Source organism: Paraburkholderia silvatlantica, from assembly GCF_003096715.1.
In the GTDB taxonomy this organism is placed as follows: Bacteria; Pseudomonadota; Gammaproteobacteria; order Burkholderiales; family Burkholderiaceae; genus Paraburkholderia; species Paraburkholderia silvatlantica.
In genome coordinates, this window is the sequence record NZ_QEOL01000015.1 from 1 (window position 1) to 57,671 (window position 57,671).

General features: G+C 62.0%; 53 protein-coding genes and 2 pseudogenes (1 of these 55 running past the window's edge). 31 read left to right on the plus strand and 24 right to left on the minus strand.

Annotation, left to right across the window (positions count from 1 at the left end; genetic code table 11):
- Positions 1-403: 403 nt before the first annotated feature.
- Together C7411_RS19975 and C7411_RS19985 are read left to right on the plus strand one after the other, a co-directional pair.
- Positions 404-547 (plus strand): annotated as a pseudogene (locus C7411_RS19975) (IS66 family transposase); the annotation flags it as partial.
- Positions 548-1,005: 458 nt separating this feature from the next.
- A complete protein-coding gene (locus C7411_RS19985) occupies positions 1,006-1,296 on the plus strand; it encodes a DUF4148 domain-containing protein (protein ID WP_110385799.1) in 291 nt (96 codons plus the stop codon).
- A gap of 76 nt (positions 1,297-1,372) precedes the next feature.
- Here C7411_RS19985 and C7411_RS19990 read toward each other — a convergent pair whose 3' ends face one another.
- Together C7411_RS19990 and C7411_RS19995 are read right to left on the minus strand one after the other, a co-directional pair.
- A complete protein-coding gene (locus C7411_RS19990; protein ID WP_110385800.1) occupies positions 1,373-2,545 on the minus strand; it encodes a porin in 1,173 nt (390 codons plus the stop codon).
- A 74-nt stretch (positions 2,546-2,619) separates the two neighbouring features.
- Positions 2,620-3,969, minus strand: a complete 1,350-nt coding sequence (locus C7411_RS19995) for an MFS transporter (RefSeq protein WP_110385801.1) — start codon at positions 3,967-3,969, stop codon at positions 2,620-2,622.
- Positions 3,970-4,623: 654 nt separating this feature from the next.
- Between C7411_RS19995 and C7411_RS20000 the strand changes: the two genes are divergently transcribed.
- From C7411_RS20000 to C7411_RS20040, 8 genes are all read left to right on the plus strand, one after another.
- On the plus strand, positions 4,624-4,920 hold the full coding sequence (locus C7411_RS20000; protein WP_110385802.1) for a hypothetical protein: 297 nt from the start codon (positions 4,624-4,626) through the stop codon (positions 4,918-4,920).
- A gap of 3 nt (positions 4,921-4,923) precedes the next feature.
- Positions 4,924-5,808: an AraC family transcriptional regulator gene (locus tag C7411_RS20005; RefSeq protein ID WP_110385803.1), complete on the plus strand. Its 885-nt coding sequence runs from the start codon at positions 4,924-4,926 to the stop codon at positions 5,806-5,808.
- A 312-nt stretch (positions 5,809-6,120) separates the two neighbouring features.
- Complete coding sequence (gene mdeB, locus C7411_RS20010; RefSeq protein ID WP_110385804.1) at positions 6,121-8,835, plus strand: alpha-ketoglutarate dehydrogenase; 2,715 nt, start codon at positions 6,121-6,123, stop codon at positions 8,833-8,835.
- 229 nt (positions 8,836-9,064) lie between these two features.
- Positions 9,065-10,339: a dihydrolipoyllysine-residue acetyltransferase gene (gene aceF / locus C7411_RS20015; protein WP_243413258.1), complete on the plus strand. Its 1,275-nt coding sequence runs from the start codon at positions 9,065-9,067 to the stop codon at positions 10,337-10,339.
- Positions 10,340-10,614: 275 nt separating this feature from the next.
- A complete protein-coding gene (gene lpdA, locus C7411_RS20025) occupies positions 10,615-12,360 on the plus strand; it encodes a dihydrolipoyl dehydrogenase (RefSeq protein WP_110385806.1) in 1,746 nt (581 codons plus the stop codon).
- Between the two features lie 246 nt (positions 12,361-12,606).
- A complete protein-coding gene (locus C7411_RS20030; RefSeq protein ID WP_110385807.1) occupies positions 12,607-13,116 on the plus strand; it encodes an Lrp/AsnC family transcriptional regulator in 510 nt (169 codons plus the stop codon).
- A gap of 22 nt (positions 13,117-13,138) precedes the next feature.
- Entirely contained in the window at positions 13,139-14,281 is a 1,143-nt protein-coding gene (gene ribB / locus C7411_RS20035) for a 3,4-dihydroxy-2-butanone-4-phosphate synthase (protein ID WP_110385808.1), read from the plus strand.
- Positions 14,282-14,554: 273 nt separating this feature from the next.
- Entirely contained in the window at positions 14,555-16,126 is a 1,572-nt protein-coding gene (locus tag C7411_RS20040) for an acyl-CoA synthetase (protein ID WP_243413249.1), read from the plus strand.
- A gap of 37 nt (positions 16,127-16,163) precedes the next feature.
- On the opposite strand, the gene C7411_RS20045 is transcribed toward C7411_RS20040, so the two are convergent.
- Positions 16,164-16,985, minus strand: coding sequence for an AraC family transcriptional regulator (locus C7411_RS20045; protein WP_110385809.1), 822 nt, complete (start codon positions 16,983-16,985; stop codon positions 16,164-16,166).
- 218 nt (positions 16,986-17,203) lie between these two features.
- On the opposite strand from C7411_RS20045, the gene C7411_RS20050 reads away from it, so the two are divergent.
- From C7411_RS20050 to C7411_RS20085, 8 genes are all read left to right on the plus strand, one after another.
- Positions 17,204-17,968 carry an enoyl-CoA hydratase/isomerase family protein gene (locus tag C7411_RS20050; RefSeq protein WP_110385810.1) on the plus strand — a complete coding sequence of 255 codons (765 nt, stop codon included), beginning with the start codon at positions 17,204-17,206 and terminating at the stop codon, positions 17,966-17,968.
- The gene (locus C7411_RS20055) at positions 17,935-18,750 is read left to right on the plus strand and encodes a creatininase family protein (RefSeq protein WP_221206784.1); all 816 of its coding nucleotides are present in this window, start codon (positions 17,935-17,937) and stop codon (positions 18,748-18,750) included. Before C7411_RS20050 ends, C7411_RS20055 begins: the two co-directional genes overlap by 34 nt.
- Before the next feature lie 288 nt (positions 18,751-19,038).
- Complete coding sequence (locus C7411_RS20060) at positions 19,039-20,193, plus strand: LLM class flavin-dependent oxidoreductase (RefSeq protein ID WP_110385811.1); 1,155 nt, start codon at positions 19,039-19,041, stop codon at positions 20,191-20,193.
- Positions 20,194-20,201: 8 nt separating this feature from the next.
- On the plus strand, positions 20,202-20,984 hold the full coding sequence (locus C7411_RS20065; protein ID WP_110385812.1) for an enoyl-CoA hydratase/isomerase family protein: 783 nt from the start codon (positions 20,202-20,204) through the stop codon (positions 20,982-20,984).
- A 2-nt stretch (positions 20,985-20,986) separates the two neighbouring features.
- Positions 20,987-22,894, plus strand: a complete 1,908-nt coding sequence (locus C7411_RS20070; protein WP_110385813.1) for an AMP-dependent synthetase/ligase — start codon at positions 20,987-20,989, stop codon at positions 22,892-22,894.
- 206 nt (positions 22,895-23,100) lie between these two features.
- Complete coding sequence (locus C7411_RS20075; RefSeq protein ID WP_243413259.1) at positions 23,101-23,565, plus strand: flavin reductase family protein; 465 nt, start codon at positions 23,101-23,103, stop codon at positions 23,563-23,565.
- A gap of 18 nt (positions 23,566-23,583) precedes the next feature.
- The gene (locus C7411_RS38295) at positions 23,584-24,219 is read left to right on the plus strand and encodes an MmgE/PrpD family protein (protein ID WP_243413251.1); all 636 of its coding nucleotides are present in this window, start codon (positions 23,584-23,586) and stop codon (positions 24,217-24,219) included.
- A gap of 8 nt (positions 24,220-24,227) precedes the next feature.
- The gene (locus tag C7411_RS20085) at positions 24,228-24,842 is read left to right on the plus strand and encodes a class II aldolase/adducin family protein (RefSeq protein WP_243413260.1); all 615 of its coding nucleotides are present in this window, start codon (positions 24,228-24,230) and stop codon (positions 24,840-24,842) included.
- A gap of 416 nt (positions 24,843-25,258) precedes the next feature.
- Here the strand turns inward: C7411_RS20085 and C7411_RS20090 are convergent, their stop codons facing one another.
- Entirely contained in the window at positions 25,259-25,681 is a 423-nt protein-coding gene (locus C7411_RS20090; RefSeq protein ID WP_110385815.1) for a DUF1330 domain-containing protein, read from the minus strand.
- 106 nt (positions 25,682-25,787) lie between these two features.
- Between C7411_RS20090 and C7411_RS20095 the strand changes: the two genes are divergently transcribed.
- Positions 25,788-26,372 (plus strand): TetR/AcrR family transcriptional regulator, encoded by a 585-nt coding sequence (locus C7411_RS20095; protein ID WP_110385816.1) that lies wholly within the window; start codon positions 25,788-25,790, stop codon positions 26,370-26,372.
- Between the two features lie 260 nt (positions 26,373-26,632).
- On the opposite strand, the gene C7411_RS20100 is transcribed toward C7411_RS20095, so the two are convergent.
- Positions 26,633-27,259 (minus strand): FMN-dependent NADH-azoreductase, encoded by a 627-nt coding sequence (locus tag C7411_RS20100; RefSeq protein WP_373682612.1) that lies wholly within the window; start codon positions 27,257-27,259, stop codon positions 26,633-26,635.
- Positions 27,260-27,316: 57 nt separating this feature from the next.
- On the opposite strand from C7411_RS20100, the gene C7411_RS20105 reads away from it, so the two are divergent.
- The gene (locus tag C7411_RS20105) at positions 27,317-27,721 is read left to right on the plus strand and encodes a winged helix-turn-helix transcriptional regulator (RefSeq protein ID WP_110385818.1); all 405 of its coding nucleotides are present in this window, start codon (positions 27,317-27,319) and stop codon (positions 27,719-27,721) included.
- A gap of 153 nt (positions 27,722-27,874) precedes the next feature.
- On the opposite strand, the pseudogene C7411_RS20110 reads toward C7411_RS20105, so the two are convergent.
- Positions 27,875-28,123, minus strand: a pseudogene (locus C7411_RS20110) (TraI domain-containing protein); the annotation flags it as partial.
- Between the two features lie 302 nt (positions 28,124-28,425).
- Here C7411_RS20110 and C7411_RS38645 point away from each other — a divergent pair.
- The 3 genes from C7411_RS38645 to C7411_RS38650 all read left to right on the plus strand — a co-directional run bounded on the left by C7411_RS38645 (position 28,426) and on the right by C7411_RS38650 (position 30,201).
- On the plus strand, positions 28,426-28,704 hold the full coding sequence (locus C7411_RS38645; protein WP_165822845.1) for a LysR family transcriptional regulator: 279 nt from the start codon (positions 28,426-28,428) through the stop codon (positions 28,702-28,704).
- Positions 28,705-28,830: 126 nt separating this feature from the next.
- Complete coding sequence (locus C7411_RS20120; protein ID WP_110385820.1) at positions 28,831-29,301, plus strand: alpha/beta fold hydrolase; 471 nt, start codon at positions 28,831-28,833, stop codon at positions 29,299-29,301.
- Positions 29,302-29,643: 342 nt separating this feature from the next.
- Positions 29,644-30,201: an H-NS family nucleoid-associated regulatory protein gene (locus C7411_RS38650; protein WP_110385821.1), complete on the plus strand. Its 558-nt coding sequence runs from the start codon at positions 29,644-29,646 to the stop codon at positions 30,199-30,201.
- A gap of 575 nt (positions 30,202-30,776) precedes the next feature.
- Here C7411_RS38650 and C7411_RS20130 read toward each other — a convergent pair.
- Positions 30,777-31,097 carry a DUF2623 family protein gene (locus C7411_RS20130; RefSeq protein ID WP_165822846.1) on the minus strand — a complete coding sequence of 107 codons (321 nt, stop codon included), beginning with the start codon at positions 31,095-31,097 and terminating at the stop codon, positions 30,777-30,779.
- Positions 31,094-31,465: a hypothetical protein gene (locus tag C7411_RS20135; RefSeq protein ID WP_110385823.1), complete on the minus strand. Its 372-nt coding sequence runs from the start codon at positions 31,463-31,465 to the stop codon at positions 31,094-31,096. The genes C7411_RS20130 and C7411_RS20135 overlap by 4 nt, the downstream gene beginning before the upstream one ends.
- A 126-nt stretch (positions 31,466-31,591) precedes the next feature.
- Here C7411_RS20135 and C7411_RS20140 point away from each other — a divergent pair, with 126 nt between their 5' ends.
- From C7411_RS20140 to C7411_RS20170, 7 genes are all read left to right on the plus strand, one after another.
- Positions 31,592-32,740, plus strand: coding sequence for a hypothetical protein (locus C7411_RS20140; protein ID WP_110385824.1), 1,149 nt, complete (start codon positions 31,592-31,594; stop codon positions 32,738-32,740).
- A gap of 262 nt (positions 32,741-33,002) precedes the next feature.
- The gene (locus C7411_RS20145) at positions 33,003-33,791 is read left to right on the plus strand and encodes a tyrosine-type recombinase/integrase (protein WP_165822847.1); all 789 of its coding nucleotides are present in this window, start codon (positions 33,003-33,005) and stop codon (positions 33,789-33,791) included.
- Positions 33,792-34,495: 704 nt separating this feature from the next.
- Positions 34,496-36,049, plus strand: a complete 1,554-nt coding sequence (locus C7411_RS20150) for a sensor domain-containing diguanylate cyclase (protein WP_110385826.1) — start codon at positions 34,496-34,498, stop codon at positions 36,047-36,049.
- Between the two features lie 608 nt (positions 36,050-36,657).
- Positions 36,658-36,801 (plus strand): WCX domain-containing protein, encoded by a 144-nt coding sequence (locus tag C7411_RS20155; RefSeq protein ID WP_243413261.1) that lies wholly within the window; start codon positions 36,658-36,660, stop codon positions 36,799-36,801.
- A gap of 43 nt (positions 36,802-36,844) precedes the next feature.
- Positions 36,845-37,690 carry an SIR2 family NAD-dependent protein deacylase gene (locus C7411_RS20160; protein WP_110385827.1) on the plus strand — a complete coding sequence of 282 codons (846 nt, stop codon included), beginning with the start codon at positions 36,845-36,847 and terminating at the stop codon, positions 37,688-37,690.
- Complete coding sequence (locus C7411_RS20165) at positions 37,647-38,735, plus strand: 8-oxoguanine DNA glycosylase OGG fold protein (protein WP_133253683.1); 1,089 nt, start codon at positions 37,647-37,649, stop codon at positions 38,733-38,735. The genes C7411_RS20160 and C7411_RS20165 overlap by 44 nt, the downstream gene beginning before the upstream one ends.
- Positions 38,736-38,768: 33 nt before the next feature.
- Positions 38,769-38,990, plus strand: a complete 222-nt coding sequence (locus C7411_RS20170; RefSeq protein ID WP_258365434.1) for a type II toxin-antitoxin system RelE/ParE family toxin — start codon at positions 38,769-38,771, stop codon at positions 38,988-38,990.
- A gap of 146 nt (positions 38,991-39,136) precedes the next feature.
- On the opposite strand, the gene C7411_RS20175 is transcribed toward C7411_RS20170, so the two are convergent.
- From C7411_RS20175 to C7411_RS20250, 16 genes are all read right to left on the minus strand, one after another.
- Positions 39,137-39,838, minus strand: coding sequence for an NAD(P)H-binding protein (locus C7411_RS20175; RefSeq protein ID WP_110385830.1), 702 nt, complete (start codon positions 39,836-39,838; stop codon positions 39,137-39,139).
- Between the two features lie 76 nt (positions 39,839-39,914).
- Positions 39,915-40,778, minus strand: a complete 864-nt coding sequence (locus C7411_RS20180) for an SDR family NAD(P)-dependent oxidoreductase (RefSeq protein ID WP_110385831.1) — start codon at positions 40,776-40,778, stop codon at positions 39,915-39,917.
- Between the two features lie 65 nt (positions 40,779-40,843).
- Entirely contained in the window at positions 40,844-41,455 is a 612-nt protein-coding gene (locus C7411_RS20185; protein ID WP_309147583.1) for a TetR/AcrR family transcriptional regulator, read from the minus strand.
- Positions 41,452-42,438 (minus strand): agmatinase, encoded by a 987-nt coding sequence (gene speB / locus C7411_RS20190; protein ID WP_110385833.1) that lies wholly within the window; start codon positions 42,436-42,438, stop codon positions 41,452-41,454. The genes C7411_RS20185 and speB overlap by 4 nt, the downstream gene beginning before the upstream one ends.
- 12 nt (positions 42,439-42,450) lie before the next feature.
- Positions 42,451-43,005 (minus strand): cupin domain-containing protein, encoded by a 555-nt coding sequence (locus tag C7411_RS20195; protein ID WP_260175826.1) that lies wholly within the window; start codon positions 43,003-43,005, stop codon positions 42,451-42,453.
- A 310-nt stretch (positions 43,006-43,315) separates the two neighbouring features.
- Entirely contained in the window at positions 43,316-44,014 is a 699-nt protein-coding gene (locus C7411_RS20200) for a DUF1989 domain-containing protein (RefSeq protein WP_065059732.1), read from the minus strand.
- A 40-nt stretch (positions 44,015-44,054) separates the two neighbouring features.
- Positions 44,055-45,314, minus strand: a complete 1,260-nt coding sequence (locus C7411_RS20205) for a M20 family metallo-hydrolase (RefSeq protein WP_110385834.1) — start codon at positions 45,312-45,314, stop codon at positions 44,055-44,057.
- Positions 45,311-46,138, minus strand: coding sequence for an amino acid ABC transporter ATP-binding protein (locus C7411_RS20210; RefSeq protein WP_110385835.1), 828 nt, complete (start codon positions 46,136-46,138; stop codon positions 45,311-45,313). Before C7411_RS20210 ends, C7411_RS20205 begins: the two co-directional genes overlap by 4 nt.
- Positions 46,135-46,788 carry an amino acid ABC transporter permease gene (locus tag C7411_RS20215; RefSeq protein WP_110385836.1) on the minus strand — a complete coding sequence of 218 codons (654 nt, stop codon included), beginning with the start codon at positions 46,786-46,788 and terminating at the stop codon, positions 46,135-46,137. The genes C7411_RS20210 and C7411_RS20215 overlap by 4 nt, the downstream gene beginning before the upstream one ends.
- 17 nt (positions 46,789-46,805) lie before the next feature.
- Positions 46,806-47,468: an amino acid ABC transporter permease gene (locus C7411_RS20220; protein WP_110385837.1), complete on the minus strand. Its 663-nt coding sequence runs from the start codon at positions 47,466-47,468 to the stop codon at positions 46,806-46,808.
- A gap of 27 nt (positions 47,469-47,495) precedes the next feature.
- Positions 47,496-48,350 carry a transporter substrate-binding domain-containing protein gene (locus C7411_RS20225; RefSeq protein WP_110385838.1) on the minus strand — a complete coding sequence of 285 codons (855 nt, stop codon included), beginning with the start codon at positions 48,348-48,350 and terminating at the stop codon, positions 47,496-47,498.
- 108 nt (positions 48,351-48,458) lie between these two features.
- Complete coding sequence (locus C7411_RS20230) at positions 48,459-48,704, minus strand: hypothetical protein (protein WP_110385839.1); 246 nt, start codon at positions 48,702-48,704, stop codon at positions 48,459-48,461.
- A 51-nt stretch (positions 48,705-48,755) separates the two neighbouring features.
- Positions 48,756-50,792, minus strand: coding sequence for a sigma-54-dependent Fis family transcriptional regulator (locus C7411_RS20235; protein ID WP_110385840.1), 2,037 nt, complete (start codon positions 50,790-50,792; stop codon positions 48,756-48,758).
- A gap of 231 nt (positions 50,793-51,023) precedes the next feature.
- Complete coding sequence (locus tag C7411_RS20240) at positions 51,024-51,530, minus strand: acetone carboxylase subunit gamma (RefSeq protein ID WP_110385841.1); 507 nt, start codon at positions 51,528-51,530, stop codon at positions 51,024-51,026.
- Positions 51,531-51,571: 41 nt separating this feature from the next.
- Entirely contained in the window at positions 51,572-53,896 is a 2,325-nt protein-coding gene (locus C7411_RS20245) for a hydantoinase B/oxoprolinase family protein (protein WP_110385842.1), read from the minus strand.
- Entirely contained in the window at positions 53,893-56,052 is a 2,160-nt protein-coding gene (locus tag C7411_RS20250) for a hydantoinase/oxoprolinase family protein (RefSeq protein WP_110385843.1), read from the minus strand. Before C7411_RS20250 ends, C7411_RS20245 begins: the two co-directional genes overlap by 4 nt.
- A 369-nt stretch (positions 56,053-56,421) precedes the next feature.
- Here C7411_RS20250 and C7411_RS20255 point away from each other — a divergent pair, with 369 nt between their 5' ends.
- Positions 56,422-57,671, plus strand: partial view of a sensor histidine kinase gene (locus C7411_RS20255; RefSeq protein WP_110385844.1) — the 5' portion only. Its footprint extends 235 nt past the window's final position; the window shows 1,250 of its 1,485 coding nt (coding positions 1-1,250); its start codon is at positions 56,422-56,424; its stop codon lies beyond the right edge, outside the window.

The window sequence follows — 57,671 nt, forward strand, 5'->3', positions numbered from 1 at the left end:
GCGGCGGTTGGACGATAAGAGCCGGATGAATCGAGAGATTCACGTCCGGATCCGTGAGAGCGTGAGGGTGCAATTCCCTTGCGCTACTCGACGATACTCGGTGCGCGGCGCGCGCGGATTCACGCAATGGGCGATCGCGCAACTGCTGGAAGTCATGCAGGATCTGACCGACCGGAACGGCGCGAGTTGGCCAACACGTCGCCCCTTGCGTTCGGCACACGGTCGGCACTCAAATGCTGGCTGCGGGCGTCGCGCTCGAGGTCGTGCAACGCACGCTCGGCCGCGCGTCGCTCGGCACCACGTCGATCTACGTGTCGCCGGAGGAAGCGCAGATGCGCCGCGAGGCGGCGAAGTATCACGCCCGACGGACTCGCCAGAACTGACCGCGATCCGCGCCGCGGGTTATACGCCCGACCGCGAAGGCATCCATCCGCAGCAGCATCTCGAATCGTTCAACGGCACGCTGCAGGCGGATGCGTACAGCGGCTACCAGGCGATCTACGAAACTGGACGAGTGGCCGAAGCCGCTTGCTGGGCCCATGACCGCACGCCGCGTGTCAGAAAAACTCTGGCAGTTTTTGCAGATGCGTTGTCATTTTCCACAAATTCAGGCCAGGTGAATGTGGATAAAGTACTCATCACGGTGACGCTTCAAAGCACCGGAGCGTCAGGTTCTCGTGCTTCGAGCCGGTAGTGAACAAGCGTTGTGCAATGTGGATGGCTGCCGTGCGTCGTGAATCAATGGAGCATCGTTCACGCGCAAGTCAGCGCCATTGACAGATCGCCGACAGGTCAACTGTGAGGCCAAATCAAATTGGGGAGTCAATTATCGTGAAGCTTGTCTTTTCGAAAGCCGTAAAGATAATAGTGTCCATGTGCGCCATTCGGAAGCTGGACATCATGGTCTGCAATTCGGCGGGACAGGAAATCCCGTACGTCATGTTGTTCACCATGTATGGCTTCGTCTGAGTGCGGAACCATGGCTTTACAAGGAAGGAGTTTCTCATGCGAACGATAATTGCAGCGGTACTCTGCATTGTCATGTTCTTCCCGTTGGCCGCAAGCGCTGGTGTGGCCGACGCGAGCTGCCCCTCGGCGGCGGTCCCGAGTGGAAAGACGCGCGCGGAGGTACGGGTCGAACTCGTGCAGGCAGAGCGCGACGGCTGGATTCCGGCACACTCGGGCAGGCAGCGTACCTATCCGCCCGATATGGCGGTGCCCCCCAGGAATCAGGATGTCCGTGATGCGGGCGCTGGGGCGACACCATCCTACCAGGCATCGAACCAGCAACCTTGATAAACAACCGCGGCACCGGCATGTCGGCAATGAAATACCGCCGCATCGTCATGTCGAAGCGTGGGAGCAACGCTCGTTAGAACTTATGTCGAACAGCGAGCCGAAAAACCATCTGGTGGTTATTCGACGAATCTCCGGATCCGCCAATGTCGGCGACCGCCAGCGCGCCCGTCGATGATGTGCCGGAAGCACGTTGCCAGCCGCCCGAGAAGTATACGTCGGTACGTTTCGACAGCAGATAGTCAAGCGTAAACGCCACCTGATTGTAGTGCTGATTGCCGACGGAATTGCCTTGTGCCGTCGTGACGCTCCGCGCTTTCATATAGTCATACGCGACGCCGACGAAAAACGCCGGCGTGACACGGTAGTTCAAACCGATGTCGTAGTTGTTGAAGATGGCCGTACCGTTCAGGAACGACGCACCGAGATTCGCGTATTGCACGTTCGAGTACGATGCGCTGATCGTCGCGTTGCCGATCGTGTAGGTCGCCGCGATGACGGCGTCCTGATAGGCTTGTGCGACTTGGTAAGCCGAGTTCAGTGAGGAGGCCAGCAGATTGAAGCCGCTTGCATAGTTGGTGAACCATCCGTTACCTGGTGTCGACGTCGGGTGTTTGAAGTAATCGAACGCCGCCCCGATCTGAAGCTGACCGTGTGTGTAACCGGCCCCAACCGAATAGCCTGACGTCGAAGTGAAGTCGCCGGGCACGCCGCCTAGGCTATATTCGACGCCAAAGGAGAAGCCGTGGAAGTCCGGGCTCATGTAGCGCACAGAATTGTTGAATCGCACGCTGTTACTGGTGTTGTCGAAATCGCCCGGGTGCGCGCTCGCCAGGTCGCCAACCGCCGCGGCACCGGCAAGAAACTCGGGGAAATACCACACCATGTCGTATTGACGGCCGACGGTGACAGAACCGTAAGTATCACTGCTCAGTCCGACGAAAGCTTGCCGGCCAAACGCCGTGCCGCCTTGCGCAAGTTGTCCGTTATTCACGTTGATGCCGGACTCGAGCGTAAAAATGGCCTTGAGACCGCCTCCCAGATCTTCCTTGCCCGTCAGCCCCCAACGACTGCCGTCGATACCGTCCAGCGAGTCCATGTAGACGGCTTTGCCGCCACCCACGTTGGTCTGGTAATGAATACCGTTGTCGATCTCGCCATAGAGCGTGACGCTACTTTGGCTATGCGCGACGGAGCTGGCGAGCCCCACGAGCGAGCCGACAATGATTTTGATTTTTTTCGTTTTCATGAGATTTCCGCATTTCAAAGGCAATACAAAAGAACAGTTAACCTGACGTCCATCGATTCAGTGCGCGGTGCAGGTCAGGCCGAAAAGGACTTCTTCAGGTCTTTCTTCGTCAGGCCATAGCAGGCGCCCATCAGCGCCACGCAAGCCGCCGCAACGAGGATTGGCGCTGCTGCAACGCGAAACATCGCGTCGGCGGTCCAGTTGTTCGCGTACAGCACGCCCGCGAGGTAGGTGCCGCCCGCGGCGCCGAGCCGACCGAATCCATAGGCCCATGCGACGCCCGGGGCGCGCAGTTCCGGGCTATAGAAGAGCGTGCACAACGCGATGGCGCAGGTTTGTCCGCCGCTGATGCAAAAGCCGCAAAAGAAGATCGTCGTGAGCAAGGCGAGATGCGATGAGCCGATTGCTATCGAGATCGCGTACATCGAGACGGCGCCGCCGACGTAGGCCGCGGACAGGATTCTGTAAGGGCTCGTGCGGTCCATGATCGGTCCCATCAGCAGACTGGCCACGATGCCGCCGATGATCACCGTGATGGTCGCCCAGACCACGAGCGCGGGTGGGAACGAGATCGACGCGAGAACTGTCGGCAGCCAGCTTTGCAGAAAATAGAACGTGGCCAAGTTGATGGCGAATACGGCCCACAGCAGGAATGTCCCGACGCGGAATTGCGCGGAGAACAATCCGAGCACGCTTGCATCCGCAGGCTTCTCTTCGTGAGTGACCAGTTCGGTGTCCGGTTGCAGCGTGAAATCGGGAAAGAGGCGCCGGGTTGCATGAAGCAGTTCGGCCTGGTCCGCATTTCTCGACAGATAGGCCACGGATTCCGGTAGCAGCGGGATAAGCAAGACCGTCAGGCCCAGTGCCGCGAGCCCGCCCAGCCACATTGGACCTTGCCAGCCAAACCGTGGAATCAAAGCGCTACTGCAGAGGCCCGCGAAGATAAACCCCAGCGCGTACCCGATGTAGATCAGAATGACGAACGTCGCGCGGGTTCTCTTCGGGCTGAATTCCGAAACGAGGCCCACCGCGCAAGGCGTGGCCGCTCCGAGGCCGATGCCCGTGAGGAACCTCAACGCGATCAATTGCGGCACGCTGGTGGCAAAGACGGTCAGGAGAGTGAACAGACCGAAAGCAGCGGTTGCCACGAAGGCAATCTTCTTCGTGCCGAAGCGCTGGGTCGCGAACGGAATGCCGAAGTTGCCGATCAGCAGCCCGAAGAAAACCGCTGAAAAAATCGCGCCGAATACCGCCTTGGGCAGGTGCCATTCGTTCGCGATAACGGGCACGATGAAGCTGATGACCTGGGTGTCGAAGCCATCGAACAGCATGAGCAGTGCACAGAAGGCGACGATGAAATACTGCCTCCTGCCGATTCTGCGACTGTCGATCAGGTCGTAGACGTTGATTTGCCGTATTTTCATATTGTTCTCCTTGCGTTCAAAGGAAGGATTTACTTCGGGTATTGATTTTTGTTTGCTTGTTTTAAGGGCGGCGGTGATGATGGTTTTAAATTAATTGAAAACAAATCGGGTTTAACGAATCAGTTGTTAATGTGAAAAGTACTTTCCTCATTGTTGAGGATGTTTTGTTATGCGAATAGAGCGGTGCTGCTGATCTAACCGCCGACGACCTTGGCGTGCCGGCGCGAGCGCCATACGCAATGGCGCGGCGCTGCTGCGCGTTCCGGTATTCGCGTCAAAAAAATCTGTCTCGCCTTATTTATTATTTCGTCGCTCCGGATTTCAATGCGCTTAATGAAATCAGGGTAACCCGGGGCATGAAGTCATTCGATTTCACGGAGAAATATTGCCGCAGTTCAGGCAGCATTTCTTATTCTTGTGTTGCGGCAGTCGCGCTCCGTTCGGCAGATTGTGCGGCGAGAGCAGGCAATCGAAGCGCAATTCGCGGTCGGTGGCTCGCTGAACTTCGGGGCGACGTCCGCGTCGATCCGCTCGACGTCTACGTGGCTTTCGTCTGACTTGTGAGCCGCGCATTTGCTCTGCCACAGACCATGCAGCAAGCACAATCGGGCGCAAACCCGACTGCACAGGCATTGATGCTGTCGGAGCGATCAGATGCGAGATCCGAGTTCAACCATCCCCGTCTCGTTCGCCAACGGCCTTCTTGCGGCCGTCGGCGCGCGGCCCGAAGTCACGCCGAGCTATCTGGAAGCGAGCGGGATCATGCGCGGTCTGCGTGGCGAGGCGGCCGCGCCCGTTGCCGGGCAATATACGAAGGAACGTATACAGAGCCGGCCCCGCTCGCGGGAGGTCTGGAACAATGAAGTCGTCGCGGCATTTGAGCGTGGTATGGCGCTACTATGCCGACTCATTCTCCGCATGCATTTCGCTACAATTCCAACGTATCGCTAAAATATGCTCGATATGAACCATTACGTTAGTCTTCCTGATTTTGCAGATCCGGACACGATCGATCGGCCGGCGGTATCGCTGCACATGCGCGTCGACGAGCATGCTGCCGAAATCCCGGTTCACAAACATCGGAAGGGGCAACTGGTGCTGGCGTTGCACGGCGCCGTAACCTGTCAGGTCGCGGGCGCCTTCTGGATCGTCCCGCCGCAATGCGGTGTCTGGATTCCCGGGGAGATGCCGCACAGCAACCATGCGACGCCCAATGCCCGGCTTTGCTATCTGTTTGCGGAGCCCGGTATCGTCGACTTGCCGACGGATTGCTGCACGCTGTCCATTTCGCCGATGGTGCGGGAAATGATCCTCCATCTGGCCGGAGCGCCGCTGGACTACGAGCAGGGCGGCCATACCGACCGCCTTGCGCGCGTGCTGTTGCATGAGCTGACGTTGATGCCGGTCGAGCGCCTCTATCTGCCGGTTACGGATCATCCGCGAATCCGGCAGATGGCCGACGTGTTGAACGCCAACCCCGGCGATCGCAGCACCCTCGCGCAATGGGCCAAACGTCTCGCAATGAGCGAGCGTTCGCTGGCGAGGCTCGTCGTCAGTGAAACGGGACTGACGTTTGGCCGTTGGCGGCAGCAGTTGCAGCTGCTCGTTGCGGTGCGTGAGCTTGCCAGCGGTGCTTCCGTGCAACGTGTGTCTGACGAGCTCGGCTATGAGTCGGTCACCGCCTTCATCACCATGTTCAAGAAGGCGCTCGGGCATTCGCCAGGTCGTTATTTCGCCGCGCTGGCGCGCACGCGGCCGGAGGCCGTGCTCGTGCCGACGGCTTCGACCGAGGTGGACGACCGAGCGGATGGCCCAGCGGACGCGATGGCCGACATGTGAAGTCGCGCGCGCCTCAGCGCGTCGACGAACGCATGGCGCGAGCTGCCGCAATCATGTGGCCGGTTCCTTCCGGGGGCGTTGTAATCGAATGCGCTTCGACGCGCCTTTCTCCTGTTTTCCCACCCATGACTTCGCGTCCCCCACGCGGCGCCGCTCGCATCAAAAGGAAATGCTGTAAATCCAGCATTTCGCAGAGGAGAGTGTAGCCGACACCGCTTCGCCGGCCCTCAATACGACCACACATTCTGCGGCATCCCCCGTAATCTTTGCGCACTCGCCACTGAATTCGCATCGCTCTTACGGAGTTGCAAGATGACCGACTTATCGACGGGGACCCCCTCGATCCTTTCCCTGGGTCAGACGAAAATCGACGACGATCCACTCGAAACCGCAGAATGGCTCGACGCGCTGGATGGCGTGGTCCGGCATGCGGGTGCCGAGCGGGCGCAGTACCTGTTCGATCGACTCGCGGCCCACGCTTCATCGAACGGTATCGCAACGGCACGCCTGAATATCACGCCCTACGCGAATACGATCCCCGTCGATCGGCAGCCTCCATATCCGGGCGACTTCGATATCGAAGAGCAGCTTGCCGCTGCGCTGCGCTGGAATGCGCTGGCCATGGTAGTGCGGGCCAATCGCGCCTACGGTGAACTGGGCGGGCATATTGCCAGCTATGCGTCGGCGGCCGATCTGTTCGAAGTAGGCTTCAATCATTTTTTTCGTGGGCCGAACGATGCTCGCGGCGGCGATCTCGTCTATTTTCAGCCTCATTCGGCGCCGGGCGTGTACGCGCGGGCTTACCTCGAAGGTTTTCTCAACGAGACACATCTCGAACATTATCGACAGGAAATCACCGCAGCGGGCCTGTGTTCCTATCCGCATCCGTGGCTGATGCCGGACTTCTGGCAGTTCCCGACCGGCTCGATGGGCATTGGGCCGATCAACTCGATCTACCAGGCGCGTTTCATGCGTTATCTGCAGAACCGCGGACTGCAACGCACAGAAGGGCGCAAAGTGTGGGGCTATTTCGGCGATGGTGAAATGGACGAACCCGAGGCGATCGGCGCACTTTCGCTGGCCGCGCGCGAGGGACTCGACAATCTCGTGTTCGTGATCAACTGCAATTTGCAGAGGCTCGACGGGCCGGTGCGCAGCAATGGCCGCATCATCGACGAACTCGAAGCGCAGTTCATGGGAGCGGGTTGGAACGTTATCAAAGTGCTGTGGGGTTCGGACTGGGATGCCCTGTTCGCACGCGATCGAACAGGGGCGCTGTTGCGCGCATTCGCGCACACCGTTGACGGTCAGTTCCAGACTTTTTCCGCCAACGACGGCGCCTACAATCGCGAACGCTTTTTCGGTCAGAACGCCGAACTGGCTGCGCTCGCCGCGCATCTGAGCAACGACGATATCGACCGCCTGCGGCGCGGCGGACACGATGTACGCAAGTTGCATGCTGCCTACGAAAAGGCGTCGAAACACAACGGGCAACCCACGGTCATTCTGGCGAAGACCATGAAGGGCTTCGGCATGGGCTCGATCGGCCAGGGGCGCATGACAACGCATCAGCAAAAGAAGCTCGACATCGACCAATTGAAGGCGTTTCGCGACCGCTTCCGCCTGCCGCTCTCCGACGCCGATGTCGAACAACTCAAATTCTACAAACCCGAGGAAAGCAGTGCCGTGATGCAGTATCTTCACGCGCGCCGTGCAGCACTGGGTGGGTACCTTCCCAGAAGGCGCGCGGCGGCATCGCACACGCCGGATGTGCCCGCGATGTCGTCGTGGGGACAATTCGCGCTCGACACCAACGGCAAGGAAATGTCGACAACGATGGCGATCGTGCGCATGCTCGGCAACCTGTTGAAGGACGCCGCACTGGGGCCGCGTGTGGTGCCCGTCGTCGCCGACGAGGCGCGTACCTTCGGCATGGCCAATCTGTTCCGGCAAGTCGGTATCTATTCGCCGCTCGGTCAACTGTACGAGCCGGAAGACATGGGTTCGATGCTCTATTACCGCGAGGATACGGGCGGCCAGATTCTGGAGGAAGGCATCTCCGAGGCGGGTGCGGTGTCGTCGTGGATTGCCGCGGCAACGTCTTACAGCGTGCATGATCTGGCGATGCTGCCGTTCTATATCTACTACTCGATGTTCGGTTTCCAGCGTATCGGCGACCTGATCTGGGCGGCGGCGGACCAGCGCGCGCGCGGTTTCCTGATCGGTGCGACGGCCGGCAAGACGACGCTCGGCGGTGAAGGCCTGCAGCATCAGGACGGCACGAGTCACCTTGCGGCATCGACGATACCGAACTGCCGTGCGTACGATCCGGCCTTTGCGTACGAAGTGGCGATGATCGTCGACGAAGGCATGCAGCAGATGATCGTGCGTCAGCGCGACGTGTTTTACTACTTGACCGTTACCAACGAAAACTACGCGCAGCGTCCGTTGGCTGAAGCGGATGTCGATCGTGTCCGGCGCGGCGTACTCAAGGGGATGTACGCGCTGGAGCCTGCGCAGGTCGAGATCGCGCACGTCCAGTTGCTGGGCTCGGGCGCGATTCTCGGCGAAGTCCAGGCCGCGGCTCGGATGTTGAAGGACGACTGGCATATCGACGCGGCCGTCTGGAGCGTGACGAGCTTTACCGAATTGCATCGCGACGGCGTGTCCGTGGAGCGCGCGCAGCGGCTGCTGGAGCGTGGCGAACCAGCGGTGCCCTACGTGACGGCCGCGCTGGGCGCCGCGCGTGGACCGGTGATCGCCGCGACCGATTATGTGCGCGCCGTGCCGGAACTGATCCGCGCGTACGTGCCGTCCCGCTATGTCGTGCTCGGCACCGACGGCTTCGGGCGCAGCGATACACGTGCGGCGTTGCGCGCGTTCTTCGAAGTGGATCGTGCGTCGATCGTGATCGCCGCGTTGAAGGCACTCGTCGACGACGGCCAGCTGGACCCGGACATCGTGCGTCAGGCGATCGACCGATATGGGCGAATCGGAAGCGGGCTGATCGAACCCTGGCTTGTCTAGAACCCATTGACCGGTGAGCGCCATGAGAGTGGCGCGCGAATCGGCTGGTCGAAAGCGTCGCGCGTTCATCGGTCAATCGTGGGCAATCCGATCGAATCAAGTGCGTGCGGCCAGGTGAAAAGCGCGGCGCCGACCGTTGAAACGCTTGCTGTTGGAGACGAATGTGCAGGTGACACGAATAGAAGTGCCGGATATCGGCGATTACAAGAACATTCCGGTAATCGAAGTTATGGTGGAAGTAGGACAACGGGTCGAACAGGAGCAGTCGCTCGTCATGCTCGAGTCGGACAAGGCGACGATGGATGTGCCCAGCCCGACCGCTGGCGTGATCAAGGAACTGAAGGTCGCGGTTGGCGACACGGTGTCGGAAGGTGCGCTGATCGCGCTGATCGAAAGCGATGGGGAGCGGCATGATGAGGCGGTGCCGGTGCCTGCCGCCGCCGCCGCTGCGCACGATCTCCCGCGGCCGGAAGCGGATGTCACGACAGTGCCAACGCAAGTGCCCGCGCCCACGCCCGAACCGAATTCCGCGCCTGCGCCATTGCATCGCGCCCCGGCGCGCGAAGGCGAGCCGCGTCGCGAGAGCCATGCGTCGCCGTCGGTGCGCAAGTTCGCGCGAGAACTGGGCGTCGAGATATCGCGCGTGCACGGCACCGGTCCGAAGCAGCGCGTTACATCGGAAGACGTTACTGCGTTCGTCAGGAACGCGATGGCGACATCGTCCGGCACGCCAACAGTCTCAACGCCGCCTGTCGCGGCGAACGGAGCAGAGTTGGGTCTATTGCCGTGGCCGAAGGTCGATTTCGCGAAGTTTGGTCCCGTCGACTCGCAGCCGCTGTCGCGCATCAAGAAGATATCGGGCGCGAACCTGCATCGCAACTGGGTGATGATCCCGCACGTCACGAACAACGACGAAGCAGACATCACCGAGCTCGAAGCGCTGCGCGTGCAGCTGAACAAGGAACACGAGAAGGCGGGTCTGAAGTTCACGATGCTCGCGTTCTTGATCAAGGCGGTCGTCGCTGCGCTGAAGAAATTCCCGACGTTCAATGCGAGCCTCGACGGTGACAACCTCGTGTTCAAGCAGTACTACCACATTGGTTTCGCCGCCGATACGCCGAACGGGCTCGTCGTGCCCGTCATTCGCGATGCGGACAAGAAGGGTCTCGTCGATATCGCTAAGGAAATCGCAGAGCTGTCGAAAGCCGCACGCGACGGTAAGCTCAAGCCCGATCAGATGCAGGGTGGCTGCTTCTCGATCTCGTCGCTCGGCGGTGTTGGCGGCACGCATTTCACGCCGCTCATCAATGCGCCAGAAGTGGCGATCCTCGGCGTGTCGCGCAGCGCGATGAAACCAGTGTGGGACGGCAAGCAGTTCGTGCCGCGACTCATCCTCCCGCTCTCACTGTCATTCGATCACCGCGCCGTGGATGGCGCGGAAGCCGCGCGGTTCAATGCGTATCTCGGCGCGGTGCTTGGCGATTTTCGTCGCATCGTTCTTTGATGGGCAGAGGGGCTCGCAGGGGCGTGGTTTTTTGTCGGTCCGCATCCCCTTTCGTTGAACCTGTTGCGATTACGGTCTATTAGCGTCGCCCCTGCGCGGGGCGGCGGTCACTTTTCTTTGTCTTCCAAAGAAAAGTAACCCAAAGAATGGCGCGTCCTTGGGCGGACGGCAAAGGGGGGGCTGCCCAAGTTCGCGTTCTCTTGTCAGGCCGCAGTCCAGGTTCATACGCGAGTTTCCCATCCCTCTCTCAGTAGCCAAACAACAAGGGGACGTACATGAGTCTCATCGAAATCAAAGTGCCGGATATCGGCGATTACAAAGAAGTCCCCGTCATCGAAATCGCCGTGAAAATCGGTGATCGCGTCGAGAAAGAGCAATCCCTGATTACGCTCGAATCCGACAAGGCGACCATGGATGTACCAAGCCCAATCTCCGGCATCGTCAAGGCATTGAGCGTCCAGGTTGGCGATATCGTGTCCGAAGGCACGTCGATCGCGCTTCTTGAAGACGTTCGCGAACTGCCTGCCACGAGTTCGTTGGCGGTCGCTCCGGTCCTGCCACCGGAAAATGCATCAGCCACGCCCCAAGGCGGCAGCTTCTCCGGTAACGCCGATATCGAATACGACATGCTCGTGCTCGGCGCCGGCCCCGGCGGCTACTCGGCCGCGTTTCGCGCCGCCGACCTCGGCATGAAGACCGTCCTCATCGAACGCTACTCGACGCTCGGCGGCGTCTGCCTGAACGTCGGCTGCATCCCGTCGAAAGCGCTGCTGCATACGTCGCTCGTCGTCGAAGAAGCCGCGGCGCTCGCGGCGCACGGCATCTCGTTCGGCAAGCCGGAAGTCGACCTCGACAAGCTGCGCGACTTCAAGAGCGGCGTCGTCAAGAAACTGACGACGGGCCTCGCCGGCATGGCGAAAGCGCGCAAGGTCGAAGTCGTCACGGGCGTCGGCGCATTCGTCGATCCGTATCACATGGAAGTGCAGGGCGAAAACGGCAAGAAGGTCGTCAGGTTCAAGCAGGCGATCATCGCCGCAGGCTCGCAGGCCGTGAAACTGCCGTTCATGCCTGAAGACCCGCGCGTCGTCGACTCGACGGGCGCGCTCGAACTGCGCCATCTGCCGAAGCGCATGCTCGTGATCGGCGGCGGCATCATCGGCCTCGAAATGGCGACGGTGTACGCGACGCTCGGCGCCGAGATCGATGTCGTGGAAATGATGGACGGCCTGATGATGGGTGCGGACCGCGATCTCGTGAAGGTCTGGGAAAAATACAACGCGAAGCGCTTCGGCAACGTGATGCTGAAGACCAAGACGGTTGGCGCGGAAGCGAAGGAAGACGGCATCTACGTGAAGTTCGAGGGCGAGAAGGCGCCGGCGGAAGCGCAGCGCTACGACCTCGTGCTGGTCGCGGTGGGCCGCAGCCCGAACGGCAAGAAGATCGGCGCCGACAAGGCAGGCGTCGCGGTCACCGACCGCGGCTTCATCGACGTCGACAAGCAGATGCGCACGAACGTCCCGCACATCTTCGCGATCGGCGACGTCGTCGGTCAGCCGATGCTCGCGCACAAGGCAGTGCATGAAGGCCACGTCGCAGCGGAAGCCGCACACGGCGAGAAGGCATACTTCGACGCGCTGCAGATCCCGTCGGTGGCCTACACCGATCCGGAAGTGGCGTGGGCCGGCAAGACGGAAGACCAGTGCAAGGCCGAAGGCATCAAGTACGGCAAGGCCGTGTTCCCGTGGGCCGCATCGGGCCGCGCGATCGCGAACGGCCGTGACGAAGGCTTCACGAAGCTGATCTTCGACGAGGAAACCCATCGCGTGATCGGCGGCGCCATCGTCGGCCTGAACGCGGGCGACCTGATCAGCGAAGTGTGCCTCGCCGTCGAGATGGGCGCGGACGCGGAAGACATCGGCAAGACGATCCATCCGCACCCGACGCTCGGCGAATCGATCGGCATGGCCGCCGAGCTGTACGAAGGCGTCTGTACGGACCTGCCGCCGCCCAGAAAGGCCTGATCGTCATCTCGGCTTACGTGTCGTAAGTATGACGAATTGCGGGTTTTCCCGAGCGGGCGTGAGAATGGCTGTTTTTGGTGATAACTCGACTTTTTATCGGAATTTTCCACGGAGTCGGCTGGCATAAACTCGTTCATCAGGTGATGTTGTTCGAATGCGCGCTGGAGCGGAAATCGATGTTCCGCTCGACAACGAGCGTTCGAACCTCAGGGCACCGGAGCCTTAGGCAATGAGGAGACCCAGGCCATGAACGTTGCGCTGGACAGAATAGACCTTAGCATCCTGAGTGAACTTCAGGAGGACTCAAGTTTGACGAATCTCGAACTGGCGGCTCGAGTCAACCTGTCGCCGTCTCCCTGTCTCGTCAGAGTCAGGAATCTCGAGCGTCTCGGTGTAATCAGCCGGCGCGTCGCGGTGCTCAATGCGTCCCTGCTCGGCCTGGGCGTGATGGCCATCGTCGAGATCAGTCTGGAGCGGCAGGGCATGCAGGCGCGGGAGAATTTCGCCGATACGGTGAGAGGCATCACCGAAGTCATGGACTGTTTCATGATGACCGGACAAACCGACTATCTGCTGCGGGTGGTGGCGAGGGATCTCGTCGAACTGGAACACATCATCACGCACAAGCTGACGTCGCTTCCCGGCGTGGCCAGCGTTCGCTCGAACGTCGTGCTCAAACGGCTTGCCAACAAGACGACGTTGCCTATCGACAAGACACGGCCTATCCAGATTCACGGCATGGCGCAGGCGTCGTGATCACATCGCTCGAGGTGGTTTCATGAGTAACGCAACATCGATCCGCCAGCCGGTGGATTCGCGCGCCGACATCGCGACGGCGTCGGACATTATCGAAGAAGCACGCGCCGGCCGCATGTTCATTCTGGTCGACGACGAGGATCGCGAGAACGAAGGCGACCTTATCATTCCTGCGCAATTCGCCACGCCCGATGCCGTCAACTTCATGGCGACGCATGCGCGTGGCTTGATCTGCCTCGCGATGACACGCGCGCGCTGCGAATCGCTGGGCCTGCATCTGATGAGCCGGATCAACGGCTCGCGGCACGAGACGGCCTTCACGGTGTCGATCGAGGCGCGTGACGGTGTGAGCACGGGCATCTCGGCGGCCGACCGTTCCCGCACGATTTCGCTTGCGATCAATCCGGAAACGGGGCGCGACGAGCTCGTGTCCCCCGGGCATGTGTTTCCGCTCATGGCGCGCGACGGCGGCACGCTCGTGCGCGCAGGGCACACGGAGGCCGCGGTAGATATCGCCCGTCTGGCCGGGCTCGCGCCGGCCGGTGCGATCTGCGAAATCATGCACGACGACGGCACCATGGCGAGGCTGCCGGACCTCATCGCCTTTTCACGGCGACACAAGCTGAAGCTGGGCACGATCGCCGATCTCATCGCGTATCGCCGACGAACGGAAAGGCTCGTGGAGGCCGTCGAACACGGCAGCTTTACCGAGCCGAATGGAAGACATTGGCGGATCGTCGTCTACCGGAACCGGATCGATCAGGTCGAGCATATTGCGTTCGTCATGGGCGATCTTCGAGGCGCTGACCCCGTGCTCGTGCGCATGCATGCGATGGACACCATGAACGACGTCATGGGCGGTCACCACCTCGCTTCTCTACGCGGCGCCGCGCGATTGCTGGCGGACGAGAACCGCGGCGTGATCGTGGTGATCCGCGAGTCGCGTGCCACGGCCGTGTCGGAACGTGTGCGTTCGATGATGCATCCCAAGCCTGCCGAGCCGGAACTGCGTGACTACGGAATCGGCGCGCAAATCCTCACCGAACTCGGCGTGAAGAACATGATCCTGCTCTCCAATCACGAACGAGCGATCGTGGGCCTGGAGGGCTACGGTTTGAACGTGGTAGAGCAGAGAAAAATAGAGCGTATCCACGACTATCAGTAAGTTTGACGCCTTTCAGCCGCGCCCCGTGCCGATGAAGAGATCGGGTGCTCTCGTTCGAGTCACGGTGGCCTCGTTCCGAATGAAGTCGTGCCGCTCGTTTCAGAGCGTTTCGTGACCATAAAAGCAACTGGAGGAGAGATGAGACACGCAGAAAACCTGGGCATCTTCGGCGAGCGCGCGAGCGCCATAGCCATGGGGCGGCCCGCATGAAAACAACGGCAGACAATCCCCTGTACGATCGGACTCGAGCGCGACCCTGCGAACTTCGTCGCTTTGTCGCCGCTGACGTTTCTCGAACGCGCCGCATCTGTCTGGCCGGAGCGCACGGCCATCGTGCATGGCGCGATTCGCCGCGATTGGGCCGAAACGTATCGACGTTGCCGGCTACTCGCCGGTGCGCTGCTTGGGCGCGGCATCGGCAACGGCGATACGGTGGCGATGATCGCGGCCAATACGCCGGAACTGTTCGAGGCGCACTTCGGTGTACCGCTTTGCGGCGCGGTACTGAACACCATCAACACGCGGCTCGATGCCGATACGATCGCGTTCATTCTCGACCACGGCAACGCGAAGCTGCTGATCACCGACCGCGAATTCTCGCCGACAGTGAAGAAAGCGCTGGCGCGTCTTGGCCGCGTCATTCAGGTGATCGACATTGACGATCCGCAGTTTGGAGAGGGCGATCTGCTCGGCGAAAAAGACTACGAAGCGTTGCTGCAGGAGGCCGAGCACACGGAATTCTCTGTCGCGATGCCTGAAGACGAATGGCAAGCCATTGCGCTGAACTACACGTCGGGCACGACGGGCAATCCAAAAGGCGTGGTGTATCACCATCACGGCGCATATCTGAACGCCGTGTCGAATGCACTATCGTGGCATCTGGACGAGCACACGACATATTTGTGGACCTTGCCGATGTTTCATTGCAATGGCTGGTGCTTTCCCTGGACCATGGCGTTGGTGGCCGGCACCAGTGTCTTTCTGCGCCATACGCGGGCCGAGCGGATACTCGATGCCATCCGCACCGAGGCGGTTACGCATTTCTGTGGCGCGTCCGTGGTGTTGAACATGATCAACAACGCCGCGCCGGAGCTGAAAGCGGGCATTCGTCACGGCGTCAAGGTCATGACCGGCGGTGCGCCGCCGCCTGCTGCGGTGATCGCCGGCATGGAACGCATCGGCTGGGACGTGACGCATGCCTATGGGCTGACCGAATCTTACGGGCTGGCCGTGCAATGCGTGTGGCGCGAGTCGTGGAATGCGCTCGATCTCGATGCGAAAGCGCGACTCAAGGCTCGCCAGGGTGTACGCGGCCCGGTTCTCGACGCGATGATGGTGGTACACCCGGATACGCTGGAGCCCGTTCCACAGGATGGGCAGACGCTCGGCGAGGTCTTTCTGCGCGGTAACAACGTGATGAAGGGCTACCTGAAGAATCCGGGCGCCACGGTCGACGCATTTGCCGGCGGGTGGTTTCATACGGGCGATCTCGGGGTTTGGCATTCCGATGGCTACCTGGAAATCAAGGATCGCTCGAAGGACATCATCATCTCGGGAGGCGAAAACATTTCGTCGATCGAGATCGAGGACATGCTGTATTCCCATCCCGCTGTTCTGGAGGCGGCAATCGTCGCGCGTCCGGACGACAAGTGGGGCGAGACACCTTGCGCGTTCATCACGCTCAAGGACGATTCGGTCGTGACCGAAGTGGACATCATCGCGTTTTGCCGCGAGCGGCTGGTACATTTCAAGGTGCCCAAGACCATCGTCTTCACGCCACTGCCGAAGACATCGACCGGCAAGATCCAGAAATTCATCTTGCGGGAGCGAGCGCGCGAGCTGTGAAAGACGCGGCGGTGTAGCGCCAGCCGCCGCGTTTCGATCAACGCGAGGAAGCGTCCTTGTTGTCCACTCGAAATTTGCCGGGACTTTGTCCCATTGTCTTCTTGAACATGGTGATGAACGAATTGGGACCTTCATAGCCGAGTTCGAGCGCGACGGCGTGAACCGACGCTCCCGCCGACAATCGCTGAAGCGCAATGATGATATGCAGACGCTCGCGCCAGCGCCCGAACGTCATGCCGGTTTCGCTGCGCACCAACCGCGCGAGCGTACGCTCGCTCATCGCATATCGGCGCCCCCATTCCGCGATCGTGCTGCGGTCGGCGGGATTGTCGAGCAACGCCGAAGCGATCTGTTGGAGCCGCGGATTGTCGGAGATCGGGAGAAAGACGTCGTCGGGCGCCAGTTGCGCGAGCTGATCCAGCAACACTCTTGCGAGCCGACCCACCGGGCCGTCCTTCGGATAGTCGGGTGGAAATCTGGCCAGAGAACGGATCAGCTCGCGGATGAGCGGCGTGATCGTGAAGCTGCGGCAGTCGGTCGGCAGGCCGGCTTCGTCCGGTGCAATGAAGATGACGTATAGCTTCGCGAAGTCGGAAGCATGATTGCTGTGAGGAACGCCGCCCGGAATCCACACCGCGCCGTTGGGCGGGACGATCCACCATCCGCTCGGCGATCGGCACATGACCGACCCGCTCAACGCGACGACCATTTGCCCCTTGCGATGAACGTGCATCGGCAGCTCATCCTCTTTTCCACTCGTCTCCAGCAGGACGGAAATGACCGGCAAATCGACGGAATCCGGATCGAACGGCTGATAGTTGATCTTCACGTCGTCTGTCATGGCTGGCGAAGCGGACATACGGATTTCAGGCGTTTCGGGTTCCACGGTTCACTCGCTTTCTGCGCGTGCGCGGCCTCGGTGAGTTCATGAGTCGCCGCCCTCAGCGCAACATTCGGTGGGCCATCTGAGTGACGCGATTTTAATCCGCCGAATCAACGATGGCGCCGGCAAATCAAAATTAAATTTGGCCCCGCTGCATCTACACTGACCCAATCAAAAATGACGAGGCATCAGGTATGAAAACCGACGAACTGATTTGCACACACATCGATGCGGACCTCGTGCAGCTGACGATAGACCGGCCGCCGGCGAACGCGCTGAGCGAACCGCTCATCACTGCATTGATTTCGATCTTCAGCGACTTCGCGCAACAAAGCGTGCCACCGTGCATCGTGCTCACCGGGGCGGGAGAGAAGTTCTTTTGTGCCGGCGGCGATATCAATGAAGTGGCGGACCATGAACTCGCGCTGTCGCGCATGGAAGCGTTCCACGCGTTCCTGGAGCAACTCGAGCAGTATCCGAGCCCGCTCGTGTGCGCGGTCAACGGCTACGCGGTGGGTGCGGGATTCGAAATGGTGCTGCATGCCGATTACGTCGTCGCGTCCGCTGATTCCCGGCTGGGATTTCCCGAGATCAATCACGGCTTGTTGCCCGCGGCAAAAGGCATGCGCCACGCAGCGACGCTGCTCGGTCAACGTGCCGCGCGTTCGCTGCTGTTTTCAGGCGAACTGATCACTGCCGGCGATGCGCTCGCTATGGGCGCGGTGGACGCGATATCCACGCGTGACGAAGTGCTGCGAGACGCGCTTGCGGAATGCCGCGCGCTTTGCAGCAAGGAGCGGCAACTCTTCGCCGCCATCAAGAGAACGCTGCGCGAGAGCTCACGGATGAACGATGCAGCGCTGCTGCAGATGACGCTCGATGACCTGCGTGGATATCTCGGCAACGCGAAGACCGCGGACGCAAGATGCCGATTTCTGACCCGCAACAAGAAGGGCTGATCGTGAGCAATCTCCAACCACCGGAAACACTGCATCTCGCGCGGATGACGTATGAGGACGTGGCGGCCGTATTGGCCACGCAGTTTGATCGCGTGATCATTCCCTGCGGCGCGATCGAGCAGCACGGCCCCCATCTGCCGCTGAGCATGGATGCCGATCATGCTGACGCGCTGGCCGTCGAAATCGCCACGTTGCTGGGGCGAACCCTGATCGCACCGACGATCCAAGTGGGATGCTCGAAGCACCACATGGCCTTCCCGGGCACGATCTCGTTGCAGGAGCACACGTATGCCGCGCTCTGCCACGATTACTGTGTGAGCCTCGCGACACACGGATTCAAGCGCATCTACCTTTTTTCCGCTCATGTCGGCAACTTCAATGCCCTTCATGCGATGTTGCCGAGCTTGCGAGAGGCTGTCGGGCCGGACGTCCAGGTGCTTGCCTATACGGATCATCAGGCGTGGCTGCGCGAATGGCGACTGGCGGTCGAGGCAGCCGGTGGCGATCCGGATTCCGTGGGCGGACACGCCGACATCGCCGAAACCTCGCTCATGATCCATCTTCGCCCCGACAGCGTTCGACACGATCAACTCGTGGCAGGCCATGTGGGCGCCATGACGACCGAGCAATTGAACCGGATGTGGAAGGAGGGCGTGGCGTCGATCTCGCGAAACGGCGTGCTTGGCGATGCGCGAGGATCGTCACGCGAGATCGGCGAGACGTGCCTGCATGCCACGGCCAGACTTCTCGCGTCGGCATTTTCGGCCGAGTCGTCGACGTAGAAGGGTCGGTGCGCCAGCAGCATGATCTGCCGGTATCGACGAGGTGGCGGCATGAAAAGAATAAAAAATGCTGCGAGATCTGCGGCAATATTTATTCACGGAAACAACTAGGATTCAAAGCCGAAGCGACAGACGAATCGATAAGTATCCCTATCTACCTCCGCTGAGATGTTTAGAAGTCTAGCGCAAGGATGATGTTCATGGTTTTACGGCGAGAAACTGGCCGAACCTGGGCAACAGTTCGCGCGCGCCGTGAATTTGCAAACTACGACTATCAAGGAAAAGAAAATGCCATTGAAAATCGGTTTTTGGTCCGAGCAGGAGACGCAGGTCGGGCATAGCTATTCGAACAGGCTTCGTGAACTGGTTCGCGAAGCGCTTTTCGCGGAGCAAATGGGTTTCGACTTCGTTGCGTTGTCGGAGCAACACTTTGCGCTTGGCGGCGTGTCGAGCTCGGCGCCTGAAGTGGTCTTTGGTTATCTCGCGGCCGTCACGTCGCGAATCAAGCTTCGTCCCGCCGTGGCGTTGATGCCCAAGGCTATCAATCACGCACTGCGTACCGCGGAACGGCTGGCGGCAACCGACATCCTCTCCAACGGGCGGATGGAGATGTATTGCGGTCGCGCCAACACCACGATCGCCATGCGTGCGTTCAACGTATCGCCGGAGGAAACCCTGTCGCAGATGGAAGAGGGCATGGCGCTGCTGCGCAAAGCGATGCGTGAAGACGTGTTTACCTTCGAAGGAAAGTATTACCAGGTGCCGCCCCGGTCGCTCGTGCCGAAGCCGATGCAAAAACCGTATCCCGTGCTCGGCGTTGCCGCGACCAGCGCGAACAGCCACGCGTGGGCCGGCTCGGAAGGCCTTGCGGTGATGAGTCATGCGATTTATCAGGGATGGGAAAAACAGAAGGGGCTGCTCGATACCTACTGGAAGAGCTGGAAGCGCGACGCGACCGGGCCGTTGCACAAGCCGCGCGCCGGCATGCCGATCTTCATCGGTATCGGCAAGACCGACCAGGAAGCGAAGGACATTTACGCCGGCGCGATCATGAACTATGCACGCATCTCGACCGATGCGTATCCGCGGCTCGCCAAACTCGCGGACAACTACGCATACATGGCCGAAAGCGTGCCCGCGATGCAACGGGCCGCCGAAGATTGGGACTACCTGCTGAACGAATCCGCCACTACGGTGTGCGGAAGCCCCGATACCGTCATTCGTCAGCTGGAGCAATACGAGAAGCTCGGAATCGACGAGGTGCTGCTGCATATCGACTCGGTACCGCACGAGCAGATCATGTCGGCGATCGAGATGGTGGGCCGTTACGTGATTCCGCATTTCAACGATCGCAACAATATCGTCCGCCCGACCGACGAGTTGCTCGAGAAGATTCGCGCCATGCGCCCGCAGGCCGCCAACCCGCAGCAAAGTCAAGGATGAACCTACGTATGAATACGTCTTCGCGCTATCAGTATCTGAATGTCGAACAGCGGTCGTCCGGCGTCGCGATTGTCACGATGAATCGCCCGGAAATCCTGAACGCCATCAATTGGGACATGCACGACGAGCTGGAACAGGTATTCGTCGATCTGGATCACGACAAATCGGTCAAGGCGATCGTTTTGACCGGCGCCGGCCGCGGTTTCTGCTCGGGCGGCGACCAGAAGTCGATCGACAACGGCAATATCCCGTCGGCGACGCGTGGTGGCCGTCACCTCGTGAGAAACATGCTCGAGGTCGAGGTGCCGATCGTGGCGGCGGTCAATGGCGTGGCCGTGGGTCTCGGCGCCACGCTCGCGCTGTTCTGCGACATGATTTATGCGAGCCCGACCGCACGGTTCGCCGATACGCACGTCAATGCCGGTGTCGTCGCGGGCGACGGCGGTGCGGTGATCTGGCCGCTTCTTCTCGGGCCGGTCCGCGCTCGGCACTATCTGATGACGGGCGACTTCGTCAGCGCGGAAGAAGCGCTGGCGATGGGGATGATCAACAAGATCGTCGAAAGCGACAAACTGCTGGACGCGACGATCGATTACGCGGAACTGCTCGCGAGCGGCCCGCGCGACGCGATCGTCTGGACGAAATACTGCGTCAACAAGCTCGTCAAGCAGAATGCCCACCTGCTGCTCGATACGTCGCTCGCGCTGGAAACGCTGACTTTCAATTTGCCCGAGCGCCGCGAAGCGGTGGCTTCGTTCGCCGAACGGCGCAAGCGCTTTGGAGACCACTGAAAATGAGGGCGGCACCGTGGACTTCCGGCAGTCAATTCGCCACCACTACTATTCCAGCGTTGCTGATCGAGCGGGTGAAGAACGACGCCGACACAAACGCGTTCTTCCAGAAGCGTGCCGGCGAGTGGATACCCACCACCTGGAAAGGCTATGCGAACGCAGTCTGTTCGGTGTCTGCAGCACTCCGGGAGGCCGGTGTGGCACGCGGCGAACGGGTTGCGATCATGGGCGACGTATCGTGCGAGTGGGTCATCGCCGATATGGCGACGATCTGCTCGGGAGCGGTGACGGTGGGCATCTATTTCACCGCATCGGTCGAAGAGGTCCGCTACTACCTGGAGGATTCAGGAGCGAGACTCGCTTTTGCCGGAAGTGCCGAACAGCTTCGGATCGTGGAAGCGGCCGATACGTCCCGCAGGCTCGTCAAAATCGTGGTGCTCGATCCGAGCTGGAAGCGCACGCTCGGTGAAACCGGCACGAATGTCGTTTCGCTTGCCGAGTTCGCGTCGGATTTTGCCGGCGACGAAGTCGCCTATCTGCGTGAGCAGTCGCGGCTTGCGAAGTCGACGGACCTGGTGAGCCTCGGTTACACGTCGGGAACCACGGGGGCGCCCAAAGGTGCGATGCTCACGCATCTGTCGATGCTGGCGGGTGCGTTCACGTGGCCCACCTTCTGTCCGGCGATACTGTCCGAACCGCAGCGCATGGTGGTCCATCTGCCGCTGTCGCACACGGTCGCGCGCCTTCAGGGGACGACGCTGCCGTTGATCGCGAAGACGGTACCTTACTTCGTCGACGTGTCGGCCGATTTCGCGAAGTGCATTCAGGAAGTTAGGCCGACGTCCTATATGGCGCCGCCGCGCTTCTATCAGAAGTTCGCGACCCAGATCATCAACCACGTGAACGGCAGCAGTGAAGTCGAGCAGAGAAACTACAAGCTCGCACTTGGCATCGCTCGAGAAGTACTGGCCGATCGACTGGACGCAGGCACGAGCGACCCGTTCAAGGAAAAGCTCTACGCCACCTGCCGCGAGCTTGTTTTCAAGCCGTTGCTGGCCACAATCGGCTTCGACGATTTGCGTTATCCGTATACGGCGTCCGCTCCGGTGCCGCCTGAGGTCGTCACACTGTTCCAGTTGTGGGGCGTCAACCTGAAAGAGAATTACGGGCAAACGGAGATGGTCGGCGGAAACCTCGCGCAGGTCACTGACTGGTCGAGGCCCGGCAACTCCGGCGTGCCGATTGACGACCCCGCATGGGAAACACGCGTGTTGCCGGACGGCGAAATGATCGTCCGCGGGCCGGGACTGTTCATCGGCTACTGGAACAAGGAAGCCGAAACGAACGCCGCGTTGCGGGACGGCTGGCTGTATACCGGCGATATCGTCGACGTCGGTACGGATGGTTCGTACAAGCTGATCGATCGAAAGAAAGAGCTTATCAACACCGCCGCCGGCAAAACGATCAGCCCGGTGCAGATCGAAAACGAACTTCGCCAAAGCCCGTACATCACGGAGGCGTTGGTGATTGGCGAAGGGCGCAAGTATCTGACGGCGTTGATCGAAGTCGACGGCACGCTCACCATGGACTGGGCCAGGACGCGCGACCCTTCGATCACGCGCTACGCTGATCTGGCCACCTCGCCGATCGTGATCGACCTGATTCGCGAAGAAGTGGAAAAGGCCAACGCGAGGTTGGCGCGGGCAGAGCAGATCAAGGCGTTCAGGCTATTCCCCGAGGAGCTCACACCGGAAAACGGCGTGATGACCGCAACGCGCAAGAAACGCCGCAAGCCGCTGATTGCGCGTTACGAGGGCATCATTGCCGGCCTTTACGACGATGCCGAAGAACAGTTGATCAAAGAGCAGCTTGCCGGTTCGGGGCCCGCGGCTTCTGTTCGCCCGCAATAGGAAGCGTTGGCAGCGCAACTGGCAGCGAGAGTCCATTGACGGTGCGGCGCGGGCCATGACCGGTGCAATGCCACGGGTACTTCACCACGCTGCCTCGTGGAAGTACCTGTGGCGCACCGCCATGAAGCCGCACCGCTGTTCCGTCAACCGAGAGAGGTATCGCCGTGATAGCACTTTCCCCAGACCGCACGACCTTCCGCGAGGCCATGGCCCGTATCGGAGCCGCGGTAAATATCATCACCACTACGACACCTTCCGGTGATGTTGGCATGACGGTGTCCGCCGTGTGCTCCGTGACCGACGACCCGGCTACGGTGCTTGTTTGCATAGGCCGGTCCAGCCGCCAGTATTGCCACTTCAGCACGGCGGGCATCATCTGTATCAACGTTCTGTCCCACGAGCATGAGGTACTTGCGCCGATCTTCGCGGGCAAGGGCGATGTGCAGATGAGCGAGCGCTTCACGTACGGCGAGTGGCTCCGTCTCGTCACAGGTGCGCCGGTGCTGGCAACCGCGGCTGCGAGTCTCGACTGCACGGTGGAGCGCAGCATCGACATCGGCACGCATACGGTTTTCTTCTGCGCCGTGCAGGCGGTGCATCTTGGTTCGACGTGCTCGGGCCTCGTATATCACGGGCGCGCTTATCATCGGCTGTCGCAGCAGCATGCGTGACACGCGGCGCCCGACGCCTTGCCGGCATCCGCATGCGAGCGCGGTCTTGAGGGGATCATAGGCAAGCAGGTCGAAGCGCCGTATCGATCTCGCCGATCCGATCGCTGGATCACGCTCAAGTGCAACACGCGGCAGGAAGCGGATTACCGGAGAACGCGTTTTCGTGGTGTGGTGTCCATTCGCTACTGCGTACCTTCCGCGACCACCGCCCCCACCACGTCGATGAACAGCGACGTCGAGGCGCTCGGTGGTCGGCGCGACGCGCGTGACGATGCCGTAGGGACCGAGTTGGCACGGCAATTGTACCGGCACGATTTGCAGCAGGCCCATCCGTGTGATTTCGAGCTTATGAACCATCAACCAGAATCAGTCGAAGAACTCGCTTTGCAGCAAAGCACGATCCGTCGCATCGCGTCGTATGTCATTGAAGCCCGCCATCGGCGTCCCGCCGAAGCCAGCAGGGAAGCTGCGCTCAGGCACATCGTCGATATCATGTGCGCCGTGGGCGCCGGAATCAACGAGCCCGGTGTTATCGCCATTCGTGCGACGGCGTCCAGATACCTCAGCTCCGGTAACGTCCCTATCTGGTTTGCCGGCGTGAATAGGGCCATGTCAGCGCCCGCCATCCAGACGATCCCAGGCGTTTCCTCATAGCCCACGCGCTGCCGCCTGAATTGGTCACCGCGAACGACATCATGGAAGTGGCGTTCGACGGCGAGGTCCTGAGTGGAGACACGCGCAAGCCCTATCTTGAAAGATACATCCACGGGGCCGTTTATGAGGCCCTGCCGGACGTAAAGTCCGTCGTGCACAGCCATAGCCGCAGCGTCATTCCCTACAGCGTTACCAACGAAAGGCTCCGTCCCGTCGTGCATAGTTGCGCGACGATCGGCAGTCGGATACCGGTATGGGACGCACATACGGTTTTTGGCGACACCAATATGCAGATCGCCACCGTCGAAATGGGCAGGAATCCCGCGAAAAGCCCTGGCCAGAACAATTGCGCGCTGATGCGCGGCCACGGCTGCACGGTCATCGGCCGCTCAGTTCGTGAGGCGGTCTATACGGCCGTTTACCTTGAGGTGAATGCCGGACTGCAGATGCAGGCCAGCCGCTTCCCGCCGGTCAAAGTTCTGACCGAGGGTGAGATCGAGATCATCTGCGCGCGCCTCGCCGATGCCAAGCCCGGCGAAGGTTTCGACCGTGCGTGGGAATATTGGTGCCGGCATGCCGGCGTCGAAGCCGGCTTGCCGGTGCCCGATTCCGCCGGAGCCTAAGGGGACAAGCCAGTGAGCCAGATCGATCAATCGGGTGCGCATACGCCCATCTCTGACGACCGGGCCAGCAGGACATTCAGGGGGGGCGCTGTCGTATGACCATCGAACCCGCGTGCATCCTATCCGGCCCGGCAGGCATGGCTGTGCAGGCATAAACCGCAGACGCTGGTTGTTTAGAGACGCAATGATCTGTCTTTCGTCGCTGCAGGTGCCACGGCGTTTGGTCGTGACTTTGCGGATGCCGGGGACCATCTGCCCGTTCTCGCAGGGAGTGTGGTGAGCGTCGCTTCGAATCACCGCTTCATGTCGTTGAGCAGCGGAATCGCTTGCGCTGACGTACGTTACGCCGTTCGTCAGGCGGCTTGCCGCGGTAACAGCCCCATGGAGCCTTTTTTGAGACGGTCTCATGGTGATATTCATTTCGGCAGCTCAGGGTGTGTGGTGACAATGAATTTCCAGTCTGCGAGCGCGGCACGTCGATGCGGCACTGCATTTTTCTCGTAGGCTGGATTCTCGAGAATCCGGCGCAACGCCGCAAAGCTCGAATAACGGACGATCACGATGTCGTCCCACGCTTCGTTGTGAGTACCTACCAGCACGCCACGCACGCTCCCCACCCAGAAGACCGAGTAGTCCTCGCCGGCAGCGACTTGGTTGAAAGCCGGCGCGTAACGCTGAAAATAGGCTTCTCTGCCCGTGCAGGCGGGAAGCTCAGCCTTTCCACCATAGTCTGCTTCGGCGCGATACCGAACCAGGTTGATCATATAGACAGGCTCCTGGTTTCCAAGCGCCAGACTGGCTGCCTCGAAGGCGGCCGGCGTGTACTCGGTGTAGCTCATCGTTTTTCTCCTGATTAAAGTTGGTCCGGCAATGGATGACACGAAAATCAGTCTACAATAGAATACGTACAACCGTATTTATTGTTGTTCTACAGCACAGACTCAAATGGCGCGACCATCACTGCGGGAAAAAATCGTCGACTCCGGCGTCAGGACACTTCATGAGCGTGGGTTCGCCAGCGCAGGTGTGCGCGAGATCACGGCCGAGGCTGGTGTGCCGCAGGGCTGCTTCACCAACCACTTTCGATCCAAGGAGGCCTTTGGAATAGCTGTGCTTGATCGCTACCATGAGCGCACGCAGGCGATCATGGATGAGACACTTCGCGATCAGCGCCTCCCGCCAGTAGCGCGGTTACGCGCTTACTTCGATACGATCATGGAATGGTTGGACGCTGCCGGCTGGCGATATGGCTGCCTGGTCGGCAACCTGAGCCTGGAGATGCCTGAGCATAGCGAACTGCTGCGCGAACACCTGGTACAGGTCTGCCGATCGCTCACGGCGTCATTCGCTGAGGCCATTCGTGCGGGTCAGACCTCCGGTGAGATACGCTCTGACCTGGATGCCGACGATGCGGCGACCTTCCTGCTGGCGTCCTGGGAGGGGGCCATGATGCGCATGAAGGTTGATCGGAGTCCATTGCCCCTTGAGCAGTTCAAGCGAGTAATTTTCACCATGTTACTCATTCCCTGACAGTTTCGGTCCAACTCACCTTGACGATATAACGTGCTGCGATGTGAGGCGCCCCTGAGTGATGCAGTGTCAGTGACGCCTGTCACTAATGCAGTCGTACTGGTGCAATGGACATGTGCCTCTCACCGGAGATGTCGCTAGCGCTAGCCCGGAGCATAGGCTGCGTAATCATGACGCGGCTCGATGATCAAAATCGCGGCGCGCGTCTTCTACCGCGTGGAGATTCCCTTGCACTCGAAAATGGGCGAGGGCCCCGCCACTCAAGCTCCATGGGTAGCCGGAGTGGTAGCGTTCGGAGAAACCTTGCGCGCCGCTTCAAGTGCGCTTGCGATCGAGGCGCGGCGCACCTCCTCGCTGCGCCCGAGTCCTTCCGCGACGACGAATTCGATATCGGAGACGCCTATGAACGTGAACACCGAGCGAAGCAGGGTCTCGGCGTGCTCGAACGCCTGATACGGGGAGCCCTCGCTATAAACATTTCCGCGCGCCAGCGCGACGATCACGCGCTTGCCCTGGGCAAGGCCGATTGGTCCATTCTCGCCGCGTGCGAAGGTCTTGCCGCGCACGACGATATGATCGATCCAGGCCTTGAGCTGAGTAGGAACCGAAAAATTGTAGAAGCCCGCCCCGATCACCACGACGTCGGTGTTGAGGAACTGCTGCACGTCGTCGCCGGCGTCGAGCGCCATGAACGCGTCGAAGGAGAGATGCGGGAGCGGTTCGCGGGCAAGATCGCGATAGGTGACATTCACGGCGTCGTGTGTTTCGACGATCCGCTCGACAATGGCGGCAGAGAGCACGCGGCTCGCCGAGTTTGCACCCATGATACTGGAATCGAGATGGAGCAGGTTCACATTTGGCCTCTGGTCTGGATTTGTGACAAGCACTATGCTATGTAACTAGAGGCGATTCGCCAAGAACGCATATTTTTAGGACCAGGTCAAATGGATATGCCTGCCTCACCGGGCGTCAGCACCGAGTGCCATAAGGTTGGCAAGGTACTCGCCATAGTTGGCGACAAATGGACGGTGATGATTGTCAGGGTACTGATCGATCGGCCACGCCGCTTCAACGAGATCAAACGGACCATCGGCGGGATCTCGCAGCAGATGCTTACGCGTACCCTGAAGGCACTCGAGCGCGACGGCATGGTGAGCCGCACGGTCTACCCGACGGTGCCCCCGCAGGTCGAATATGCCCTGACGCAGCTCGGACAATCCCTCGCCGTGCCGGTTCGTGCCCTGGGTGCATGGGCGGGAGAGCATCTCGACGAGATCGAGAACAACCGGGCACGCTTTGATCGGGACAAAGATGCTCGCATCGATCGACGCGGGTCCGGGCGGGCCTGACGTTCGCTGGGGAAAGAGCGGCTCAGGTCGGTTATCTGCATGACTTCGGGGTCACGAGCGTGCGGGCAAAGCCTAACGCAGAAAAGGATCCGGGCGACGCGCAGATCGTGATCGGTTCAATACAGCTGAATCGTGCCACCATTGGATTGCTTTCGGGGTGCCTTTAATTTCCTGCGACAGCAGATAAGCGTTTAGCGCTGTCGGCGCCGGTCTTGCTCACGAGCCATAGCCCTTCATTCGTTGGCCAGCCATCGGATGCCCGGGGCTGATTCAACTTCAGGTCGTTGCGGACGAGATGCTGTGGCCCGCGGAGCAGCTTGCGTTGCAACGCCTGTTTTGGTGCCACCAATGCTTTCTGTGATTGGCCGCCTAGTTCCTCACGACGGATGCCTGGTCCGCCTGCCGATGAGTTCGCCATGCTGCGGCGTTAATGCAGAGAATTTCAGGCGGCTACTACCACTCTCGTCGCCGTACAAAATGAGTGACTTCTCTACATCAGCTTCAGGGTTTCCACCGCGATGTCCAGTTGATCGTGCTTCAAGGTGGAAAGGGCTTCGTGCATGTTTCATTTCGGACAATGACATCTTTCAACCATCTGCGCATCTTTCATTGGGTGGAATATTGAATGGATAGACTGGAAGCAATGTCGATCGTGCTGCTCACAATCGAAAAGGTGGCCTTACTGCGGCCGCGAATGCCTTGAGTTGCTGCTCCCGACCGTTAGCTGGAAGGTCACCGAACTCGAAGAGTACCTCGGCACGAAGTTGCTGCATCGTTCAACGCGCAAGCTGACCTTGACCGATGCGGGCCAGGCTTGCGTCGAGTCGGCCAAACGCATGATGGAAGACTTAAGGAAACCGAACGAGCTGCGGTTGGGCGAGTACATCACTCCGCGAGGAGCGCGGGCTGCTGCCGCTCAAGATGAGAGTCTTCCTCGATTTCGCAGTCGACCGGTTGCGATTGGCTATGTCGGAGCTGGCTAAGGCCTGACGGGCGTTCGCTCTACCAAATATAAGGAAGGGCTCGGACCGACGTGAAGCGGCATCGCGCTGTGTTGGGCCGATCCTTCAGCGCATCAAGACGTCCTCGATGCGTTCATGTAACTGGCTGTGACCGAACAGTGCCGTATCGCGGGTGCCACGCACCCCGAGCGTTACAACCCCCACACGTGGACCGACGAATACGCGCATCTGTCGCGGCCAGGACAGCGGGACATTCAGGGCGCGCGGCTGTATGACTACCGGACGAATGTCGTGTCGTATCCGGTGTGGCAGACGTGGCTGCCTGAGCATGAGCCGCCAACACTCTTCGTGTGGCGTCGCAACGATCCGTCTTGCGTGGGAGCCACCGCCTTCAGGCGCGATCTGCCGGATGCCGAGGTCCGTCTGCTCGACGCGGGGCACTTCGCAATGGATGAACAAAATGATGCGATTGCCACCTTCATCTCGAAGTTCATAGATATCCATCCCGGTTGTACCACGAATGCGATGGGAACGATGGACAGTACAGTCCAGGTGGAGATCGATGCGGAAACGGGCGGCCGCGGCGTAGCGGACGTTGTCGAGCGCTACCGCAACTGAATGGGGCTGAAGTGCAGTCTCGAGTTATGTATGATTGGTGCTGATTGATGATATGCCGATGCCACGCAAACCCGCGCCAGCAAAGGGTCTGCTTTTCTGACGGTAAGAGCGACGGTAAAGGCCTTTTTCAATCGCAGCTAAATCCTTTAACCATGCGGGTTTGGGCGATCAGTTGATGATCGAGTGGGTGAACACTCAGATAAGAAATAGAAGAATATTTCGAGTTAGCCCCACTGAGGCACTCAGTGCTCGACAATTACATCAGATGCTTTTTCCGGCGCACTAACACCCCGATGCTCTATGTGGCATAGTGCGGGCATTGGTACAACGATGGGGGGGGCGATGGCTACGCTAGAAGATATTCAGGCAAAGATTGGTCGGTTGCAGGCGGAAGCGGAAGCAATCGTTAGGAAGCAGTCATTGGTCGCCATTCGCAAGATCGCCGAACTGATGGAAAAGCATGGTCTGACGTTAGCCGACCTTGAATCACACGTCGGCGGGAAAAAGCGCGGCCGGCAGACGGTTGGCGTAAAAGCTGCCAGCAAGCTAAATGGTGGAGCAAAGTACGTTGATCCGAGGAGCGGCGCGACATGGACTGGTCATGGTCGTGCACCGGCTTGGATTGCTAACGCCAAGAATCGAGACAAATTTTTAACTGATGCCAGCGCACGGCATCCTGCGAGTGCTGCCGAAAGGGCAAGCAAAGCCGGAAACTATGTTCGCGGGCCGCAGATTCCGAAATATCGCGATCCGGAAACGGGTGCAACATGGAGTGGACGGGGGCGCGCCCCGGCGTGGCTAGCGGAGGCCAAGGACCGGGCTGTATTTCTGATTAAAGGCAAGGGCAAAGCGGTGCCGAAGGCGACCACCGTGAGCCAGTCCCAGCGAAGAAGCTCGTGACTAGAAAAGGTCACCGCTGGGAAAGCGATAGTTAGCGCAGCTCCTACAGGAAATCGTGCGGCGGGGCCGGCGAATTCGACCGCGAAGAAGATTGCCCCGAAGAGGGTAGTTGCAAAGGGGACGACAAAGCTGCGACGAGCACAGTAATGCAAAACGAGGAGGCGGTCGGCTCGGCAGTTCTGCTGTCGACTCATCGGTACAGTTCGCGTGTGCTAATGTCGGTCGGTGCGCCGGCCTCGCGGGACCACCGGTAACGGCGTAGTGTCATTTGGTCGTTGCAGAATGGAGACAGCGAGGCGACGTCGTCCGCGGGGCGCGAGAGTTGCGGGCAGCATTTTCCTGCTGGTCTTGCGATCCGTTTTGTTCCGCCGTTTCTTGGGGGTAGATCTGGGGGTAACCGGATAGCGCCACATCGAGCAATCCCTTGTTGGACGGACCTGAGCTGTCGTAGTGTGAACCCCACCCGGCCCAATTCTTTCTTGCCCGTCGTTGCCCCGCGCCATGACGCGCGATGCAAAACAGCCAGGCCGTAAATCGCCTGGCTGTTTTGCATTTGAAGGCCCAACTCAGCGACATCACTTCGGCGCACGCGCACGGTTTTCCGCGTCGCAGGCCGCGCGCAGCGCGTCGCCGAATTCCGGGGGCAGCGCCAGGACGCGCAGCACGTCGTCGACCGGCAGGCCGTAGCGCGCCGCGAGCGTGCCCGCCGTCGCGGCCGCCGCCATTCGGTTCATGCGCCGAACCGACTCGGCCGTGCTGAAACCCGCGACGAATCCCAGCGCGTACGCTTCCTTGAACTTCGACATTTCGGTCTTGTCGGGCGCTTCCGGCGCATTGGCGCCCGCCGCGAAGCCGAGCTCGACGATCGGTGGTGGTGCTTGCGGAATGCGCGTCATGCCTCGTCGTCTTCGTTCAGGGCCGGGTCGCTCAGGTCGAGTTTCCATTCGCCGGCCTGCACGCTGCCGACGAGACGGTACGGATCGTATTGATCGGGACCCAGATGAGCCGGAAAGCCGTTCTTGGTTAGCGTGGTGAGCGAGCGGCGGTTGGGCGCGTCGCCGAAATCGCCGGGCTGGCGCGTGTACTCCCTCGCCACCTGCACGGCGTGGTCGACGCGCTCGCGCGCATCCCGCGCGAGATGGCGATACACGTGCGGGCTGTTCAGCGGATCGCCCTCGTTGTCCCCCGGCGGGCGGCTGATATCTTTCAGGGGGGCGAGCGCGGCAATGACGTCCTTGATGGTCGGCGGCGCGAAATAGTCCATAGTCGTGGTCCTCGGTCGATACGTGGTTGGGTGAAGCTGCTATCGTTGCGAACAACACGCTCACGTTATCGGGCCAGCATGCCGGAGGCCACGACGAACAGGGTAAAACCAGTCCGGAGTTGACACTTGGTGAAAATCGACTACACGCTGTCCGAGCTCTATGAGAAGGAGACGCTGGAGCGGATTTTCTGGATCGAAATCGCGAAGCGCAAGGCACGCGTGCGTCAGCCCGCCTGCTGGGCGCGGCTCGTGGATCTGCGGCGGGCGCTACAGCAGTTGTGGCGCGAGAAAGAAGCGCAATTGCAGGACGTGACGGCCGAAGACGGCGTTGATCTCGTTTTCGATCTCGTGCAGTTCGACTGGCGCATCGACGAGCTGGGCTGCGCGCCCTGCGACGAGGACTTCGTCCGCCGCGCGGCAGAGCAATTTGGTGGCGACGTGCAGCGTTTGCTCGACGAGATGGTCGACTATCGCGGCTTTCGCCTCGCCGACTTTTCGATCGAGAACCCGCTCGACGCGCTCTACGCCTGGTGGACCTATATCCGGTCCGACGACGGCCGCAAGGCGCTCGGCGCGCAGGGGCGTTTTTCGAGCATGGGCGAACGCGAAGCGGCGACCACGCGGCAGCCGCCCCCCGACAGTGGCGCCGATCCGGCTGAGCGCACCAAGCCGCCCCCTCCGACGCTTCATACCTACCCAAATCCGTTGCGCCGCCCAGCGCGCGTCGTGCCAAAAAAATTCGACGTGTATGCGTCGGACCTGCAAGACATCGCGATCGACGGGCACACGCTCGAAAACCGGATCGTGCTCGTGTTCGACGCGTTCGAGCCGGTGCCGTCCGCAACCGCGATCGAGCTGGAGCTGAAGGCCGCGCGCGCGGGTCTGCGCGCGCGACGGATGATGGAGAAATTGGAGGCAGGCGACCTCCTCGATCCGATTTTCAGCGAAGACTCCGATCCCGATTCGGCGCTCGAGCCGCTGCTGCGCACGGCGATCCGGCCCGAGGCGCACGAACTGATGAGCGATTACAACCGCGTCGCACCGTTCATCGCGGGGTTCTACTGCTGGGATCGGATCGTCGTCGAGTCGTTTGGCATTTCCGCGGCGTACGACAAGACGATGGACGCCCTGCCGGGCGTGGGCCGCAAAACCGTGGCGGACGCCCGCAAGGCCGTCGGCGCGCGAATCGACGCCTACGAACCGGACCGGCTTCCGTGGCGCCGCGTGGCGGCGAGCGCCGGTTCGCCGGAGCCGGTTTCGGGAAAACCGACGTAATCGGCTAGATGCTATGTGGGAGGGCAGCGGCAGTAAGTCCGACTGGAGTAAAACGGGATTTGCACACTCGTTTTCTCCGAAGGCCCACCATTTGTTATTCCGTCAACTTCTGGGACGTTCCATTCGGATCTCCCAAACCGTTGCTGGGTGGTCACTTGAGACCATTTCCTGCTCCGTCGGTTGCTGTTGCGACCCGTTGACTTCCTCAGTTTCGCGGGGGTGGTTTTGGCGGTATGCCGTCCTTCTCGGCAGGAATAACCCCATGCCCCTCTTCGATACCACTATTCGCGGCGTCAAGCCGGTCAAGCTGTCCGATGCCGGCGGTCTCTATCTTCTTCTGACTCCAAGCGGACCTCGCCTCTGGCGTATGAAGTACCGTTTTGCAGGGAAAGAAAAACTGTTTGCGCTCGGCGCCTATCCGACCGTATCGCTAAAGGACGCCCGTGACCGGCTCGACGAGGCGCGGAAGAAGCTTGCAGCGGGCTACGATCCAGGCGAAGCCAGGAAAGCAGAAAAAGCGACGGCAAAGGATCGCGCCGCGAACAGTTTCGAAGTCATTGTGCGAGAGTGGTTCGAATTGACGAGAGGCACATGGGAGGCGGAGTATGCCAGCCTCATCATGCATTGTCTGGAGCGCGACATGTTTTCGTCTCTGGGAGCGCGTCCAATCGCGGAGATCACGGCCGTAGAGCTATTAGCCGCGCTACGGAGGATTGAAAAGCGAGGCGCGATCGATACGACACATCGTGCCTTGCAGAAGTGCGGCCAGATTTTCCGCTACGCGGTGGTAACCGGGCGAACGGACCGCGATTCAACCGCTGATCTTCGCGAAGCTCTCAAGCCAGCACTGAAACAGCACTACGCGTCGATCAAGGATCCGAAAGCTGTGCGAGCACTGATGTGCGCGATTCGGGACTATGTAGGTGGTTTTGAAACGAAATGCGCATTGCTAATCGGGATTCTCACCTTTGTACGTCCGGGCGAGCTTCGAAAGGCTGAGTGGTCCGAATTCGACCTGGACCATGCTGAGTGGCACATCCGCAGTCGCTAGCGGTCCTAAGGGATCTTCACTCGGTAACTGGGCATGGACGTTACCTTTCCCAAGTGTTAGAGCCGCTTCTCGGCCAATGAGCGAGAACACAGTGAATGCCGCTCTCCGTAGGCTTGGATACCTGCGGCAACACCGCAATCGACTAGTTCTGGCGCAGACTTGATGTGACGTTGCCAAGCTCGCCCAGTGCAGCACGGATACCACCGTGCAACGCAGGCAGTGTTCTTGCGTTTGCAGGGCTTTCTTACTGCCATATTCCGTTTGTATTTTGCGTAGGGACTGAGAAACCAACTCCAGCGGTAGTCAATCCGGGGGTGGCCCGCATAAGAAAACTGTGCTGGCAGGAGGCGTCGTCGAATCTCGGGGACTATTTGCACGCTGGCCGGCGCCCGCCACGTGGGCGAGACCCCGCAGATGTCCGAACTTCGTCACGACTAGCACACGGAAAGCCTTAGTGCTTTGCGTTACATCAATATGGCCGCTCATGTGTTCCTCGCCGAAAGCGGCTTGCCTGGGCTATTTTGTCAACCCTCCGGCTCAATGTTGTCGCGCTAAAGATGCTTGCGATGCGTACCCCGCAACTTACCGTGAGATGTTGCTGGATATGGCATTAGAATCGCCGCTGGCGTGCCCCTCATTTTCGACGAGACCCACTCGATTGTGTCGGGAGAGGCACAACGCGAAAATGTGACCGTAGAGGCGTAATGGCGTTGACGAAGTTTGCTGGGGCCTTTCTGGCACGCCCAACTCTTTTCATCGTAGGAGCGGCTGCAGCCGCTATAGCGCTGGCGTCCGTCGTTGCCTTGGCGCTCTACGATATGCGCCTGGATGCCTTTGCGCGCGCACGCGACGCCGCGGATAATATCTCTCTCATTCTGCAGCGCGATATTGAACGCAACATCGAGGTTTACGAACTGTCGTTGGAAGCAGTTATTGACGGCGTCGGCGACCCGGCCGTCGAGCAATTGCCACCACAGATTCGTCAGCGTGTCCTCTTCGACAGGTTAACCGACGCCAAGGACATGGGCTCTCTCCTGGTCACGAACTCTGCGGGTGACGTCGTTATCGATTCTCGCTCGGTACCACCTAGAAGGGTCAATGTCCGTGACCGGGATTACTTCACGATTCAACAGCAATCGGCGGACGCCGGGCTTTATATCAGCAAACCATTCTCACCGCGTATAACAAAGCCTGAGACATCTATTGGATTGAGCCGACGGCTGACGGACGGCCGCGGCCAGTTTGCCGGCATCGTTGTCGGGACACTCCGGCTGAACTACTTCCACCGCCTCTTTGAAGGGACGACGCTTGGTGACCACGGCTCCATCACATTGGTGCGACCCGATGGAACGGTCTTGATGCGACGCCCCTATAACCAGCGGGAAGTCGGACAAAGCATTGCAGGGCCCCCATCATTCAATCCACTCATTCAAGCGGACCGAGGCAGCTATGTTGGCACTGCGACGCTGGACGGTGCCAAGCGCCTGTATAGTTTTAGACATGTCGGGAAATACCCGCTAATAGTTGTTGTAGGCCTTGCGACAGAGGACATCTATGCTGAATGGAAACGGCGCGCCTGGGCCATCGGCGGGGTTGTGGCCGCACTCGATTTTCTCATCATCGCGATGTCGGTAATGGTCTCGTGGCAATTGCGCAAGCGCCTCGAAATGGAACAGCAACTCCATCGGCTCGCCAATACCGATAGCCTAACGGGCGTGGGCACGCGCCGTGTTCTGGATTCAGCGCTCGATGCCGAGTGGAGACGTGCCAGCAGGAATAAGCAGAGCCTCTCCCTCTTGATGGTGGATGTCGATAACTTCAAAAGCTTTAACGACAATTATGGGCACTCGACAGGAGACAGGGCGTTGAGAACCATCGCTCGCTGCATTGCTGAGAACATCTGCCGGCCCGGTGATTTCGTTGGCCGCTATGGCGGCGAAGAGTTCTGTGTACTGCTCCCGAATACCGAACTGCCAGACGCACGCCAGGTGGCTGAGAAGATTCGATCTGCGGTTTTTATGACGGACCCGGCAAACTTCGGCAGCCGATGCAGGAGACTGAGTGTAAGTATCGGCGTTGCGGTATTCGACGGCAACGCACGGCCCGGCGACGCACCCGACCGACTCGTGGATATGGCCGACCAACGGCTTTATGAGGCAAAAGCTGCTGGTCGCAACACTGTCATGCCGCAGCAGGAACATTCAGCGGTTGAGAGGGATGTGGCGCTTCTCGACAATGTTGGCGTGGGGCTGAGGTGAGTCACGAACTGATGGCGCGTAATCGCGTCGTTGGTCGGCGGGAGTAGGTCTAGGTCGACCCTTGCGCGCGTGCTGTACTTCCACGTCGGCAGCGGCTATGTGAGCAGCGCCACGCGCGCTTGATGCAGCGGAACTCACGGTCACCGTCCTTCCCGCAACCGCTATGCCTCGTTACTTCGCAGACTTCGAAGCACGCTATCGCGTCACGCTCATCGCCTCCATCTCGCGGATGGACTTCGGCGCACGGGGCGCAAAAAGGTCCGCCAGACTACCGGCCAAACCGAGGACGATAACCACGCGGACCATCGATTCAAGCGATACCTGCTTGGCGTGAGGCAGTGCACAGTCATCGCCCGTATTTTGTTGACACTGCCCGGTGCGATACACAGTGCGTCCTCGACACAATAGTCCAGCGTGCGTTTGTCTTTGGTAGATGTCACCTGAGTCATATCCGCCTCCGCTGCGTAACAAGCTCAGTGTGCTACAAGTGGCAGGCGCTCAAGCAAGGTCAACTTGAAAAAGCGAGGGCCGCCGCAAAAGCTTTCACCGAACGCTAGTCGTTAACCTCCGTGGCCGGGAGAGGCGGAGCTTGAGTGAGCCGCGTAATCGTGACAGTAGTCCCCAGCGTAAAGCTGCGATGGTGGCTTCGCTCGCTCGGCGCAGCCGCCGAAATTCTGGGGCCCTCCGCGTTACGCGAGGAATTCGCGCGCGAGGCGGCTGCGCTATCGAAGCGTTACGGCAATTCCGCTTGAATCGCGTAATCGACAAATCAAACAGCGTAATCGGGGGTAGCAGGTGGAAAGCGACATTGCAATCAGATTGGCAGCCGACTGGATTCGCGACGCAGATGGGCTGCTCATCACTGCGGGCGCCGGCATGGGAGTGGATTCCGGGCTACCCGATTTCCGGGGAACCGAGGGGTTCTGGCGCGCCTATCCAGCGCTGCGCCATCATGGATTCTCGTTCGAAGACATCGCCAACCCATCTGGCTTTGCGAGCAATCCGCGCCTGAGCTGGGGATTCTATGGGCACCGCCTGGCGCTCTATCGTGCCACCGTGCCCCATGCCGGATTCGGCATCCTTCTGAAGTGGGCGTCGGCGATGCAGCACGGTGCCTTCGTGTTCACGAGCAATGTCGACGGCCAGTTCCAGAAAGCCGGTTTTGATGTCGAGCGCATCATGGAATGCCATGGAACCATCCACCGGCTGCAGTGCGTCGAGGCTTGCACCGATAACACCTGGCCGGCGGATGATTTTTCTCCCGTCGTCAACGAATCGAGTTGCCTGCTCGAGAACGAGATGCCGAGGTGTCCGCACTGCGGTGGGCTCGCGCGACCGAACATCCTGATGTTCGGCGACTGGGGGTGGATAAGTAGATATGTGGACCGGCAGGAGGAACAGTTGAACGTATGGCTAAAGTCTGTGGAAAATCTAGCCGTATTTGAATTAGGCGCAGGCCAGGCTGTCCCGACTGTCAGGCGATTCAGTGAGCGGAATGGGCCTCGCGTTATCCGTATTAATCCTCGCGAGCCCGCAATTTCGTCGAAGGCAGGGGTGGGTATCGCATTCAGCGCGCTAGATGCGCTGCAGCGCGTAGATGAATACCTTGGCGAGACGGACGACTCATCGCCAGAAGAATGAATCGGTGTCAGGAAAAATGAAAATGCGAATTTCTCTATCCGAGTTGGTTCAGGTAGTTGACCACAATCAAGTTATGGGGCAGTCGTTTTCCTTCAATCCAAAAAATTGGGAGCGTTATCTTGAGGTCGATGTTGCTCTAGCTAAGCTCGGTTACACGGAGGAGCAACGCGCGTCTGGATTTTCTCTTAGCCGCCAAGCTGTGATTGGTATGCTGCAGTCTCACGACTTGGTACATGCGGCGGTACTAGTGCTTATCTGGGGCTATCCTCGTGGCGTTGTCGGTCCGGGCAATCAGGACACGGTGCGCGCAACCTTGCGAGCCGCCCAGAAAATTGGCGATGAAATGGCAACGGCGACTGGTGATTCGAAACTGGATGTAGTTATCTCAAAGCTCTTGATTCCTTACGTTGGCATCTCGACTCTTTCTAAGATATTGTATTTCGCGGGGCTGCAAACTCAGGAAGGCAGGGCTCTCATCTATGACCAGATGGTCATGCGAGCTCTTCATTACCATAGATTTGACGAGTATGGGGACTGGCCTGAATATAAGTCTGGCCAGCAACGACAGACATACGCACATTTTGTCCGTCGGACTAAGGCGGCTGCGGAGAAACTTGGCTGCAGCCCAGATGTTATCGAGTACGCGTTGTTTTCTGAGGGGCAGAGACTAGGGCCAGGTAAGAAAACAAAACGCAATATCTACCGGCCTGTGATTGAAGGCGGTCGAAATCAACTTTGTACGCTAAAAGAACAGGTACCGTTCGAATTCGAGAAATATGACGATGGATGTATCAAATTTTTCTATGGCCGTGACCTTCGGCTGAGCACTAAAATTCATGCTGATGACATTCAAGGTCTGAGAAGATGCTTTAATGGGATGTCAGTCCCTTTGACGTGCAAAAGCGGTGAGAGCATCGACGGATGGCTCCGTGAAAATGTGACGAAGGTGCGTGTTGCCTCGTACGTTGGGCCGGTACTCATTCATCTAGGGTACGCGAGCAGAGATGCGGATAATATTTCTTTTCCCGCACTCCCAGATGAATAGCGCGAAAGGGCTACTCTGCTCTTCCGGTCGGAGATCGAGCAGGCATACGCCCGTCTCGCTAAACATCCGAACATTGGATCTCCCCGTTACGCGTACGAGTTGGACATACCAGGCCTGCGATCGTGGCCGCTTGATCGCTACCCGCATGTGATCTTCTACATCGAGCGCAAGGATTACGTCGAGGTCTGGCGCGTGCTCAACGGTAAACGCGATATCCCGTCGTGGCTGTTGAACGATGACAGCGAGCTTCATTGACGCTTGCTGGGCGGTACCCGCGAGCGTCCAGCAAAATGGAGGTGGGTAGTCCACTTGACGATGAAGCTCGCGCCGAGCTGCAGTGCTTCCTTGTGGTCGGCGCAACGCTTTGCGTTCGCCGGCGAGGGTGTGTGGGCTCTCCTAAACTATGCCGCGTCGCGCTTCCCGGTGTTCAGCGCTTCGGCTTTGGCCAGCGCGTTTAATTCCCGCGGCTCCAGTATCGCCGTCGCCGCGCCGTGTCTCGCAACGGCGAGCATCGCCTGTCCGACGTCGGCGGTCGTCACCAGCCGGTCGCCGAGTGTCGCTCGCAACAGCGGCCAGACCGGCTTCATCAGCACATAGAGCGCGTGATAGAGGCGCGTCTTCGAGCGTATGCCTTCGAGCGGCTCAATCGCGCCGGGCCGGAACAGATACACCGCGCGAAATCCCGCGTGCTGCAACGCGTTCTCGGTTCGTCCTTTCACGCGCGCCCACATGCTGCGGCCGCGCTCGCTGCTGTCGGTGCCCGCTCCCGAGACGTAGACGAAAGTCATCGCCGGATTCAGGCGCGCCAGCGTGGCGGCGATCGCCATCGTGAGGTCATAGGTCACGCGCGAATATTCGGCCTCGGACATGCCGACCGACGACACGCCGAGACAAAAAAAGCATGCGTCGTAGCCCGTCAGTTCGGATTCGGCCGCGTGGATATCGGCCAGATCGGGCAACAGCGTTTCGCACAGTTTCGCGTGACGGACGCCCGTTTCGCGGCGTCCGACCGCGCGCACGAGTTCGACGTCGTCCGCGCGCAGGCATTCGCGCAGCACGCCCTGGCCGACCATGCCAGTCGCTCCGTAGATCAGCACTTTCATGAGGTTCCCGAATCACGGTTATTGTCGACGAGCGTACAGGACGCGCCTTAGCGCGGTCCTGCGCGCTCGCGGCGGCTCAATCGCGCGGCATGCCCGCAATCGTGCCCGCCGAGCCGAAATCAGTGGACAACGTGACGTCGCGCCAGCGTTCTCCCTCGGCGGCGCGTGCGGCGTCGGCGGCGTTCGAGAACTGTAGCGCATCGCTGCCGAGCAGCAGGTGGGCGGGCGGCGCGTTGTGGCGCGTCAGTTGCAGGACCACTTGCGCGACGCGCGTGGGATCGCCGCGCTCCTTGCCGATGTGGTCGGCGAAGAGCTTCAGCAGCGCGCCGATCGACGGCTCGTACTCGGGCAGCAGCGGGGGAATCCGGGAGCCGGCTTCGGTGCCCCAGTCCGTCGCCATGCCGCCGGGTTCGAGCGCCGTCATGTGGATGCCGATAGGCGCGAGTTCCTGGCGCAGCACTTCGGTAAAGCCGCCGACCGCCCATTTGGCCGACTGGTAAGCGGCGAGACCGGCATTGCCGATCCGCCCGCCCACCGACGAAACATGCAGGATATGCCCGGACTTCTGTGCGCGCATGACGGGCAGCACCGCGCGCGTGACGTTGACGACGCCATAGAAGTTCGTGTCGATCTGCGCGCGGAAGTCGTCTTCGGGGCTTTGCTCGAAGGGTGAGATGTGGCCAAAGCCCGCGTTATTGACGAGCACGTCGATGCGGCCGAACGCATCGACCGCGGCTTGCACGGCCGAGCGCGCCGCCGCGGGATCGGTGACGTCGAGCGCGGCGGTTTTAACGCGTTCGCCATAGCGGGCCGCGAGATCGTCGAGACGCCGTGGGTCGCGCGCCGTGGCGAGCACGCGTTCGCCCGCTTCCAGCGCGGCTTCGACGATATGACGGCCAAGGCCGCGGGCACTGCCGGTGACAAGCCAGACTTTCGACATGATGAGCTCCTTTGCTCAATAAATGAGTGTGTATTCACTCATTAATCAATTAAAAAAACGCGCACTCAAGTATGCGCAATGGCGTTCCAGAAAGCGTTGAAACCGGCGTCGCAGTAGCGATCGCGTTGCGCCGGTTCGCGCACGATGAAATCCATGGTCGTTTCGGCGAGCGCACCCATGATCGCCGAGGCGAAAGCCGGGGAGTGTCCTTGCAGATGGCCTTGCGCGGTGCAGTTTTCGATGAGTGTGCCTGCCTCCGCGAAGGCCTGCATGCCGGCGGCGCGCGATTGTTCGGTGACGCGTTCGGAGGCGCTCAGGACCAGCATGACCTTGCGTTTATCCGGGTTGGCGACACCCCAGCCCACGTAGCGCCGCCAGAGATGCTGTGCGCGCTCGCGCATGCTGGCGTCGCGCGGAAACTCGGGCACCAGTGCCTCGCGCAACTCGGCTTTGATGGACAGGTAGAGCGCGTTGAGCAGTTCGTCCTTGTTGTCGAAATAGGTAAAGAGCGTGCCTTCGGCGACGCCCGCCATCTTCGCGATCCTGGCCGTGGGTGCGCCCAATCCCTGTTCAGCCATTATGTGGATGGCGGCGGCAAGGATGGCGTTGCGCTTGTCTTCGCTTTTCGGGCGGGCCATGGGATACAGTATGAACAGAATGGATGAGTGATTGCTCAATCATACCTCATGTTCTCCATGTGCAGCCTCGACATGCCCGGGTTGCGCGCGAATAGACAGAGCATCTCGTACATCAGCGTGGCGGCCACGAGTGCGGTGTTGCCTGACGGATCGTAAGGTGGCGAGACCTCCACGACGTCGCCGCCCACCCAGTTCAGGCCGTCGAGTCCGCGCAGCAGCGCCAGCGTTTCGCGCGTCGTGAGGCCGCCGATTTCGGGCGTGCCGGTGCCGGGCGTGAAGACCGGGTCCAGGCCGTCGACGTCGAGCGAAAGATAGACCGGCGCGTCGCCCACGATCCGTCTTGCTTCGGCGGCGATGGCGGCGGGGCCGAGCGCCTCGAATTCCTCGATGAACACCACGCGCATGCCGTGGTCGAGCGAATAGCGCCACCCCTCGTCGGTGTTCTGCGCGCCGCGTATGCCGATCTGGATCGTGCGCGTGGGATCGAGCAGGCCGGCTTCCACCGCGCGTCGGAACGGCGCGCCGTGCGTGAATTTCGAGCCTTTGTACGCGTCCCAGGTGTCGGTGTGCGCGTCGATATGCACGAGCGCGAGCGGCGTCTGCGCGGCTTGCGCCGCGCCAATCGCCTGGAAGATCGGAAAGGTAATCGAATGGTCGCCGCCTGCAATCAGCGCGCGTTTCCCGGCGCGAAACACAGGCTCGAAGAACGCGCGGATATCGGCGTGTGCGCGCTCGATGTCGTAGAGATGCTCGAACGGCACGTCGCCGATATCGGCGACGCGGCAGGCCGCGAAGGGATTGAAACGCGTGACGTGATGGATCGCGCGCATCATCGTCGACATGTTGCGGATCTCGCGCGGGCCGAAGCGCGCGCCGGGCCGCGCGGTCACGCCGCCGTCGTAGGGCACGCCCGCAAGCGCGATGTCGTAGTCCTGCGGGTCGCGCGCGAACGGCACGCGCATGAAGGTGGGGATGCCGGCGAAACGCGGCATCTGCATCTGCGAGAGGTCGGTCTGGGTCATCTGCGGGAGTACTCAGAAGGTCGGCGGGGTGTTGATCCACAAGACGCGCGTGACGGTGTCGCCGGGATTGCGGTAGCTGTGCGGTTCGGTGCTCGGAAAGTAGAAAGAGTCGCCGGCCTGCAGACGCCAGGTGTCGTCGCCGAGTGTGAGTTCGAGTTCGCCTTCGAGCACGTAGCCGAGTTCTTCGCCCGCGTGACTGATCTGCTCGTCGCTGCGCGCTTGCGGTTCGAGCACGTGGATGTCGCCTTGCAGCAGACGTCCCGGCCCCGGCACGACGAGGCGTTCGAGCACGATCGTGCGTTGCGCGGAGCGACCGCGCGCGCCCTGCGCCGCAGGAAAGCGCACGGCGGGCCGTTCGCTCGCGCGCTGCACCGGCGTAGCGGATGCGGCCGGCCCCGAGACCAGCGCCGCGACGTTGGTGTCGAGCGCCAGCGCGAGCCGGTGCAGCGTGGCGAGCGAGGGCGTGGCGTGGCCGCCTTCGACCTTCGACAGCAGGCTCTCCGAGCAGCCCGCCTGTTCCGCGAGCGCCTTGAGCGTCATCTGCTGCACCAGGCGCGCGTGGCGCAGGCGCGTGCCGAGGCCGTCCGAGCCGTTCGACGCGGCGCCTTGCGCCCCGCCTGCCGCGCGCGTGGCGGTTTTGACCGCGGCCCTGGGCGCGGTTTTCGGCGCCACCTTTCGAGCAACCTTCACGGCGGCTTTCGGCTCCGCCTGCCTGGAGGTGGGGGCGGCGCGCGTACCCGCACCCGCGCGGAGGGGACGGGCGGCGCCCGTCGAGGAAGAACGTTTGTCGTTGGCCACGTGTGTGTTTCCGTCGATCGGAGAGATCAGGGCGAAGGCGTTATCGGCGCGATCGCCGCTATCGCCGGTATTGCGCGCGTTACGCGAACACCGTGAACTCGACTTCGAGCGGGTTGAGCGCGTTGATCGGAATGATATCCTGCGGGCACGCCGACATCGCCACCACGCAATCCATCACCGCCTTGATTTCCACGTAATCGCCGGCCTTCGAAACGGGCGGCAGCCAGTCGATCGAATAATCGGGCTTCACGGGAATATTCATCCACAGGTTGAACGGTTGCGGCACTTCACGCGTGCGCAGGCCGATGGCCTTGAGCGCGAGGCGCAGATTGTCGGCGCAATTGTCGTGATAGCCCTCCACGCCGAGATTGCGATAGCGATACAGGTCGCACGCGGCGATCAGCGTGTCGTGCACGCCGGGCGAGGTGTCGGTCACGAGTTCGGCGATCGGACGGCGCTGGTTGGTCACGAGCGGATCGCCCGGCTGCGGAATGATCTTGTCGAGATACGCGCGCGTGTGTTCGAACGAAAGGAATTCGTTCAGATGCTGCGCGTTGAAGATCCACGTATCGCAGACCTGCGTGCCGTGCGGATTCGCGATGCGGATGGTCTGGCCGGCCTTTACGCGCACGGCGCGGCCGCAGCGCGCGGGGACCGTGTAGGTCTTGCCCAGTTCGGGCGTGCCGTCCGCGGAAATCGGTTCGTGCAGCGTGGCGTTGATGCCGTTTTCGGTGCCGTTGTCGTCGGCGTGCGTGGCGGTGGCGGCGGGGAAATTCATGTGTACTCCTGATGTGGTGCGGGTGAAGTGGGTAATTCGCTCAGGCGTTGCAGAGCGTGGTGAGACTATGGGCGAGCGCGCGTGCGCCCAGCACGAGATGATGCGGGTGCGTGGCTTCGACAGGGTTATGGCTGATGCCGCCGATGCTCGGCACGAACAGCATCGCGCTCGGACAATGCCCGGCGAGATACATGGCGTCGTGAAAGGCGCCCGACGTGAGCCGCGCGGCGGGCGCGTCGAGCGCGCGGCACGCGTCGTCGAGCGTGGCTAGCACGGCGGCGTCGAAGGCCACCGGCGCGTGCGAGAACAGCGCTTCAAGGCGTGCGTCGTGGCGTTTCGCGAGTGCGCGCGCGGCGTCGTCGAAGGCGTCGAGCACGGCCGCGTCGGGATGGCGGAAATCCACGGTGAAGCTCACGTTCGACGGAATTGTGTTGATCGAATTCGGTTCGACGTTCCAGCGTCCGAAGGTCACGCGCGTGTGTTGTGTGCCCAGACGCCGCGCGATGTCGTCGAGTTCGGCGTGCAGCGCGAGCGCGAGCGTCATCGCATCGCGGCGCAGCGGCATGGGCGTGGTGCCCGCGTGGGCCGCCACGCCGGTGCAATGAAACGCATACCAGCGCACGCCCTGAATGCCGCTTACGACCGCGAGCGGCAAGTCGGCGCTTTCGAGTTGCGGGCCTTGCTCAATGTGCAATTCGACGAAGGCGTGCGCGGCTTCGTCGTTCGCGCCGGTATCACGCGCGGCGAGTTCGGGAAACGCCTTGCCGTGTGCCTCGAGCGCTTCGCGCAGCGTCACGCCTTGCGCGTCGCGCGCGTCGAGATAACGCATCATGCGCGCCGGTTCGACGAAGGCGCTCGAACCCATCGCGCCCGGTGCGAATCGCGTGCCCTCCTCGTTGGTCCAGATCGCCACTTCGAGCGGGCGGCGCGTTTGCGCATTCGCGTCGTTGAGCGCTTCGAGCACTTCGAAGCCCGCGAGCACGCCGTAGCAGCCGTCGAGTTTGCCGCCCGAAGGCTGCGTGTCGATATGGCTGCCGGTCACGACGGGCGCGAGCGCCTCGGTGCCCGCGCGGCGGATGAACAGGTTCGCGCATGCATCGACAGTCACCGTGCAGCCGAGCGCACGGGCGCGTTCGATCAGATAGCGGCGCGCGTCGAGATCGTCGGCGCTCAGCGCCGGGCGGTTCACGCCGCCGTCGTCGCGCGCGCCGAACGACGCGAGCGTTTCGACGGATGCGAGCAAACGCCCGGCATCGACGTGCTGCGCGATGCGGTTGGCGAGTTCGTGCGGCGCGTTCACGATGCGGCTCCTTGCGCGGCGAGCGCGGGTTCGGCGGCGAACGTCAGGCTGCGTTCGAGCCACGGTTTGAGAAACTGCTGCAAACGCGGCGTGCGCGTGTTGCCGAACAGTTGCGCGGGCGGACCGGCCTCGACGATGCGGCCCGCTTCCATGAACACGACCTTGTCGGAGATCTTCGCGGCGAAGCTCATTTCGTGCGTGACCATCACCATCGTCATGCCATCCTGCGCGAGCGAGCGGATCACGTTGAGCACTTCCTCCACGAGTTCGGGATCGAGCGCGGACGTGGGTTCGTCGAGCAGCATCACTTCCGGCTCGATAGCGAGGGCGCGTGCGATGCCCACGCGCTGCTGCTGGCCGCCGGAGAGGCTCGCGGGCCAGGCGTCGGCCTTGTGGCCCATGCCCACGCGTTCGAGCGCCGCCTGAGCCTTGGCACGCGCGTCGCGCTTCGGCATGTTCTTGGCGAGCACGAGCGGCGCGGCGACGTTGTCGAGCACGCTCATATGCGGCCACAGATTGAATTGCTGGAACACCATCGCGACCGGGCGGCGCACTTCGGCGATGCTCGCCTCGCTGTCGCGATCGCGCGGCGTGCGGCCCGTGGAGCGATAGCCGAGCAGTTGGCCCTTGATCCACACTTCGCCTTCGTCGTAGGCCTCCAGGAAATTCATGCAGCGCAGGGCGGTTGTCTTGCCCGAGCCGGACGGCCCGATCAGCGTGACGATTTCGCCGCGCATGATGTCGAGGTCGATGCCCTTGAGCACGCGGTTTGCGCCGTATGACTTGCCGACGGCGCGCAGCTGGAGAATCGGAAGAGCGCTCATGAGGTCTTTCGCAGAAAGGGAATGCGTGCCGTCGCGCGTTGCGCGAGCAGGGAGACGGCCTGGGTCAGCAGCCAATAGCACGCGATCAGCAGCGCGTATGGGCCGATATACGTATAGGTCGAAGCGACCACGTCGCTCGCGGTCATGGTCAGTTCGGGCACGGTGATGATCGACGCCACCGCGCTTTCCTTGATCACGAGAATCGTTTGGTTGGCGATGAGCGGTAACGCGAAGGCGAGCGCCTGCGGCAGTTCGATCGCGCGGAACATGGCGCGCCGGCTCACGCCGAACGCGGCGGCCGCTTCGAGCTGGCCGCGCGGCACGCTGGCCCACGCGGCGCGGAATATCTCCGCGAAATAGGCGCTGGCGTAGAGAGCGAGCGAAACGACGGTGGCGGCTACCGCGCTCATCGTCACGCCTGTCATCGGTAATCCGAAGTAAATAATGACGAGCTGCGAAAGATACGGCGTGCCGCGAATCAGCCAGATGAACGCGCCATACGGCAGCGCGAAGGCGCGTCCGAGCGCGAGGCGCAGCGCGTTGAGCGCGAAGCCGGCCATCACGCCGATGAGCGCGGCGAGCACGCTGACTTCGAGCGTGACGGCCGTGGCGGCGGCAAAGCGGGGAACGAGGGCAATCAGCGAGTCCATGGGGGCTCCGTGCGGGCTCAGGTGCGCCGCGCCGTGCGGCGCGCGAAGACGTGGCCGGCGCAGGCGAGCAGCGAAGTGATCGCCAGATAAAAGACTGCCGCGAGCGAGTAGACCTCCAGCGGCCGGTAGCTCGACGACGAGAGTTGCTGCCCCACGCGCATCAGGTCCGTGACCGCGATCACCGAGACCACCGCCGAAGCCTTGACGATGTCGATCATTTCGGAAACCAGCGCAGGCAGCGTGGCGCGCACGACCTGCGGCACCTCGATATGCCAGAGCACCTGCCGGCGCGTGAGATTGAAGGTGAGGGCGGCCTCGATCTGGCCGGGCGCGATGGCGCGGAAACCCGCGCCGAGAATCTGCGACTGATAGGCACCCGTGTTGAGCGAGAGCCCAATCGCGGCGGCCACGAGGCCCGGCAATTCGATGCCGAGCGCCGAGGGCACGTAGTAGAACACCAGCAATTGCGCGAGGACCGGCGTGCCGCGCAGCACGCTCACATAGGTGCGCGCGGCGCCGCGCAACAGGCGGCTGTGGCTGACCGACATGGTGTAGACGAACACGCCGACGAAGAAGCCGCAGCCCACGGCGACGGCCGACAGCCAGAGCGTCGTCAGCGCGCCGTCGAGAAGCTGCGGCAGATAGCCGGCGCAGCGCGTGAGCAGATCGGGTGCGTTCATGTTGCGCGAGGTCCGGTGAAACGTGGGTTAGAGCGTGGGGGCGGGCAGGGCGTCGGCGGGCACGTCCATGGTCGAGCCGAACCACTTTTCCTGGAGCTTCTTCATGGTGCCGTCCTTGTTCGCGCGGGCGATGCCGTCGCTGAAGAGTTTGAGCAGCGCAGCGCTGTCCGCATCCTTGCGCGCGACCCACGCGAAGTAGCTCTTCGGACCGATGGTTTGCGGCAGCAGCGCGAACACGCCCGGACGCGACTTCATGAGCGGCCCCAGGTTGGCGACCGATTGCGCGACGGCGTCGAGACGGCCCTCGGCGAGGTCCGCATATGCTTCGTCGAACGACACGTATTGCTTGATCTGCTTGATGCCCGGGCCGCCCGCTTCCTTGAGCTTCTTGTCGAGCGCGATGAGCGCCTGCAATTGCGCGGAACCCGTTTGCGAACCGACGACCTTGCCGTTCAGATCGCTCGGCGACTTGATGGCGCTTTCGTTCGCGCGCAGCAGCACGCCAGTCGTGGCGTCGGCCACGGGCAGCGTGAAGGCGAAGTGATCGGCGCGGTCCTTGTTTACGGTGACGGCGGTCACGACGATGTCGAAGCGCTTGGCGTCGAGGCCCGGCAGCAGGCCCTGAAACGGCAGATCGAGCTGCTTCACCTTGACGTCGGGCAGCGACTTGAGCACGTAGGCCAGGAGATCGGCGTCGTAACCGACGATCTTGCCGTTGTCGACATATTCGAACGGCGCATAGCGCGCTTCGGTGGCGACGGTGATTTCCTTGTTCGATTTGATGCGCGCGAGCAGATCGTCCTGTGCGAGCACGGGCGCGGCGGCGGCGAGCGTGAAGACGCCGCTCAGGGCGAGGACGAAACGGCGGACTGACTTGTGCATGATGTTCCCTGGAAGACCGTGGCGAGTGGTGAAAGTGACAGGAATTTTATTCAAGTAACTTGAATGAGGTTCAATTAGCATGATGCGTGCCAGCCGCGCAAAACACCTCTACACCAGGAACAACGTGAAAGCGCACGAAGGGGAATGCACCGCGGGAGTGAGCCTTGCGGCGATGTGCACCGCATAAAAGGCAGGATGCACCGCGATGGGGACGAGGACGGCGTGAGAGGTGCAGATGTGGCGATGCGGCGCTTGGCGGCGGGAAGCGGGATTCGGGCGCCAGTTGTCCTTCGCGAGCGCCGCGCCGCTCAGGTGATAGTAGAGACCGTCGCGCAACGCGCCGGCCCTGGTCATTCGTCGCCGCTTATTCGCAAGATGGCTTCTTCAATTCCCGCACCGTCATGCTCAGGGACGGCGCAGCCCATAACGCTGCATTTTCACGTACAGCGTGCTCTTCGCGATATTCAGCTGACGCGCCGCGCGCGTGAGATTGCCGTCGCTGGCCGCAATCGCGCGCCGGATCAGCGCCTCCTCACCCTCGGCGATACTCGTCACCTGGCTCGGCATCGTCGCGGTGGCCGTCGTCCCGCGAGGGAGGGCGTGCGCCAGCCCGGAGCCCGCTGCGGCCTTGACGACCATCCCGGCACCCGCTGCGCACGCGTCACGCAGCTCATACGGCAGATGCTCCACGTCGATCGGACCGCCCTCGCTCAGCAGCAGCGCGCTCTCGATCGTGTTGCGCAGTTCGCGCACGTTGCCGGGCCAGTCGTAGGTGTGCAGCGCGTCGAGCGCGGCGCGCGTGAGACCCGGCGGCGTGGCGCCCGGCGCAAAGCGCAGCAAAAAATGCCGCGCGATCAACGCGATGTCGCCGCGCCGCTCGCGCAGGGGGGGAATCGGCACCGTGCTCACCGCGACGCGATAGTACAGGTCCATGCGGAAGCGCCCTGCAGCCACCTCGGCGCGCAGATCGCGGTGCGTCGCCGCGATGAGCCGGAAATTCACCTTGCGCGGCACGTTCTCGCCGAGCCGATAGATCTCGCCCTGTTCGAGCACGCGCAGCAGATGCGGCTGCATGTCGAGCGGCATCTCGCCGATCTCGTCGAGAAACAGCGTGCCGCCGTTCGCGGCTTCGATCTTGCCGATCATGCCGCCCTTGCGCGCGCCCGTGAACGCGCCGTCGGCATAGCCGAACAGCTCGCTCGCGAGCAGCTCGCGCGCCATGCCGCCGCAATTGAGCGCGATATACGGCCCCTCGCCGGCCTCGTGGATGCCGCGCGCGAACTCCTCCTTGCCCACGCCCGTTTCGCCGAGCAGCAGGATCGGCACGCGCGAGCGCGCGAGCTGGCGGGCGCGCGCGATCGCGCCGCGCATGGCCGCGTCGCCGGTCACGATGTTCGCGAAATCGGGGCGCGCGCTCGCGGACCGTTCGGCGCCGCCCGCGCGCAATTCGTGCCCGCGCGGCGGATACGGCAGCACGATCAGCGTGCCGATATGCTCGCCCGCGACCATGAGCGGTTCGAGCCATTCGGGGCGCAGCCACGCGGGCAGCGTGTGCGCGTCGACGCTCGCCTGCAGCCGCCCGGCGGCCAGCTGCGGAATCTGCCGCAGATCGGCCGCCTCGACGGCTGCACCGTGTGCCGCGAGCCGAGCGAGCGCCGCATGCGCCGATTCGTTGAGCTTGACGAGATTGCCGCGCCGGTCGAACAGCACGAGCCCCTGCGCGTGCGCACGGTTCCAGTAGTCGAGGCTGTGTTCGAGCAGCGCGTTGCGCCGCTCCATCTCGCCCAGCGAGAGCCGGCTCTCGATGCGCCGCGCGGTGGTCACGACGAGCGCGAGACTCTGGCGATTGTAGGTCTGCGAAAGACCCGAAACGTCGACCGCGCCGATCACCTCGCCGTCCATCGGATGCCGGACGACCGACGCCGAACAGGTCCAGCGTTTGATGCCCGCGCAATAGTGCTCGGCCGAATGGATCTGCACGGGCTCGCCCACCGCGAGCGCCGTGCCGATCGCGTTGGTGCCGCACAGCGCCTCGCTCCAGCGCACGCCCGGCATCAGCGCGATGGTTTCGGCCGAGCCGACCGTCGGTGTGTCGCCTTCGACGCTCAGGATCGTCGAGTACGAATCGGCGAGCACCATCATCGTGCCGGTTTCGGAAAGGAAATCGCGCGCGCACGCCATGACCGGCGCGCTCGCCTCGAGCAGCTCGCGGCGCCGTTCGCGCAACAGATAAAGGTCCTGATCGGGCAGGGGCTCGGGGCCGCTGCGCTGGTTCGGGTCGACCCTGGCCGCCTGGCAGCGCTGCCACGAGACGTCGACCAGCGAGCGCAGCGACAGCGCGGGCTCCGGCGCCGCGTCGCCGCGCACGAAGGACTCCCAGGCCTGCATGACGCCCGCTTCGTCGCCGGGGTCCGAAAACAGCTCACTGGAGGGGGAAGGCATCCAGTTGTCTCCTTGACGCCGTGTATCCGGCATTCCTGTGTCGTCTGCGGCGCCGCGCGCGCGGCGCCACGCACCACATGATAGTCGCATCTATCGCGATGCGAGCAGATACGCAAGCAGCGATATGGCATCGACGGGCGCCGCGCCGGCCCAGCGCGAACAGGCCGTGCAGTCGCCTGCCCGGCCTGTGCCGCCCACGCGGCGCCGGTCAGCCCGGCGCCGCGCACGGCGCTAGTCGACGCGTTCCGGCACCGGCAGATTCACCCACTCGCTATAGAACGTGTCGATGTCGGGCTCGAAGTCGTGGATCACCGGATACCACGGCGTGGGCGCCTCGACGTCGTGCAGCGTGCCGCACTGCGGGCAGTAGTACTCGCGATACACCTGCCACTGCGTGTCGGGCGCCATCAGCTTCGGGTAAACCTCGGCCATCGCGTCCTCGGTATCGCGCACGTAGACGAGCGCATCGAGCTTCCAGTTGCTGCGCCAGCCGCAGAACTCGTGGCCGCAATCGCACTTCGTCACCCATTTCCTGCTGTCCGCCTTCTGCACGATGTACAGATGCGGGCCGAGCGGCAGCACGATCCGGTCGGCCCAGTTGAGCCGCTGCTGCAGCGCTGCCAGATACTGGCTGAAGCGCGCCGTATCCTTCGGCATCGACAGCATGCGCAGCGTGGTTTCCCAGTCGAGCGTGCCGTCCACGAGCTTGCTGACCTGCTCCTGCGTATAGGTCGTCATTTTCCTGTCTCCTTGTCAATCGTTGGCCGGGCCGGCCGCGCTCACTCGTCGACGAGCACGACGGTACGCACGTCGGGCATCTTCGAGAGGTCCATGCGGAACTTCGCGCCATAGGTCGGCACGGCCAGTTCTTCCTCGGTGAGCGTCCAGCTCTCGGGCAGCGACCAGAACGTGCGGAACTGCGTCTCGAACTTCTTCGAGAGTCCGAAGCTCGTCGCGAACATGTGCTGCACCTGGACCGCCGCGTCCTTCGCGAGGATGCGCTTGCGCTCGTCCTTCATCCATTCGCGGGCGGGACGCGCGCGCGCGATGCGCGCCTTGCGGATTTCGAGGCGGCGCAGCTGGCTCGCCTTTTCGTCGGCGACCCAGCGGCCGTTGTCGTCCTGGGTGGCCACCGCGCCGTACACCTTCGACGCGAACTCGGGCAGCAGCGCCTGGTCGTTGAGATCGCGCGCGATCGACGCGAGGTCGCGGTCGAGCGGATCGCCGAAGCCCGGGCCGCCGCGCAGATAGTTCAGGTACAGGTCGTAGTTGTCGTAGCAGTCCTCGGTCGTCATGCACTGATGATCGCGCTTGACCACGGCGCCAGGGTTCAGGCTCTTTTCGTAGTCCGGATGGTCCGGGTTCAGGTCCGCGCCGAGCGGCAGGCTCAGGCCCTTCGCGATGCGCTCCTTGAGGCCCGTGTTGTGCGCCTCGAAGCGGTAGCCGGTGGCCGCCGGATAACCGCCCATGAAGCCCCAGTCGCTGTTCATGTAGCCGTTGCCCATGAAGAACATGGTCCAGTCCTGCGCCTTCCACACCATGCGCAGGCTCTCGAAGCCGGTGCCGCCGCGATACTTGCCGTAACCGCCCGAGTTGCACTTCGCGTTGCGCCCGAGGTACAGCAGCGGCTCGGCCATCTCCCAGATTTCCATGTCGCCCATGTCGCCTTCGGGGTTCCAGATCGCCGCGCCGTGATTGAGGCCGTCGCGGATCGCGCCCGCGCCCGTGCCGCACGACGACGCCTCGAAGCTGTTGACCGCATGGATTTCGCCATCCTGATTGATGCCGCCGCCCTGCAGCCAGTTCGACGTGTTAGCGTTGCCCGCATTGACTTCCTCCAGATAGCCGCGGCTGAAGTACGCCTGACCGAGCCCGCGCCACAACGCGCTCCAGCCCGAGACGAGGAAGTGCCACGCATAGGCATGTCCGGTGCGGCGGTCGTCCGGGTTCATCCACGCGCCCTTGGGCAGATGGAACTCGGTGCCGTAATAGGCGCCGTCGTTGATGCGCTGCGTCGGCACGAGCGTCTGCGTCATCATCACCCAGATGCCGCTCGTGAACGCGACCTGGTGCGCGTTGTACGAGTGCCAGCCCCAGCGGCTCGCGCCCTCGAAGTCGAGCCGCCACGAGCCGTCCTTGCGGATCTCCATCTCCACGGGCGAGTGCATGATGGAATCGAGTTTCGCGAACGCGTTGGAGGTTTGCACGTCCTCGTGTTTGTAGGGCACGTCGACGAACGCCACCTTGCGATACTTGCCCGGCAGCGTGAGCGCCTTGATGCGGGTCTGCAGGCCGCGGCGGCCCTCTTCGATCACTTCGTACGCGAACTTCTCGTAGGCGTCGATGCCCTCCTCGGCGATGACCTCCTCGACGAGGCTGCGCACCATGTGGCAGCCGGCGATGCGGGTGCGCTCGTCGAGGATCCAGTACTTCGGTGTGCGTACCGAACGCTGGCTCTCGTGCAGCCAGTCGCGCAGCGGCGTATCGTTCACACCGGTCTTGCGGCAGGTGATCATGTAGCCGTCGCCGAAGCGCTGGGTCTGGCCCGTCGACATCGAGCCCGGCGTGACCGCGCCGGTATCGATCACGTGCGTGACGCCGCCCACCCAGCCGATCAGCCGGCCCTCGGCGAAGATCGGCACGATCGTCGCGATGTCGCACGGATGCACGTTGCCGATCGCGCAGTCGTTGTTCGTGAACATGTCGCCCGGATTGATGCCGGGGTTCTGCTCCCAGTTATTTTCGATCATGTACTTGATCGCCGCGCCCATCGTGCCGACGTGGATGATGATGCCGGTCGAGGTCAGTACGCAGTCGCCGGCCGCATTGTAAAGCGTGAAGCACAGTTCGCCTTCCTGCTCGACGATCGGGCTCGCCGCGATCTTCTTGGCCGTTTCGCGCGCATGCACGAGCCCGCCGCGCAGCTTCGAAAACAGCTTCTCGTAGCGGATCGGATCGCTCTCGCGGAACTCGAGCTTGTCGAGACCGTTGTAATGGCCCGTGGATTCGGTGCGCGCGAGGATCGCGTCGCGAAACTGCTTGAGCGTCTGGCCCGTGCCGAGCAGGTCGGCCAGGCCGACTTCCTGACTGGTCATGCGGTTCATGCGTCGTCTCCTTGATGGACTTCTTTCAGATGGAACAGGCGGTGCTTGTCGATCGTCGTGGCGAAGCCGAGCGGCACCACGAAGGTGGTCGCGTCCGATTCGATGATCGCGGGCCCGGCGATCGTGTTGCCGGGCTTGAGCGCCTCCATCTTCCACAGCGTGGCCTCGTGCCAGGTCTTGTGGCGATAGAGCCGGCGCGTGCCGAGCTTCGCGTCCTCCGGCGGCGTGGGGCCGGCCTCGGGATCTTCGGGCAGCACCGGCTTCTGCGTGATCACCATGCCGCGCATGATCGCGCCCGTCACCGAGAAGCCGAGCTCGGGCGAACGCGCCGAGCTGGCATAGACGCGGCCATAGGTATCCTCGAACGCCTCGACGATGCGGTCCCAGTCCTGCGCGGTGCCGGCCGACGCGATCGGCGAATCGATCTCGAGATCGTTTAGCTGTCCCATGTACTGCATGCGGTAGCCGGGCCGCAGGATTACGTCCCCGGCCTTGAAGCCGTTGATGCGGAATTCCTCGATCACCTTGCCCGCCAGTTCGGACCACGCCTGCTGGATCGTCGCCGCGGCCTGCGCCTTGTCCGCGTCCGACGCGGCCTGCGGCAGCGCGAGGTCGACGCTCTTGTCGTAGCGGTACTCGAAGTCGGCGCAGGCGCAGCCGAACGCGGAGAAACCCGCGGCCCAGGCGGGCACGATCACATCCTTGAAGCCGAGACCTTCCGTGTAGCCGTAGGTGTGTACGGGGCCCGCGCCGCCATACGAGAAGCACACGAAGTCGGTCGGGTTGTAGCCCTTCGCGCTGACGTTCGAGCGCAGGTACTCGTGCAACTGCAGGTCGAGCAGTTCGATCACGCCGGCGGCCGCCTCCTCGATCGAGAGACCGAGCGGATCGGCGATCTGATCCTTGATGTGCAGCCGCGCGCGGTTGACGTCGAGCTTGATCGCGCCGCCGAGGAAGTTGTCCGGATTCAGATAACCGAGCACGACGTGGCAGTCGGATACCGTGACGGTGTCGAGCCCGCTCTCGGGCCAGCAGGTGCCGACGCGATAACCGGCGCTGTCGGGCCCGAGCTTGATCGAGCCGCTATACGGGTCGAGCCGCACGAAACTGCCCGCGCCCGCGCCGACCGAATCCATCGCGACGAGCGGCAGCGAGAGCACGAGCCGGGCCATGTCGGGGTCCGAAGCGATCGTGAAGTTGCCCTTCGTGATGAGCGCCATGTCGAACGAGGTGCCGCCGATGTCCGAGCACGCGATGTTCTCGTAGCCCAGCGCGCTGCCGAGCAGCTTCGAGCCGATCACGCCGCCGATCGGCCCCGAAACGATCGTGCGCGCAAGCTCCTTGGCCTTCCAGCTGATCGTGCCGCCGTGCGTGGCCATCACGCGCAGATCGAACTTCGCGCCGTGCTTGTGGAAGCGCTCGCTGACCTTCCTGAGCGTCTGGCGCGATGGCTCGGCCGCGTACGCCTCGAGGATGGTCGTGTTCATGCGGTGACTTTCCTTGCGCTGCGGATAGTAGTCGACCGACGCGAACACGGGCAGTTCGGCGCCGAGCTGCTTGAGCTCGTCGAGCGCCACATCGCGCGCGCGCCGTTCGCTCGTGCCGTTCTTGTGGGACTGCAGCAGCACGATCACGAGCGCCTTGCTGCCCGCGTCGACGAGTTCGCGCACCGCCTGGCGCACCTCCTGCTCGCGCAGCGGGATCACGATTTCGCCCTGCACGTCGGTCCGTTCGGTCACGCCGCGCGTGCGCGCGAGCGGCACGAGCGGCTCGTCGTAGCGGTGCGTGTTCAGGTGGATGCGCTCTTCGAGCGCGTAGCCGAGATAGCTCTGGATCGCGCGGCCCATCGAATGCACGTGCTCGAAGCCGCGGTTCACGATCAGGCCCACTTCGAGGCCCTTGCGCTGCACGACGCGATTGAGCATCGCGGTGCCCGAATAAACGCAGGTCAGCAGTTCCGGATAGACGTCGTCGACGCCGCGCTGCCAGTGCGCGAGCGCGTCCTGCGACGAGTTGAAGATGGCGAGCGATTCGTCGGCCGGATTGCTCTGGGCCTTGCCGACCACGAAGCGTCCGTCCGAACGGACGAAGAAGGTGTCGGTCATCGTGCCGCCGGCATCGATGCCCATCACCTGCACGGGGGATTGCACTTCCATGAACCTGTCTCCGCGTTTTAGGAATCAAGGCGCGCGGGACTGCGCGCGCCGGCTGGGGCGGCCCTGACGGGCACTGCCGGCGCGTAGAAGTGCAACAGCCGTACCATCGTGCGGCGCAAAACCGCGCTGGAATGAGGTAAAAGCAATCTGCGCGGGTCAGGACGCTGTGCGGGAAGCGGCTGGGATGCCGGATTTGCCGTGCCGCAGCATGAGGTCGGCCGTCCGGTTTCCGGTCGGGGCGACCGGAAACCGGACGGGTGCGGACGGGGCCGCGTTGTGCCTTATTCCGTCACGTTCGGGTAATTTATGCTTTATCAATGGCAGGCCGCAGCGTAGCAACTCCTGACTCAGTCTGGACACCAGATTCTCATGCCGAGACCGTCGTTCTCCACCCAGCTCTATGCACTCTGGATCCTCGTGGCGATCCTGTGCAGCCTCTTGACCGCAACCGTGTGGCTGATGCTGTCGTCGGCGCTCGGGGAGCGCGTCGCAGCCGCGAAGCAGCAGGCGATCGCTACCTGCACGGCGGTCGCGTCGCGCTACGACCTGTCCATTCAGCGGCCGGGCGAAGCCAATGTCGATCTCATGCATGCCGTGCTCGATCTCGTGCTGATCCGCACGGAGGGTATCGAAGGCGGCTTCTGGACCTCGGCTCCCGCGCCCGGCGCAGCAGACGGGTTTCTCGCCTATGCGTTTCCCACCTATGAAGGCAGCGGTGTGAAACGCGACATCCCCGAGGCCGAGACGCCGCTCATTCTTCGCACGCTGAGAAGCGTCTCGGGCGGCGGCCAGATGCGCGCCGACGTCGTCTCGAGCGGTGCCGACGCGGTGATCGCCGTCGCCTGCCCGGTCCCGCATCACGCCGGCCTGCTGGCCTGGATGCTCACGCGCGCGCGCCCGCCGCTCGGGCCGTATGGGGCGCGCGCCGCGGCCTTCCTTGCGGGCGTGCTCGCGATCATCGTGGTGCTGGCCCTGTTGCTGGCGATGGCGCTCAGACGCTGGAAGCGCAACCTCATGCGGCTCGAACAGGCGCTCGCGCCGGACGGCAGACTCGAGCAGGGCAAGCAGATGGAGCGGCTCGGGGAGCGCGATCTGGACCATATCGTCGACGCGCTCAACCGCTATGTGGAGCGCGCAGACCGCCTGCAGCGCGAGGCGAACGAACTGGGCACGAAACTCGCGCAGGCGGAACGCTTCGGCGCCCTGGGCAAGATGGCCGCGCAGATCGCACACGAGATCCGCAATCCGGTGGGCGCCATGCGGCTGAAGGCGGAAAACGCCTTGGCCGGCGACGGCGCACGGCGCGAATCCGCGTTGAAGATCATCGTCGAGCAGGTGGGACGCATCGAGTCGCAACTCGCGAGTCTGCTTGCGCTCACTCAGCCCGTCACTGTCCGTGCGCAGGAAGTCGAGCTGCGCCCGTGGCTCGCCGAACTGGCGGGCGCCCACGAATCGGCTGCGCAAAGCCGGCGGATAACGTTGCGGGCGCAAGTCGCATCCTGCGCGGCGCAACCGGTTTTCGACGCCGCGCAACTGGCGCGGGCGCTCGACAATCTGATCATCAACGCGCTACGCCATGCGCCGCCCGGCGGGCACGTGACCGTTCGTGCACGCGCCTC

What these genes read in the sequence shown, in the direction of transcription:
- C7411_RS20250 (WP_110385843.1), bottom strand. Translation starts at nt 56,052, where the DNA reads ATGGAAGTGCAATCCCCCGTGCAGGTGATGGGCATCGATGCCGGCGGC.
- C7411_RS20030 (WP_110385807.1), top strand. Translation starts at nt 12,607, where the DNA reads ATGAACGTTGCGCTGGACAGAATAGACCTTAGCATCCTGAGTGAACTT.
- C7411_RS20130 (WP_165822846.1), bottom strand. Translation starts at nt 31,097, where the DNA reads ATGACGCGCATTCCGCAAGCACCACCACCGATCGTCGAGCTCGGCTTC.
- C7411_RS20180 (WP_110385831.1), bottom strand. Translation starts at nt 40,778, where the DNA reads ATGTCGAAAGTCTGGCTTGTCACCGGCAGTGCCCGCGGCCTTGGCCGT.
- C7411_RS20045 (WP_110385809.1), bottom strand. Translation starts at nt 16,985, where the DNA reads ATGTCCGCTTCGCCAGCCATGACAGACGACGTGAAGATCAACTATCAG.
- lpdA (WP_110385806.1), top strand. Translation starts at nt 10,615, where the DNA reads ATGAGTCTCATCGAAATCAAAGTGCCGGATATCGGCGATTACAAAGAA.
- C7411_RS20090 (WP_110385815.1), bottom strand. Translation starts at nt 25,681, where the DNA reads ATGAGCTACACCGAGTACACGCCGGCCGCCTTCGAGGCAGCCAGTCTG.
- C7411_RS20050 (WP_110385810.1), top strand. Translation starts at nt 17,204, where the DNA reads ATGAAAACCGACGAACTGATTTGCACACACATCGATGCGGACCTCGTG.
- C7411_RS20060 (WP_110385811.1), top strand. Translation starts at nt 19,039, where the DNA reads ATGCCATTGAAAATCGGTTTTTGGTCCGAGCAGGAGACGCAGGTCGGG.
- C7411_RS20000 (WP_110385802.1), top strand. Translation starts at nt 4,624, where the DNA reads ATGCGAGATCCGAGTTCAACCATCCCCGTCTCGTTCGCCAACGGCCTT.
- C7411_RS20075 (WP_243413259.1), top strand. Translation starts at nt 23,101, where the DNA reads ATGGCCCGTATCGGAGCCGCGGTAAATATCATCACCACTACGACACCT.
- C7411_RS20070 (WP_110385813.1), top strand. Translation starts at nt 20,987, where the DNA reads ATGAGGGCGGCACCGTGGACTTCCGGCAGTCAATTCGCCACCACTACT.
- ribB (WP_110385808.1), top strand. Translation starts at nt 13,139, where the DNA reads ATGAGTAACGCAACATCGATCCGCCAGCCGGTGGATTCGCGCGCCGAC.
- C7411_RS20210 (WP_110385835.1), bottom strand. Translation starts at nt 46,138, where the DNA reads ATGAGCGCTCTTCCGATTCTCCAGCTGCGCGCCGTCGGCAAGTCATAC.
- C7411_RS20245 (WP_110385842.1), bottom strand. Translation starts at nt 53,896, where the DNA reads ATGAACCGCATGACCAGTCAGGAAGTCGGCCTGGCCGACCTGCTCGGC.
- C7411_RS19985 (WP_110385799.1), top strand. Translation starts at nt 1,006, where the DNA reads ATGCGAACGATAATTGCAGCGGTACTCTGCATTGTCATGTTCTTCCCG.
- C7411_RS20230 (WP_110385839.1), bottom strand. Translation starts at nt 48,704, where the DNA reads ATGACCAGGGCCGGCGCGTTGCGCGACGGTCTCTACTATCACCTGAGC.
- C7411_RS20095 (WP_110385816.1), top strand. Translation starts at nt 25,788, where the DNA reads ATGGCGCGACCATCACTGCGGGAAAAAATCGTCGACTCCGGCGTCAGG.
- mdeB (WP_110385804.1), top strand. Translation starts at nt 6,121, where the DNA reads ATGACCGACTTATCGACGGGGACCCCCTCGATCCTTTCCCTGGGTCAG.
- speB (WP_110385833.1), bottom strand. Translation starts at nt 42,438, where the DNA reads ATGACCCAGACCGACCTCTCGCAGATGCAGATGCCGCGTTTCGCCGGC.
- C7411_RS20135 (WP_110385823.1), bottom strand. Translation starts at nt 31,465, where the DNA reads ATGGACTATTTCGCGCCGCCGACCATCAAGGACGTCATTGCCGCGCTC.
- C7411_RS20165 (WP_133253683.1), top strand. Translation starts at nt 37,647, where the DNA reads ATGAATACCTTGGCGAGACGGACGACTCATCGCCAGAAGAATGAATCG.
- C7411_RS38650 (WP_110385821.1), top strand. Translation starts at nt 29,644, where the DNA reads ATGGCTACGCTAGAAGATATTCAGGCAAAGATTGGTCGGTTGCAGGCG.
- C7411_RS20005 (WP_110385803.1), top strand. Translation starts at nt 4,924, where the DNA reads ATGCTCGATATGAACCATTACGTTAGTCTTCCTGATTTTGCAGATCCG.
- C7411_RS19995 (WP_110385801.1), bottom strand. Translation starts at nt 3,969, where the DNA reads ATGAAAATACGGCAAATCAACGTCTACGACCTGATCGACAGTCGCAGA.
- C7411_RS20225 (WP_110385838.1), bottom strand. Translation starts at nt 48,350, where the DNA reads ATGCACAAGTCAGTCCGCCGTTTCGTCCTCGCCCTGAGCGGCGTCTTC.
- C7411_RS20055 (WP_221206784.1), top strand. Translation starts at nt 17,935, where the DNA reads ATGCCGATTTCTGACCCGCAACAAGAAGGGCTGATCGTGAGCAATCTC.
- C7411_RS20065 (WP_110385812.1), top strand. Translation starts at nt 20,202, where the DNA reads ATGAATACGTCTTCGCGCTATCAGTATCTGAATGTCGAACAGCGGTCG.
- aceF (WP_243413258.1), top strand. Translation starts at nt 9,065, where the DNA reads ATGGTGGAAGTAGGACAACGGGTCGAACAGGAGCAGTCGCTCGTCATG.
- C7411_RS20200 (WP_065059732.1), bottom strand. Translation starts at nt 44,014, where the DNA reads ATGAATTTCCCCGCCGCCACCGCCACGCACGCCGACGACAACGGCACC.
- C7411_RS20105 (WP_110385818.1), top strand. Translation starts at nt 27,317, where the DNA reads ATGGATATGCCTGCCTCACCGGGCGTCAGCACCGAGTGCCATAAGGTT.
- C7411_RS20240 (WP_110385841.1), bottom strand. Translation starts at nt 51,530, where the DNA reads ATGACGACCTATACGCAGGAGCAGGTCAGCAAGCTCGTGGACGGCACG.
- C7411_RS20220 (WP_110385837.1), bottom strand. Translation starts at nt 47,468, where the DNA reads ATGAACGCACCCGATCTGCTCACGCGCTGCGCCGGCTATCTGCCGCAG.
- C7411_RS20215 (WP_110385836.1), bottom strand. Translation starts at nt 46,788, where the DNA reads ATGGACTCGCTGATTGCCCTCGTTCCCCGCTTTGCCGCCGCCACGGCC.
- C7411_RS20150 (WP_110385826.1), top strand. Translation starts at nt 34,496, where the DNA reads ATGGCGTTGACGAAGTTTGCTGGGGCCTTTCTGGCACGCCCAACTCTT.
- C7411_RS20235 (WP_110385840.1), bottom strand. Translation starts at nt 50,792, where the DNA reads ATGCCTTCCCCCTCCAGTGAGCTGTTTTCGGACCCCGGCGACGAAGCG.
- C7411_RS19990 (WP_110385800.1), bottom strand. Translation starts at nt 2,545, where the DNA reads ATGAAAACGAAAAAAATCAAAATCATTGTCGGCTCGCTCGTGGGGCTC.
- C7411_RS20175 (WP_110385830.1), bottom strand. Translation starts at nt 39,838, where the DNA reads ATGAAAGTGCTGATCTACGGAGCGACTGGCATGGTCGGCCAGGGCGTG.
- C7411_RS20145 (WP_165822847.1), top strand. Translation starts at nt 33,003, where the DNA reads ATGCCCCTCTTCGATACCACTATTCGCGGCGTCAAGCCGGTCAAGCTG.